Origin of the sequence: Acidisoma sp. L85, assembly GCF_009765865.1 — a bacterium.
Taxonomy (GTDB): Bacteria; Pseudomonadota; Alphaproteobacteria; order Acetobacterales; family Acetobacteraceae; genus Acidisoma.
This window is the reverse complement of the sequence record NZ_LMUQ01000084.1, coordinates 1-54,496: the sequence shown is the minus strand read 5'-3', so window position 1 is coordinate 54,496 and position 54,496 is coordinate 1. Positions and strand designations below refer to the sequence as shown.

The following is a 54,496-nucleotide window of genomic DNA, read 5'->3' as shown; positions in this document are numbered from 1 at the left end:
TTGGGAGTCGTATCCGCCGAGGCCACGGGATAGCGCGCGAGCAGCGCCGCCAAGACTCCATTGGTCCAGCCGAAGCCGACTTGCAGCTTGTATTCGCCGCCGCCCGCGCGCTTCGCGACCTCGTTGGTATCGACGTTGTATTTCTCGACCAGCACGCCGTCATTGGCGAAGCCGGCGACGACCCGGGTCTCCCAGCGCCCCGCGATCTGCCGGGCCAATGCCTCCGAGCCGTAGGAGGACAGCCCATCGATGCCCATCCACTGCAAGGGCGCCCAGCCATTCGGCGCGTCCCATTGCTGGCCGGTGGCAGCCGTCGTGGTGCGCAGCCCGCCAGGACCGAGCAGCTTCGCCGCCACCGTCGTCGCCACGGCACGCGCTTGTTCGGTGGTCGCGACGTGGAAGAACAGCGGCACGAGAGTCGCGGCCGAGAGCACGCCCGTCTGCTTCCCGGCCACCCAATCGTAATCGGTGAAGTCGCCTCCGTTCTGATCCCACATCAACTGCCGGATCGCCTCGGCGCGCTTGGCGGCGAGGTCGCGGTATTTGGCGCTCTCCGCCATCTGATTGGTCAGGCGGTAGCCATAGGCGAGGGCGCTTTCGAGGTGGAACAATTCGCTGTTGAGATCGACCGGAAGAATCTCGGTGGTATGCAGCGTGGCGAGGCTATGGCCGTCGGCGAACCAGCGCGAGCTATAATCCCAGCCGGATTCCGCCCCCGCGCGCAGGTCACGGTAGACCTCGGCGGGGGGGCGATGCGTGGTCGCGGCAGTCGCCACGTCCTCGGCATAGGATTCGTCACGCGGCGTATCCCGCTCGTCCCAATAGCGGTTGAGGAGTGTGCCGTCGGCCAGCCGCACAGCATTGCGGGTGGCCTTGCCGGGCTCCAGCGCATCCGCGCCCTCCATCCAGTAATCCTCCTCCGCCTGCATCGCAGGGAGGTAGGTCGCATAGAGCGCCGCGCGGCCTTTGAGATCCTTGGGAGCGGAAAGCAGATCGACCATGCAGGAGAAGAACGGCGGCTGGGAGCGGCTGAGGTAGTAGCTGCGATTGCCGTTCGGCATGTGGCCATAGCGCTGGATCAGGGCGGCGATGTTGCGCACCATGTCTTCGGCCAGCTCGGTCTGCCCGTCCTGTTCCAGGCCGAGCATGGTGAAATACGTGTCCCAGTAATAGATTTCGCTGAAGCGGCCGCCCGGCACGATATAGGGCGCCGGCAGAGGCAGCAGCGAGGAATAGCGCTCGCCTTCATCGGCCGGGCGCCGCAGCAGGGTCCAGAGATCGGTGATGTATTCGCTGACCGTCTCGTCCTTCCGCCGGTTGTAGGAGACCGTCTTCAGCACCGGCGGCGTGAAATGCGCGGCGACAAAGGCGTGCAGATCGAAACCGGCCGCGTCCTTCTGCGCAGCGTAGTCGGCCAGAATCGCATCCGGCGCCTCCTTCGGAATCGCGTCGGCGAAGGTCTTCTGGTCGGCGAAGACATGTCCCAGCTCGACGGCGCTATAGAGCGAACCGAAGATCACGGATGGCGGCAGCGGATCGGGCTCCCGCGCATGGGCGGCGGAACCCGCGAGCAGGCCGCAGACCAAGCCGGTGGCGATCAGGACGTGGCGCAAACTCGTTCTCCCCGCGGCGGTGGCTTCTTGCTTTGGCGCCGTCCTACCAGACGAAGCTGGGGATCGTCGCTATCGGCGCCAGCCCGGCGGCCGCCGCCTCGGCCTCAGCTTCGGCCGTACGGCCCACCAGATCATGGATGCCGCCGAGCACCCAGCAGGACTCCAGCCCGACCGCCGCGGCACCGGCGATATCGGTCCGCAGCGCGTCTCCCACCACCAGCACGCGCTCGGGCGGCACGCCGAGCAGGGCCAATGTTGGCGGATAGATGGCGGCATCCGGCTTGCCGCGCTGCACCACCTCGCCGCCCATCCCCGCATAGACCTCCGCCAGCGCGCCGGCGCAGAGAATGCGCTGACCCTCCCGTACGATGACCAGATCGGGATTGGCGCAGAGCATGGGCAGTTCGGCGCGGCGGCAGGCTTCCAGCGCCGGCACATGGGGCGCGATCTCCGTGGCGCTGACGGCCTCGTCGGCGCCGATATTGAGGACGAAATCGGCATCCTCGGGGCGCAGGGCGATGTCGATGTCGAGCCCTTCGAGCAATGGCAGGTCGCGCGGCGGCCCGAGCCAGAAGGCGCGGCGTCCGAGGCGCGCGAACCAGGGATCGGCGCGGGTGAACAGCCCCTCGTAGATCGCCTCGCCGCTGGTCATCACGCCATCATAGAGTTCCGGCGGGATACCCATGGCCGTCATCCCCCGCGCCACCGCGATGGCGCGGCGTGGCGCGTTGGACAGCAGCACGACGCGGCGGTCACGGGCGCGCAGCCGCTCCATCACCTTCACCGCGCCGGGATAGGGCCGCACCCCGTCATGAATGACGCCCCAGAGGTCGAGGATGAAACCCTCGTAGCGCGGCGCGAGCGGCGCCATTCCGGCAAGGTGGTCCATGGTGGTCACGCCTCCTCGGCCAGCCGCTCGGCATCGGTGCCCACGGCCGCGCTGATAGTCTGGTAGCCGGCCGTCGCCAAGGCGCGCACCAGGTCCCGCTTGATAAGCGGGATGAGGGCGGGGCCGTGATAGGCGAAGGCCGTATAAAGCTGCACCAGGCTGGCCCCGGCGCGGATCTTGGTCATCGCATCGGCGCCGCTCTCGACACCGCCGACACCGATCAGCGCCAGCCTCCCCCGCGCGAGCAGGAAGGCCCGCGCCAGCACGCGCGTCGAGAGACCCATAAGCGGCCGTCCCGAAAGCCCGCCGATCTCGCGCGCCATCGCGGAGCGCAGGCCCGTTGGCCGGCTGGTCGTGGTGTTGGTCAGGATGAGCCCGGCGACACCCGCCGCGACCGCCACCTCGACCACCGCCGCCAGGCCCTCATGCGAAAGATCGGGCGCCAGCTTCACGAACAGCGGCGGCGAATCCGGCACGGCCGCGCGCATGGCACCGAGGATGGCGGCCAGCCGCGCCTCGCTTTGAAGGTCGCGCAGGCCCGGCGTATTGGGCGAAGACACGTTGACGACGACGTAGTCCGCGAAAGGCGCGACCCGCGCGAGGAGCGCAGAGTAGTCGCGCTCGGGCTCCGCGCCGTCTTTGTTCACGCCGAGATTGGCGCCGATCGGCACCGGATGCGGGCGGGGCAGGGCGCCGAGCCTCCGCGCATAGGCGTCGATGCCGCCGTTGTTGAAGCCCATGCGATTGATGACGGCGACATCCTCGGCCAGCCGGAATTGCCGGGGGCGCGGATTGCCCGCCTGCGGGCGGGGCGTCACGGTGCCGACCTCGACAAAGCCGAAACCGAGACCCGCCAACGGGACTGCGGCCACCGCATCCTTGTCGAAGCCGGCTGCCAGACCGATCGGATTGGCAAAGCGCAGACCCGCCACCTCGGTCGCCAGCGAACCGCTGTCTACGACATCGGAATGAGGAACGAGACCAGCGGTGAGTGCCCTCAAGCCAAGACGATGCGCGCGCTCCGGATCGAGACACCGCAACAGGGGCATGGCGAGCTTGGTCAGCACGCCGGGGAACCAGACGGGCGGCTAATCGTTACTCCCCTCCCTGCAAGGGAGGGGCTGGGGGTGGGTACTGGGGCGCGGCGATACGCAAGGCTTCGGCGCCCGGACCAACCCACCCCTAACCCCTCCCTTGCAGGGAGGGGAAAAGGACACCAGCGACCCGGTTCAGCCAACCGCGCATAAACATATATTTATGCGTCAGCCGCCGCGATCGCCGCGTTCATCGCGCGCACGCCTGCGGCCGGGCCGTCCGGGTGGTCCCAAACCGCGCTGACGACCGCCAGGAAATCGGCGCCAGCCTGCACCAGCGGAACGCAATTCGCCGGAGTGATGCCGCCGATCGCCACCGTCGGCAGTTCCATGACATCGCTCCACCAGGTCAGCACCTCTGGCTCGGCCTCGATCTCGGCTTCGGTCTTCGTGCCGCTACGAAAGAAAGCGCCAAAGGCCACGTAATCCGCGCCCGCCTCGCCCGCCGTCATGGCGAGATCCCGGCTGCCGTGGCAGGAAACCCCAAGCGTCAGATCCTTTCCCAGCAGCCGCCGCGCCTCGGCCACGGGCGTATCCGTCTGCCCGACATGGGCACCGTCGCAGCCCATCTCTCGCGCCAGATCGGGCCGGTCGTTGAGAAGGAAGGCAACATTGCGGGATTGCGCGACTGGCCGAAGCACATCGACCGCCCGCCGCAGCGCGTCGTCCGAGAGATCCTTCAGCCGCAGTTGCAGCGCGCCGACATCCCCGGCATCCAGCGCCGCCGCCAGGATATCGGCGAAGGCCGCCGGGTCGAGCTTCGGCGGCGTGACCAGATACAGCCGGCAGCCCGCCCCGTCGCTCATGCCGAGGCAACAACCCGCAGGGGGGTAAAGCCAAGGGCTTCGTCGCGCAGGCGCTTAATGGGGACGGTGACCTGCATGGCAATTCTCAGCGCTTCTTGGCCCAAAATCGGGCGCATCCGGGGGCGAAGACCTAGGCGAAATCGCTCTCCATGTCACGTTGGCCCTAGCCACCCGGCGAGCCGCCGCCGCGCCCCCGGCTGCGCGAGATCAAGCGCCGGCGGTGCCTCCGCCAGCACCACCGCGCCGCATTCGGCGGCGAGCGCCTCAACACGTTCAAGAAGCAGCCGAGGTGTGCCGACCAGAACAACCTGCCGCTGGCCTTCCCGTATCGCCTCCGCCGCCCGGCCAGGGGAGTCGGCGCAATCGAGAATGTCGGTAAAGGCAGGGTGAGGATGCTCGGCATGCGCCGCCGCAATCAGCGCAATCCACCACCCGACCCCCGCATACACCGCCGCGCCCGGCGCGGAGAGCAGAGTAAGGGGAAGACCCAGGGCCAAAGCGTCCCGCGCATCGGCTAGCCCATGGATAATGACGGCAGGCGGAAGCTTGGGCGCCACGTTCTCAGGTCCTTCCACGACACCAGCCGCCGACCCGCCGCATCCTAGCCCCGCCTCGCCGCGAGATCACGTCTGGGGCCGATCCTTTATGACGTGCTCAAACACCGGCCTTCATCCTTGACGCCTCCGGCCCGACCTGTGCTGACTTACGAGAGTGTTACGAAGGGCGGCACGTTAGACGGATGTCGGAAACCGGGGATACAAGCGCCAACCTGCGGCGTCTGGAGGCGGCGCTCGAGCGCATCGCTCAGGCCGCGCGACGACGACCGCCCGCGCCGCAACCGGCCGCCGAGCCCGAAAGCAGGCCGGCGCCCCGCGACAGCGCCGACAAGACCCAGCCCTGGGCGCCCGCATCCAACCACGACGAAGCCGTGCTCAAGATCGACGAGATCATCGGCGGCTTGCGCAACGCGCTCGGCATCGAGCGGAACGGATAGGCCGCCATGGGACAAGTTACCCTTCTCATCAACGGCTATTCCTATGTCGTCGGCTGCGAGGACGGTCAGGAACGGCACCTCGAGGCCATGGGCCGCGAGGTGCAGAAGCGCATCGACGGTATCAAGGCTTTGGGCCAGACCGGCGAAGCCCGGCTCCTGGTTCTGGTGTCGCTGCTGATGGCCGATGAGCTGCACGACAAGGACGCCTTCCTCGCCAATCAGCCACACCAGAACGGTCACACGGCCACGGCGGATCCGCAGATCGGCGATGCCGTCCGCCGCCTGGCGGAGCGTGCGGAAGACATTGCGGCAGCCCTCGAACGCGCCTAACTATGGCGGGCGGGGCTTCCTGGTTCGACAGGCAAGACATCCCCAGGGCCGATAAGCAACTCCCTCGGGAGCTGGCGCTGGTCTGATCCTGGTCAGGCTAACTGGCCCCCACCTGCACAAGCAGGCCTTGGGAGGATGCATATGCCACCGGCCGAGGCGGCTCCGCACTTTCCTCGATCTTCGTTCGATAGGCCCGGCTGATTGAAGCAGCCGTTCCCTCCGCCCATCGAGCCGGAAGCTATCGCCGAAGCCAAAACCGCCGCCCGACATGTCGCGCGAGCCCGGCGATTGGGCATCGATCCCGCGCTCGGCACACTCCTTGCGGCCAACCTCTTCGACGACCCCAAACTCCGTTCCGCCCATATCGTCGGCGGCTTCTGGCCGCTGCCGGAGGAGATCGACATCCGGCCGCTTCTCCATGCGCTGCATGACCGCCGCCAGCGCATTTGCCTCCCCGTCACCGGCCGGCGGGGCCATCCCCTGACCTTCCACGAATGGCACCCCGAGACGGAACTCAGCACAGGCCGCTTCGGCACGAGCCATCCAGACGGCGCCAGGCTGATCCCCGACCTGCTGCTCATGCCGCTGCTCGGCTTTGACCGCCAGGGCACCCGGCTCGGCTATGGCGGCGGCTATTACGACCGCACCATCGCGGCACTGCCGGGAGCCTGGCGCTATGGCTGCGCCTTCGCCGCGCAGGAATTCGACAGCCTGCCCTCCGGCCCCTATGACGCGCCCCTGCACGCGGTCGCGACTGAGCTGGGGCTGCGCCATTTTGGCTGAGGCCCACGGCCGCTCGCGCGCCGCCTGAGAGGGAGCGCGATGCGGATTTTGTTTCTGGGCGATATCGTCGGCCGCGTCGGGCGCGATGCCGTGGCCGCCGCCCTGCCCGAGCTGCGCCGCCGGCTGCGGCTCGACCTCGCCATCGTCAATGCCGAGAACGCGTCCCACGGCTTCGGCCTCGCCCCCGAGATGGCGCGTGCGCTGTTCGAGGCCGGGGCGGATGTGCTCACCCTCGGCAACCACGCCTGGGACCGGCGGGAGATCATCCCCTTCATCGCGACCGAGAAGCGGCTGATCCGCCCCATCAACTTTCCCCCGGCCACGCCCGGCGCGGGCAGCGTGTTGCTGACCTTGGGCGACGGCCGCCGCGCTTTGGTGCTCAACGCCATGGGCCGCCTGTTCATGGAGGCGCTGGACTGCCCCTTCCGCGCCACCGAGGATCTGCTGACCCGTCACAAGCTCGGCGCCACGGTGCAGGCCATCATCTGCGACTTTCATGCCGAGGCGACCAGCGAGAAGGCCGCCTATGCCCATAGCTTCGACGGCCGTCTCTCCCTCGTCGTCGGCACCCACACGCATGTCCCCACCGCCGACCATCAGATCCTGCCCGGCGGCACTGGCTTCATGACCGATGCCGGGATGTGCGGCTCCTATGACGGCGTCATCGGCATGGGCAAGCAGCCGGCGATCGAGCGTTTCTGGAAGAAGATGCCCGGCGAGCGCCTGCAACCCGCGGAAGGCCCCGCCACGCTGTCGGGAGTCTTCCTCGAAACCGACGACACAACGGGCCTGGCGCGCCACATCGCGCCTTTGCGCCAAGGCGGCCGCCTGGCGGAGACGTTTCCGGAGTTCTGATCCTGTCGGCTCAGCCCACGCCCGCGATGACTCCCCAACGTCATCCTCGGCGAAGGCCGAGAATCCCCGCCTTTCCTCGCCGCGGCTCCAAAAGGCGTGGATGCGGCCTTCGCCGAGCATGACGAGGTGGGCCGACCGCTACCGCCGACCCGAACAAAACTCCCGTTTTTGCCGCAGACGCTCGTTGCTAAATCGAGTTAAAAGTCTCGCATGCAGCTTGCCGCCGTTACCATGGTCTACAACGATCCCGACTACATGGACCCGTGGTGCCGCCACTACGCCAGGCAGGTGGGTGCCAGGAACTGCTACGTGATCGACCACGGCTCCGATGACGGCACCACCGATCATCTCGGCGAGATCAAAGTGATCCGCCTGCCGCGCAGCCCAAAGGACGAATCCGGGCGGGCACGGCTCGTCTCGTCATTCTGCGCCGAACTGCTGCGGCGCTACGACGCCGTTATCCATGTCGATGTGGACGAGTTGCTCGTCGCCGATCCGCGCCACCACCGGGACCTCGCCGATTGCGCCATGGCGATGAAGGGTGGCGTGCTGAACGCGATCGGCCTGGAAGTGTGGCACCGGCCGGACGACGAAGCGGCGATCGATATAGCCCAGCCGATTAGCGAGCAGCGGCGCTGGCTATGGTTCAACTCGGCGCTGTGTAAGCCGGCGCTCATTCGCGAGCCCGTCACCTGGCCAGCGGGTTTTCACAGCGTGGCCGCGCCCGTGGTCTTCGAGCACCTCTATATGTTCCACCTGCGCTATTTCGACCGCGACCGCGGCCTCCGCCGTCTCGCCCAGACCCGAGGCATGGCCTGGGCCGACGCGCATTCCTCGCTGCATCAGCGCGGCCCCGACCAGGAATGGCTCGACCGGCTGCACGCCGTCGGGAACTTGCCGGAGGAAGCCGGAGACTTCGAGCCTAGGCAGCAACCTTTGGCACGGTTGCTCGATCAGGTGGTGGCGAGCCAGGCCGGGCTGGAGGCGGAGACCTATCGCTTCGCGCTGAACATCCACGGCCACACCCGGCTGGTCTTGCCGCCACGCTTCAGGGGCAGGTTTTAGAGCGCCGGATGTCTGTGGCTTGAACCGCAATCCACAGATCCGCCAGGGCACGCGAAGGCGTGCCATCCACGCCTTTGCTTAGTCGCCGAAGCCAAGGCGTGGATCCCCGGCCTGCGCCGAGCATGACGCGGGGAGTGAACGCGGTTCAAACCCGAAACGTCACGCTTCCGGCCCCTCGCTGCCTCAGTCGGACATCGCCGGTTCGTGGGCGCGCAGGCGCTCGCGCTCAACCTCGGTGATGTAATCGCGGGTCAGCGGCGCCGCGGTCTGTTCGCGGGTGATCTGGATCTGGAAATTGACGTGTTCCTGATAGCGGAAGGCCAGCTCCGAGCCGGCCAGATAGAACTCGAACATCCGGCAAAAGCGCTCGTCATACAGTGTACTGATGGCGTCCCGGTTGGCCGCGAAGCGGCGGCGCCAGTGCCGCAGCGTCTCGGCGTAATGCAGCCGCAGGATTTCGACATCGGTGACGAGGAGGCCCGATTTCTCGATCGGCAGCATGGTCTCGGACAAGGCGGGGGAATAGCCGCCGGGGAAGATGTATTTCGCGATCCAGCTATTGGTGGTGCCCGGCCCGTCGCTGCGCCCGATGGTATGCAGCAGCGCCACCCCGTCCGGCTTCAGCACGCGCTTGAGCACATTGAAGAAGGTCCGGTAATGGTTGACGCCGACATGCTCGAACATGCCGACCGAGACGACACGATCGTACGTCTCCCGCACCGCCCGGTAATCCAGCAGCTCGAACTTCACCCGATCCGACAGACCCTCGGCCTCGGCACGGGCACGCGCCTCATTGAGCTGTTCGGTCGAGAGGGTGATGCCGGTCACACGGGCGCCGTAGTCGCGCGCCAGGGTCAGCGCCATGCCGCCCCAGCCGCAGCCGATATCGAGCACCGTTAGTCCCGGCCGGTCGAGCTTCAGCTTGGCGGCGATGTGGTGCTTCTTGGCGGTCTGCGCCTCCTCCAGCGTCTCGGTGCCGGTGCGGAAATAGGCGCAGGAATATTGCCGGTCGCGGTCGAGGAACAGGCTGTAGAGCCGGCCGTTGAGGTCATAGTGATGCGCCACGTTGCGCCGCGCGCGCACAGTGGAATTGATCTGGCGGAGGCGCCGCACCATGGTTCCGGCGAGGATGCGGCCCTTGAGGGTCGGCACCGCCGCGATGCCGGCGGCCTGCAGGTTCGACAGCAGAACCTCCAACACCTGGTAGATATTGCAATCCACCGGGGCGAGGCTGCCGTCCATGTAGGCTTCGCCGATGGCGAGACCGGGATGCAGCACGAATTGGCGCACCATCCGGTCGTGGGCGATCTTGATTGTAACGGGGCTGTTCTTGTCGGGGCCGTAGCTGCTGCGCTCGCCATTCGGCCAGATCACTGAAAGACCCCCCTGCCGTATCAGGCGGGTGAGTAAGCGGTCCAGCATCTGTCGCATGGCACTCTCTCGTCTATCGTCGCACAGGCTCTCCAACAGACAGGCGATAACCCGCTCTTAGCGATTTCGCAAGCAAAGGTAACACGGAGGTAATAATCCGGGCGAAAGACACCGTTGCGCACAGCGAATGCCGCTCGCGAGACTTGACGCGCAGGGCGATCCGGGGCGTCGAGTCGCGGTTATTTGGATGGGGCTTGGGGCTCGGTCTTTGCCGAGCGCGGCGAGACTTGGGCGGCCCCTCCCGGCACGGGAGAGGCCGCGGCAAAGTCAGGCGGCTTCGGGGGCTTCTTCTTCGGTCCCGAAGATATCGGCGGCCGAAGGGCCTTCTTCCTCGGCGGCGCGGCCAACGGCCTCGCCACGGAGCTGCTTCTCGGCTTCCTCGGGGCTACGCGCGACATTCACCGCGACGTTCATGGTGACCTCGGGGTGGAGAACGACACGGACCTGGCGCACGCCCAGCGTCTTGATCGGGTGATCAAGCTCGACCTGGCCGCGGCTGATCTGCAGCCCGCCGGCCGTCGCACCTTCCGCGATGTCGCGGTTAGAGACGGAGCCGTAAAGGCTGCCGGCTTCACCCGCCTGGCGGATAAGCGTCACGGTCAGGCCGTGGACCCGCTCGGCGATACGCTCGGCTTCCTCGCGGCGCTTGATGTTCTGCGCCTCGAGATGCACGCGGTTGCCCTCGAACTTCGCGAGGTTGTCCTTGGTGGCGCGCAGCGCCTTCTTCTGCGGCAGCAGGAAGTTGCGGGCATAGCCCGGCTTCACCTTCACCACCTCTCCCATCTGTCCCAGCTTCTCGACGCGCTGGAGCAGGATCAATTCGATCGCGGCCATGATGCTCTCCCCTCAGTGCAGGACGTAGGGCAGCAGCGCCAAGAAGCGGGCGCGCTTGATGGCCCGTGCCAGCTCGCGCTGCTTCAAGGCGGAGACCGCCGTGATGCGGGAAGGCACGATCTTGCCGCGCTCGCTGAGGAAGCGGGACAACAGCCGCACGTCCTTGTAGTCGATCTTGGGCGCGTTCGGACCCGAGAAGGGGCAGGACTTCTTGCGGCGATAGAACGGCCGGCGCGCGCCAACGGCGGCGCGGCGGGCGGCGGGATTGACGTCTGTCGAATCGCTCATGGCTCAGACCTCCTCATGATGGCGGCCACCGCCACGCTCGTCTTCGTCATCGCGCGGGCCACGGAACTCCTCGCGGGCGCGGAATTCCTCACGGTCGTCATAGCGGCGACGGCCGCTGTCGAAGCGCCCAGCGGGCTTCGGCCCACGGAAGCCGCGATCATCCGACTTGCGGGAGAGCACGGCCGACGGCGCCTCATCGATCTCATCGACGCGGATCGTCAGGAAGCGCAGCACGTCCTCGTTGAGGAAGAGCTGGCGCTCCATCTCATTGAGGTCGGCGGGTTTGATATCCAGGCCGAGCAGCATGTAGTGGCCCTTCCGGTTCTTCTTGACCCGGTACGCGAGGCTGCGGAGGCCCCAGTATTCCCGCTTGCGCACGGTGGCGCCGGCGGCTTCCACCTGCGCCGTGATGGTGTCGGCGATCGTGTCGACCTGCTGCTGCGTGATTTCGCTGCGCCCTATTAGGACGCATTCATATAATGGCATTCTGTCCCTCCGGATGTATCGGCCCGAGGCTGCGGATCCGGAGGTTCCGGTCGCATACGAGCACAGCCGGGGAGATGCCTCGCCCCGGCAGGGAAGCGCGCCTAAATACACATACGCGGTCGTTTCGCAAGGCAAAGCTGGCCTGCGCGCCTCACCGTCACAGCGCGACGCTTGCCTTGCCGGGCGTCGCCCGCGTAAGTCTCGCCAAATCCGACGTTACGGCCGCTTAACCAGACAAGGTCCAAACACGATCGGCTGAGGCTCGCAGGACTTTACGGCGGGACGCCGGTAGCCGCGAGTGGAGCTGCGCCTTTCGAAGCCTAGCTATCTCGATCTTCATCGGCTCCGGCCCATCTCAAACGAAGACATGAACACATCGCCAGCCGCGGTTGCCACCATCCGCCAAAACGCTGCCACGCCCGCCTTGCTGCTGGGCGTGCTGGGCGTGGTGTATGGCGATATCGGCACCAGCCCGCTCTATACCTTGAGCACCTGCCTCTCCGTCTTCGGCGCGGCGGCTCTGACGCCAGGCACGGTGCTCGGTATCCTATCGATGATCTTCTGGTCGCTGATCCTCGTGGTGACCGTGAAATACGTGACCTTCGTGATGCGCGCCGACAACAATGGCGAGGGCGGCATCCTGACCATGATGGTGCTGGCGCAGCGCGTCACCCGGCGGCCCCGCGTCGCCGCCGCCGTCACCCTGGTCGCGATCGTCGGCGCCTGTCTGTTCTTCGGCGACGGCATGATCACCCCGGCGATCTCGGTGCTGTCGGCGGTCGAGGGCCTGGAAGTCACCTCGCCCTTCCTCAAGCCGGCGGTGCTACCGATCGCCGTCATCGTCATCGGGCTGCTCTTCGCCTCGCAGTATCGCGGCACCGCGATGATCGGACGGGTTTTCGGTCCGGTGATGGCGCTGTGGTTTCTGACGATCGGCTTGTTCGGCCTGCTCCAGATCCTCGACAACCCCTCGGTGCTCCGGGCGCTGTCGCCCACTTACATCCTGTATTTCGCCTTTCACCACGGGATCATGACCTTCGTGATCCTCGGCTCCGTTGTGCTGTGCGTGACGGGCGCCGAGGCGCTTTACGCGGATATGGGCCACTTCGGCCGCATCCCGATCCAGAAAGCCTGGACGTATTTCGTGCTGCCCTGCCTCGTGCTGAACTATTTCGGCCAGGGCGCCTTGATCCTTCATGATCCGCACGCCCTGGACAATCCGTTCTTCCTGCTCTGTCCGGTCTGGTTCCGGCTGCCGATGGTGCTGCTGGCGACGGCGGCAACGGTCATCGCCAGCCAGGCGATGATCTCCGGCGCCTATTCGATGGCGCGGCAATGCATGCAGCTCGGCTTCATCCCGCGCATGATCGTCCGCCACACCAGCGAGGTGGAGGAGGGCCAGATCTACTTGCCGCAGATCAACACCATGATGCTGGTCGGCGTGCTGGTGCTGGTTCTGTCGTTCCGTAGCAGCGCTTCCCTCGCGGCCGCCTATGGCATCGCCGTGACCGGCACCTTCACCTGCACCTCGGTTCTCTCGGCGCTGGTCTTCAGGCGGCAGTTCAAATGGTCGCGCGGCCTGGTCATCAGTGTCTTCGGCGCGTTCTTCGTGATCGACGCGCTGTTCTTCACCTCCAACCTGCTGAAACTGCCCGAGGGCGGCTGGGTGCCCCTCGCCGTTGCCGCAGTGCTGATGGCCGTGATGACCTCCTGGAAGCGCGGCCGAGATCTCATGTTCCAGCGCTGGAAGCAGGACAGCATGCCGCTGAACTCCTTCCTCGCCCGGCTTCCCGCTTCCCGCATCATCCGCGTGCCGGGCACCGCCGTCTTCCTCACCGGCAATGGCGGCTACGTGCCGAACGCCCTGCTGCACAACCTCAAGCACAACAAGGTGCTGCACGAGCGGGTGTTCCTGGTGACGGTGCAGACCGCAGACGTGCCCGAAGTGCCCTCGGCCGAGCGGGCGGAGGTCGAGGAGCTGATCCCCAACGTCAACCGGGTCATCGTCCGCTACGGCTTCAAGGAGAGCCCGAACATTCCCCGCGCACTTGAGGAGATGCGAGAAAGCGGCATCCCCTTCGACCCGATGCAGACGAGCTATTTCCTCGGCCGCGAGGTTATTGTCCCAGCTCTGGTCCCGAAACTGCCCTTCTGGCGGCTATGGCTGTTCCTGGTGCTGGCCCGCAACGCCGTGTCCGCCACCGAGTTCTTTCGTATTCCGAGCGACCGGGTCGTCGAGCTTGGGGTCCGGATCGCGATTTAGGCGTCGCCACTTTCGTCGTGACATGCGTAGGCATGCCATCCACGCCTTGCCGCGGACGGCCCCGCCTTCGTCACCCAAGCGAAAGCGTGGGTCCTCGGCCTTCGCCGAGGATGACGTGGTGAGGTGAGGATTGGTTCGCGCTAAAGCATCGCGATCTAGGCTCCGACGCCGCCGCTATTCATACTTGCGCAATACTCCCGATGCGAACCTCCCCCGGATCGGTCCGGCATTGGGGAAAACGTAATGGCTGACACCGACACAGCCGGCTTCAGATCGCGCGCCACCGCGATCGGTGTTGTCGCCATCCTGCTTTGGGCCGCACTTGCTCTGCTGACGGTACGCGCACGCGGCATCCCGCCCTTCGAGCTGCTCTGCCTCAGCTTCGGTGTCGCCTTCCTGTCCGGGATGGTGGCACTCGCGCTGCGCGGCCGGGCCGCATTGGCCCAGCTCTGGCAGCCCGCAGCGCCGTGGCTTACCGCCTTCTGTGGCATCTTCTTGTACCACGCGCTCTATTTCTTCGCTTTGTCCAAGGCACCGGCGGCGCAGGCCAGCTTGATCGCCTACCTCTGGCCGCTGCTGATCGTGCTGCTCGCGGCAGCCGCACCGGGCGGCGAGCGCCTGCGCGCGCGGCATCTCGGCGGTGCGCTGCTCGGCTTGGCGGGCACTACCCTCATCCTGACGGGACGGCCGCCAAGCGGCACAGCAATTGGGTCAGTCGCCGGCTATACGGCGGCTTTCGGCTGCGCTTTCGTCTGGTCGGGCTATTCGGTGCTCAACCGCCGGTTCGGATCGACGCCCAGCGGCATGATCGTCGGTGTCTGCGGCGCCGTCGCGGTGGCCGGCGGCGCCTGCCATCTCGCTTTCGAGCCCACCGTCACGCCCGTCCTGGGTCAATGGCTTGCCATCCTCGCACTCGGCATCGGCCCGACGGGTCTCGCTTTCCTCGCCTGGGATCATGCGACGAAGCACGGGCATCTGCCGCTCCTCGGCGCGCTCTCCTACCTGGCGCCCGCGGTCTCGACCCTTCTGCTGGTCGGCACCGGTCTGGTCCCGGCGAGCTGGTCTTTGCTGTTCGCCGCACTCCTTGTGGTCGGCGGCGCCCTCCTGGCCACCGGCATGCCGAGGCGCCGGCGGCCCGATTACACCAAGCGACAAGGGTATTGAGCGATTGAGCCCGTAAATCGTCATCTACGGCGAAGGGCGCCCCGCCTGGGGCCGAAGATCCACGCCTACCTTCTCGCCGCAAGCAAGGCGTGGATCCTCGGCCTTCGCCGAGGATGACGGTGCAACGGCATAGCCAACGCTTGCTGGTAAAAGGCCCAAGCACGGCGCTCGCCCCGCTACTCCACGAAACTCGGCCCCGGCTCGTCCACGTCCAGCACCGCCTTGCCCTCGAAAGCCGCCGCGATGAGGGCCCGTGTGTAATCCTGTTGCGGGTTCTCGAAGATCTCCTCGGCCGGACCTTCCTCCACCACGCGCCCCCGCCGCAGCACGATGATGCGGTGAGCCAGCGCACGGACGATGCGCAGGTCGTGGCTGATGAACAGGTAAGCGAGCCCGTGATCCGCCTGCAGCCGCCGCAGCAGATCGACGATCTGCGTCTGCACGGAGCGATCCAGCGCGCTGGTCGGCTCGTCCAGCACCACGAAACGCGGCTCCAGCACCATGGCCCGCGCGATGGCGATACGCTGGCGCTGGCCGCCGCTGAACTCATGCGGGTACCGTTCCAGCGCATTCTCCGGCAGCCCGACCTCGGCCAAAGCGGCGGCGACCTTGGCGTGGCGCTGCGCCGCCGTCAGGCCGCGCTCATGCACGCGCAGCCCCTCGGCCACGATCTCCTCCACCGTCATGCGCGGCGACAGGCTGCCGAAGGGGTCCTGGAAGACGATCTGCATATCGGCGCGCATCGCGCGCAACCGCCGCTCGGGCAGATGCGCGATGTCCTGGCCCTCGAACAGAATGCGGCCCTCGGCATGTTCCAGCCCCAGCATCGCGAAGCCCATGCTGGTCTTGCCCGAACCGCTTTCGCCCACCAGCCCGACAGTCTCGCCCTGCCGCACCACCAGCGACACGTCATCCACCGCGCGGACATGGCCCTGCGCGCGCCGCAGCACGCCCCGCCGGATGGCGAAATGCACGCCCACGGATTCCGCGGCGATGACCGGGGCCGGATTGAGCGGCAGAGGCGGCGGGCCGCCCTTCGGCTCGGCCGCGAGCAGCATCCGCGTGTAGGGGTGTTGCGGCCTGGCGAAAAGCTGGCCCACCTCCCCGGTCTCCACGATCCGCCCGGCCTTCATCACCGCCACGCGGTCCGCATGTTGCTGCACGATGCCGAGGTCATGCGTAATCAGCAGCAACCCCAGCCCCCGCGCCGCCTTCTGCGCATCCAGCAGCGCCAGGATCTGCGCCTCGATCGTCACATCCAATGCGGTCGTCGGCTCATCGGCGATCAGCAGCGCCGGATCGTTGGCGAGAGCGATCGCGATCATCACCCGCTGGCGCTGGCCGCCGGAAAGTTGATGCGGAAAGGCATCCAGCCGGTGGGTCGCATCGGGAAAGCCCGCCTGTTCCAGCAGCGTCATCGCACGGCGGCGCAGCGCGTCGCGCGGCAAGGTGGCTTTGGTGTGCAGGCTCACCGCCTCGGCCACCTGCCGCCCGATGCGATGCAGCGGGTTGAGGCTGGTCATCGGCTCCTGGAAGATCATCCCGGCCTTGCCGCCGCGCAGATTGCGTAGCTCGCGTTCCGGCATGCCCAGCACATCCCGCCCGTCGATGCGGATCTGGCCGGTGGCGACCGCGCCCGGCGGCAAAAGACGCAGCAGCGACAGCGCTGTCAGCGACTTGCCCGAACCGCTTTCGCCGACCAGCGCCAGGGTCTCGCCGCGATCCAGCGTGAAGGACACATCCTCCACCACGCGCCGCTCACCGAAGGCGACGGTAAGGTTCTCGACTTCGATCAGGCTCATCGGAACCCGGTCTTGCGGGGGTTGAAAGCGTCCCGCACCGCCTCGCCGATGAAGATCAGTAGGATCAGCGTGCCGCCCAGCACCCCGAAGGCGGCGAGGCCCAGCCAGGGCGCCTGTAGATTGTTCCGCCCCTGGGAGATGAGTTCGCCGAGCGAAGGCGAGCCCGGCGGCAGGCCGAAGCCGAGGAAGTCGAGGCTCGCCAGGATGGTGACGGAGCCTGACAGCGTGAAGGGCAGGAAGGTCAGCGTCGCCACCAGGGCATTGGGCAGGATATGCCGCCGCATCACCGCGAAATCCCCCACGCCCAAAGCGCGGGCGGCACGCACATAGTCCAAAGTCCGGCCACGCAGAAACTCGGCGCGCACCACGCCGGTAAGGTTCATCCAGTTGAACAGCAGCAGGAACAAGAGAAGCACCCAGAAGGACGGCGCGATGATGGAGGACAGAATGATCAGCATGAACAGATCGGGCAGCCCCGACCAGATCTCGATGAACCGCTGAAAGAATAGATCCGTAAGCCCGCCATAATAGCCCTGCACCGCCCCCGCCAATACGCCGATGGCCGATGCCAGCGCGGTCAGCGTAAAGCCGAACAGTACCGAGATGCGGAAACCGTAGATCACCCGGGCCAGCACGTCCCGCGCCTGGTCGTCCGTGCCGAGCCAGTTCCGCCAGCTCGGCGGCGAGGGCGCGGCGCGGCCGAGATTATCGACCGTTGTGTCATAGGAAAATGGGATAAGCGGCCAGATCATCCAGCCATGCGCGCGGATCGCCTTCGCGACATCGGGATCCGTATAGTCGGCCTCGGTCGGCATGAAGTCCGGGCCGAAGCGGTCCTCGCTGTAATCGGTGAAGATCGGGAAAAGCGTCTTGCCCTCGAACCGCACGACCAGCGGGCGGTCATTCGCAACGAAACCGGCGAACAGGCTGATGCCGAAGAGGCCGAGGAAGATCCACAACGAATAAAAGCCCCGGCGATGCGCGCGGAACGCAACGAGGCGCCGCCGGTTGAGCGGCGACAGCCTGCCGCGCCGCGCCGCCAGCGGCGCGGTGGTCATCGCCGGCTGCCGAAGTCGATGCGCGGATCGACCACGGTATAGAGCAGGTCGCCGACGATCTGCATGACGAGGCCGAGCAGCGAGAACACGTAAAGCGTGCCGAACATCACCGGGTAGTCGCGTTGCAGCGCCGCCTGATAGCCAAGCTGCCCCATGCCGTTGAGCGAGAAGATGATCTCGATGAGCAAGGCGGAGGTGAACAGGATGCTGATGAAGGCCGCCGGAAAACCGGCCACGATGAGCAGCATCGCATTGCGGAAAACATGACCGTAGAGCACGCGATTTTGCGTGCCGCCCTTGGCGCGAGCGGTCAAGACGTATTGCTTGCCGATTTCTTCCAGGAAGCAGTTTTTCGTCAGCATCGTGAGGCTCGCGAAACCGCCGACAACCATGGCGAGCGTCGGCAGCACCATGTGCCAGGCATAGTCGAGCGCCCGGCTGGGCCAGCTCCAGTTCTCGCTGCCCATGCTGGTCAGGCCGCGTAGCGGAAACCATTGCACGAAGGTGCCGCCGGCCAGCACGACGATGAGCAGGATGGCGAAGAGGAATCCCGGAATGGCATAGCCGATCAGCACCGCCAGGCTGGTGACGAGATCGAATTGGCTGCCCTCCCGCATCGCCTTCGCGATGCCGAGCGGGATCGAAATCATATAGATCAGCAGCGTCGACCACAGGCCGAGCGAAATGCTGACCGGCAGGCGCTGAAGGATCAGCTTCCACACCGGCTGGCCAAGAAAGAAGCTCTGGCCGAGATCGAAGGTGAGATAGCCGCGAAGCATGATGGCGAAGCGGGTGAGGGGCGGCTTGTCGAAGCCGAACATCTTGCGCATCTGCGCGACCATATGCGGGTCGATGCCCTGGGCGCCGCGATAGAGGCTGGCGGAAGGCATCGCGGTTTCCGCCGCGCCACCGCCTGCTCCCATACTGCCGCCATGTCCCTTGAGCTGGGCGATCGCCTGTTCCACCGGGCCTCCGGGTGCGAGCTGCACCACGAAGAAATTGATCGCGATGATGCCGAACAGAGTGGGGATGATCAGCAACATCCGGCGGAACAGATAGGCGACCATCGCTTAAGGCGGCGCCGTGCCGAAGGACGATCCAAGGTGGCGACTTCCGCCCTTGTCACACCGCATTGGAGTGGTGCCGCTGGGTATTCGTCTGGCGGGCGAGATCGGCATCGATCCACCAGCTATCGATATCGAAGCCCGCGCGCATCGGTTTGGGCGGATGGCCGAAGACATCCCAAAAGGCGAGACGGTAGCTGCCGAGATGCCATTGCGGAACAACGAACCAGCCCCAGAGCAACACACGGTCCAGCGCATGGCACGCTGCCTGTAGCGAGGCCGTATCCGGCGCCGCGATGACCTTCTCAACCAGCGCATCCACGATCGGATTGGACACGCCCATGAGGTTATTGCTGCCGGTAAGCTTCGATGCGGCCGAGGTCCAGTTGTCGCGCTGCTCGTTGCCGGGCGAATCCGACTCCGGAATCAGCACCACCGTCATGTCGAAGTCGAAGTTATCCATCCGAAGCTGGTACTGAGAGGGATCGATGACCCGCACCGTCACATCGATGCCGAGCTTCTTGAGGTCCTGCGCGTAGGGCAGGGTAACGCGCTCGAAATTCGGGTCGTTCAGCAGAATCTCGAAAGCCAGCGGCTGACCCGCCGCGTTCACCAGCTTGCGATTCTTCACCGTCCAGCCTGCCTCTTGCAGGACATGCAGCGCCGCCATCAGCGCCGGCCGGTCATTGCCGGAACCGTCGCTGACCGGCAGCGTGAAGGGCTTGGTGAAGAGATCGGGCGGCAGGTGATCGCGGTACGGTTCCAGCAGGGCAAGCTCGGCACCAGTGGGCAGGCCTGAACTCGCGAGGCCGCTATTGCTGAAATAGCTCAGCGTGCGCGCGTAGCTGCCATAGAACAGCGTCTTGTTGGTCCATTCGAAATCGAAAGCCATCGCCACCGCCTGACGTACGCGGCTATCCTGGAAGACCGGGCGGCGCGTATTCATGCCATAGCCCTGCATCCCGGTCGGCAACTGGTCCGGAAAAACCTCTTTGCGAACGAGGCCTTTCTGCACCGCCGGGAAGTTGTAGCCGGTCGCCCAGTTTTTCGAGATATTCTCGTCGCGGAAATCGATCTCGCCGGCTTTGAATGCCTCCATCGCCACGCTGGGATCACCGAAATACTCGAAGGTGATGCGGTCGAAATTAAAGAAGCCCCGGCACACCGGCAGATCCTTCGCCCAGTAATCCGGCCTGCGGCGATAGGTGATGCTGCGGTTCAGCGCCACGGTCTCGACGGCATAGGGACCGGAGCCGTTGGGCGCCTCGATCAGGGGCGCGGAAAAGTCTCGACCCTTCCACCAAGCCTCGGACAGCACCGAAAGCTGCCCGAGGATCAGCGGCAATTCCCGCGCCGCACCGTCCTTGAGGTGGAAGGCGACGCGACCGGCGCCCAGCACATCGACCGAACTGACCGCCGCGTAATACTGCTGAAAATACGGCTGACCTTTGGCGCAGAAAGTCGCGAAGCTCCAGGCGACATCGGCGGCCGTCACCGGCGCGCCATCCCTGAAACGCGCCTCCGGATGCAGCGTGAAGGTCACCCGGTCATGATTCGGAGTGACCTCGACCGATTTGGCGAGCAGCCCGTAGGCGACGGCGGCCTCATCCGAGGATGGGCGCAACAAGGTATCCCAGAGGTAACTTACCCCGGCGGCGGGCGTGCCGCGAATGATGAAGGGGTTGAAGCTGTCGAACCCGCCGACCTCGCTGAAGGTTACCGCACCGCCCTTGGGCGCATCCGGATTGGCATAGGGAAAAGCGGTAAAGCCCGGCGGAAGGGCCGGCTTGCCGGTTACCGCGATGCCGTATTGTCCGTCGGTGGCATCCTGCGCCCGCGCCACCCACGGCAGGGCCGCCGCGCCCACGGCCGCACCCAGGAAGGTCCGTCGACGCATCACGCCCCCTGTCCTGGCGAGCCGCCGAGGCAGACCCGCTCTTCAGTTATTTCCAAGACATAATGTGGACTTTCGAGGAGAACCGAAAGCCCTGGCACCTGTCTCAAAGCTGAAGGTTTTGTCAGCCAAGTTCCCCGAGCGCCGCGCGAAGCAGCCCGGGATCGCCCAGCGCCAGAACATCGCCGCGCGAGGTGTCGAGATGCAGCGGCGCGCCGGCCCAGTCGGTAACGCTGCCACCGGCTCCCTGGATGATCGGCACCAGCGCCGACCAGTCCCAAGGCTTGAGATCGCTCTCGGCGATGACATCGATCTGCCCCAGCGCGAGAAGGCCATAGGCGTAGCAATCGCCGCCCCAGGTCACCCGCCGCACCGCCGCACGGATCCGGTCGAAACCGGCTTGCCGGTAGCGCGGCTGGAAATCGGGCGCTGTCGCGGAAAGCTCAGCCTGGCCGAGACTCGGACATGCACGGCAACCGGCCGAGCCGCCAAGCGGACCGGTGAAGCGGGTTGGCTCCCCGGCCACGCCGATCCAGCGCTCGCCCGTAATGGGCTGGTCGATGATCCCGATCACCGGCACGCCGTTCTCGGTCAGCGCGACAAGCACGCCAAAGGTCGTGCGGCCGGTAATGAAGGCGCGCGTGCCGTCGATGGGGTCGAGCACCCAGCGATAGCGGCTGGCGCCGCGATCGGCGGTGCCGAACTCCTCGCCGATCACCCCATGATCCGGGCAGCGCTCGGCCAGGATCACCCGCATTGCCTGCTCGGCCGCGCGGTCAGCGACCGTCACCGGGCTGTCGTCGGATTTGTCGTCCGCCAGAAGGCCGGAGCGGAAATGCGGGCGGATGGCGGCACCCGCCGCATCCGCGAGCGCAAGCGCTACCTCGACGAGCTCGGGCGGCACCATGACGCGGTTACTGGCCTGACTTCTGCGCGCTGCCGGAAGCGGCGCCTGTCATCGCCGGGGTCGTTTTTGTTTCGGTGCCGCCATTGCCCGTGCTCGGGGCGCTGGAACTCGCGGGCTTGGCCGGCGCCGCCTTGGAGGTCGCGGCGGCCGCGACTGTCGGCAGGGCCATCGGCTTATCGGCGAGCGAGCGCAGATACAGGATGACATTCGCGCGCGTCTTGGGCTGCGGAATGCCGGCATAGCTCATCGTCGTGCCGGGCGCGAAATGCTGCGGATTGGCGAGCCAGCTATCGAGCGCCGCATAGGTCCAGGTGCCACCGACCTTCTTCAGCGCGGGCGAGAAGGAATAGCCGGGAACGCCCGCGACCTTTTCTCCCACAATGCCGTAAAGGTCCGGACCGACCTGGGTCGCGCCGCCCTTGGTGAAGGCGTGGCAGGCGCCGCAGGCCTGGCTCGCGAAGTCGCTGCCCTTGTCGGCGCTGCCGCTGGCGAGAAGCTGGTCCAGCGACGGACCCGCCGGCGGTGCCGCGGCGGTGCCACCGCCTCCGGAAGCCGGCGCCGCGGCCGCGGCTTGCTCTTTCTTCTGTTCCGCCTGTGCAGCGGCGACCTCGGCCTCTGTCGGCAAGGGCGCGGGCGAGGCCGAGAGGCTGCGCAGATAGGCGATCAGATCGGCGCGGCCCTGGATGTTGCGCAGGCCGGGATAGGACATGCGGGTGCCGGGCGCGAAGGTCTGCGGATCCAGCAGCCATTTGTTGAGCTGCTCATAGGTCCAGGTGCCGCCGACCTTCTTGAGCGCGTCGGAAAACGAATAGCCCGGCGCCGCCGCGACCTTCGCATTGAGGATATTGTAGAGATTTGGCCCGACCATGGCCGCGCCGCCCTGGTTGAAGCTGTGGCAGGACCCGCATTGCTGCGCCGCCGTGGATTGGCCCGCCGAAGGATCGGCCTTCGCCATGAAGGGCAGAATGGTCGGGATGATGACCCGAGCGGGTCCCGAAAACGCCTCGGCGGCCCCTTGGATGGTGATCGCGGTTTTCTCGAGTTCCCCGGGATGCACCAGCACATCGGCGAAGAAGCCGGCGACCATATAGGCCATCCCGGCAACCAGCACCGCCGCGAAAGCCTTGTTGCCTTCCAACCCACCAGCCATGCGCCGACCCCTGGACAATCGAGACCGATCGGAGCGGCAGCACAACACGCGGACAGGGGCGCCCGGCGAGGGCCTCTGTGCCGGCTGATCGCGAAGACGCCCCGAACTTGCGGGCACCATAGGGAATGGCTACCAGCGCATCAACCCGCCCCGCGGCCCTCACCCTGACCGAGAACCATGGCCCCCATCATCATTATCCCCGCCCGCATGGGCTCATTCCGGCTCCCCGGCAAACCCATGGCGCTGATCGCCGGCCTGCCGATGATCGTCCATGTGCTGAACCGCGCGCTGGAAGCCGATCTCGGCCCGGTCGCCATCGCCTGTTCCGAGGAAGTGGTGGCCGAGGCGACCCGCGCCGCCGGCGGCATCGCGGTGATAACGGACCCCGCTCTGCCGCGCGGCTCGGACCGTGTCGCCGCCGCACTGGCGCAGCTTGACCCGGACCGGCGGCACGACGTGGTGATCAATCTCCAGGGCGATCTGCCGACCCTGCCGCCGCAACTCCTCCACCGCGTGCTGGCGCCCCTCGCCGAGACCGGCATCGATGTCGGCACGCTGGTCGCTCCCGTCGAAAGCACCGAGGAGGCCGCCGCCTCCAGCGTCGTCAAGGCGGCCTGCGCTTTCCGGGACGGTGCCGATCTGGCCCCGGTGCTGTATTTCTCGCGCGCCGCGATCCCCTGGGGCGAGGGGCCGCTGTGGCATCACATCGGCGTCTACGCCTATCGCCGCGCCGCGCTGGAACGCTTCGTGGCCCTGCCCGAAAGCCCGCTCGAAATTCGCGAAAGCCTCGAGCAGTTGCGGCTTTTGGAGGCCGGCATGCGGATCGGCGCCGCGCGCGTCGATGTCGCGCCCTTCGGCGTCGATACGCCCGCCGACCTCGAACGTGCCCGCGCCGTGCTCGCGCGGCCCCAGGAGACGACATGACCGACCTCATCTCCTTTCAAGGCCAGCCGGGCGCCTATTCCGATCTCGCCTGCCGCACCGCTTTTCCCGGCATGCTGACGCTGCCCTGCGAAACCTTCGAGGCGGCGATGGAAGCCGTGCATGAGGGTCGCGCCCGCCTCGCCATGCTGCCCTGTGAGAACAGCCTCGCCGGGCGCGTGCCGGATATCCATACGCTGCTGCCGGAAAGCGGACTCTCGATCATCGGCGAGCATTTCCAGCGGGTCGAGCATTGCCTTCTCGCGGTTCCCGGCACCGCGATCGAGCAGGTCCGCCGCGCCCATAGCCACGCGGTCGCCCTCGGCCAGGTGCGCCGGCTGTTGCGAGAGCGCGACATAACCCCGGTCGTCGAGGCCGACACCGCCGGCAGCGCGGCTTTGGTCGCGAGCTGGGGCCGGCCGGAGGATGCCGCGATCGCCTCATCCTTGGCCGCGGAACTCTACGGGCTCGACATTCTGCTCAGCAATGTGGAGGACGCGGCCCACAACACGACACGCTTCTACGTGACGGCCCGCGCGCCGGAAGTGCCGAGCGCCGATACGCCCGGCCTGATGACGACCTTCGTGTTCCGTGTCCGCAACGTGCCGGCCGCGCTCTACAAGGCGCTGGGCGGCTTCGCGACCAACGGCGTCAACATGACGAAGCTCGAAAGCTACATGGTCGGCGGCGAATTCACCGCGACGCAATTCCTCTGCGAAGTGGACGGCCACCCGGAACAGCCACGTCTACGACTGGCACTGGAGGAGCTGGCATTCTTCTCGCGAGAGATTCGCATCCTGGGGGTGTTCAAGGCGGCGGCGTTCCGGGGTGGGAAGGGTGAGAGCGATTAGGGGTGTGGTGAGCCGTCGACCGATGCAGCACTTGCTCGAAGAGGCGCCCGATGACTTGAGCACAGCGGTGGCATGCAAGGCGAGGGAGGCCAGGGCAGCGCGGCGCGCTGGTGCGGACTTGCCTTGGTCAGCACCTAGCCGTTTTCTCAAAGTTCAGGATTACGGCTAGAAATAAATCTTCGTTTTCCGAGACGACGCCCTTAAGCAAATGATGCGAACTCAGAGTCAATAACAAGATTTATTGACCTTCACATTTTGGAAATTGAAGGGAAACTATACAGCGGGCGTTTCCAACAAAGAGGACGCTTATGAGTATTTCCCGAACCACCGGCTACCATGTAATGCAGCCGATCCCGGAGGTTGACCTACCGCCACCGTACCCGACGGGGGGCGAATATCCAATGCCGGGCGCGACGACCCCGCTTGGAGCCGGAGTGATGTATTCGCGGACCTTCCGAGGTAACGTGCCTTACCCAACGGTCTCGAATCCAGGCCAAACTCAGATGCCCGTAGCTCCTCCGCGACGGCTCACGCTGGGCGGCTTTTCCCTCGCAACTCAATCGTATCCAGTGACCCCTATTAATTACTCGATCATGTTTCCCCCTTCTCGCGTTTACTGATCCCCGTCAAAGTGAGCTGCAGCGCTGACTGCGCGTCAGTAACGTTGTGACGGTCGCGATTGGTTGGGCATGGAACAGTCCGAGCCCAGCCAATCCGCATCCTTGGTGTGTTCAAGGCGGCGGCGTTCCGGGGTGGGGAGGTCGCGCGTGGTTAGGGGTGCGGGTAGCGTTCCCCTTCGGTGCCCCTCGGGTGAGCGTGCCCTCACTCGCGCGCGATAGTGCCGTTGTCGGCTGAGCGCGATGAGGGGAGGTGCCGCAGGTTGGTGCCCGATACCTTTAATCATCTTCATCGATTTTCTCGGAATCTGAGCGGCAACAAAGATAGGCCGCCGTTCCAAAATATATGCCCCTTACAAATTCGGCGCCCTGACATTCAATAGTGAGATTACTCGCGTTCATCATTTGGAAATCGGTCAGGAATTATCGAACGGACGCTATAAAAAAAGGAGCATTTATGCCTGCACCTCCAGCGTCTTTCGGCGGACCTCCGCCACGATCAGTACGGCTTTCGGTCGTGAGGCCTTCAATAGAGCGCTGGGAAGAACTACGCGCTAGCGCAGCGCGTTTGAATATGCAGCCCGCGACGGCCAGCTTCCAGCCGCCGATAACGCCGTCTATACTTGGCTTGCCGCCGTCAACGCGCCGTCTCAACCTCTCGTCCACTTGGATGCCTGCGTCTGGAACCGAAGCGTAAGCACACATCTAGGGTAACGGATGCCGTAACGACCGCGATTGGCTGGGTATGGACCATCCAGGCCCAGCCAATCCGGCACTCTTTCGTCAAAACTAAGCCGGATCCCAGACTGTAGATGGGCTACCCATCCACAGCGCCCGCCGCCACTCAATCACGAAACACCGACCGCAGGCCGCGCCTTCACCAGTGCCTGCCGCGCATCCTCCGCCGCGGTGTCGAGCAGCACCTGCATCGCTTCTCGCGCGCCATCCTCCGACCGCGCACGGATCGCCTCCAAGACCGCCTCGTGCCGCCCCAGCGACAATTCCGGCGCCGAGGACTGCGTGAGCCAGTTGAGCCTGAACGATGCTCTCAGCGAGGAACCGATGAGCGCCACGAAGGACGACAGAAAGTAATTGCCCGTCGCCGCCAGAACCGCCTGGTGGAATCGCAAATCCGCGGCGACCGTGCGCGCCGTCTCGTCATGATCCTCGCTGTCGCGCGGCACCCGATCCATCGCCGCCGCCTGAGCCACCGCCATGTCGTGATAGGCGGCCGCGATCCGCGCTACCTCCTCCGACGTCGCGCGGCGCGCGGCCAGGGCAGCGGCCGAGGGCTCGACGACCATGCGCGCCTCGAACAGCCCGTTGATGTAAACCTCGGACGGCTCCTGCTCGAGATGCCAGGCGAGCACCGAGGCATCGAGCATGTTCCAGTCCGCCAGCGGGCGCACGATGGTGCCGAGCTTGCGACGCCCGACGATCATGCCCTTCGCCGCCAGCAGCCTGAACCCCTCGCGCAACGCGGCGCGCGAGACCCCCAGGCTGGCGCAAAGCTCCAGCTCCGGCGGCAGGGTCGAGCCCGAAGGCGTCTGGCCGCCTACGATGCGACGGCCGATCGTCTCCGCCACGTCGTCGCTTCGGTTGGTGGCGCTCCCTAAACCGGCGGCACGCCGCGCGGTCCGCGGTCTTTTGACGTGAACTTTATTGTCAGACATTACCCGCTTGCTTAAGCCGCCCTTGCCCCAAAGTCACCATCGTAAACACGGCGCGCCATCCGTGAAGCCCAGGCTCGGAAGAATCGGCTCCCGCTCACAACCGTCGAGGGTCTCGAGGCCGCTCATCGCGCATTCCCCAACCGGCTTGACGCCTAAGCGCTGTCGCCGGAGGCTACGTCATGCAGGTCGCCACGCTCCTCATCGCCGACGGTGCTGACTTCGTCAGTCGCCGGGTCGAGACGCTGTGCCTGACCCTGACGGGCATCGCCGGAGACCGCCATGCGGGGCCTATGCGCGCGGCGGATGCGCGGACGCCGTGGCACAAGCGCGGCACCGCGATCGCCAATACCCGGCAGATCTCTCTCCTTTCGGTCGAGGAATGCGCCGAGGTCGCCCGGGCGATGGATATTCCCGTTGTTCAGCCCGAGTTGCTGGGCGCCAATCTCGTCTTGTCGGAAGCCCCCGGCCTCAGCTTGCTGCCCTCGGCAACACGGCTGCGGTTCCCGTCCGGCGCGACGATCTTCGTGACCGAGCAAAACGCGCCTTGCCGCTTCCCCGCCGAGAAACTCGCTGCGGCGCATGGGCGGCCGCGACTGGCAGCACTATTCCCCAAGGCAGCGATAGGCCGCCGGGGGCTGGTGGGCATCGTTGAGTGCGAAGGCGAGGTTCGGACCGGCGATGCCGTGACCTATCTGCCGCCGAGAGGGCAGGTCACCCAGCGCGCCGCCCTTCGCTGATCCTCAATCCGCACCGGCCGGCGCGGAGGCTGGCACGGCGTGAACCGTCGCCGCCTGGACCCTGCGCCCGATTCGGCCGCCCCAGCGCCGGCAAGGCTCCTCCACCAGGCGCCACGTCACGGTGGCTACCGCCAAGACGATGCAGACCGTCATGAGCGACCACACGATACCGTCCACCCTATGCGAGAAGGGCAGCCGGCTCGGCGGGAAGCGCGACCATATCTGGCCGATCGCCTCGGCATGCAGCAGATAAACCGAGAAGGAAATCCGCCCGAGCCAGAAACACACCCCGAAGCCCAGCACCCAGGCGACCACCCCGGCCTCCCAGGACAGAGCGACGATCAGCATCGCGGCAAAGAGCGGCACGTAAGGCACATGCTGGGTGGCGACCGAGGCGACGATGCCCGCGAGGGCCACAAGCTCGATCACGCTCGCGACTGCGCGGGAGGGCGTCGTGAACTTCTCGCTCACCAGCCGGATCGCGAGCCCGAGGCCGAATCCGACCAAGCCGCGAAACACCGCCCCCCAACCCCAGATCACCACATCATAATTCTGCAAATGGATTTCGAGCCGGGCCAGAACCAGGATCGCCAGGCTCAGCAGCCACATCGGCGCATGGCGCATCCGCATGATCACCAGCGGAAAGACGATGTAGCACACCAGCTCGACCGCGACCGACCAACTCACCGCGTTCCACATGAGCTGATGGTAGAAAAAGGGCTGGAGCATCAGCGCCTGGAGCGGCAGCCACCGCAACTCCTGTGTCGGGTCATGCACCCCATGTCTGAGATAGAGGTCGAGCCAAAGCACCAGCATGGCGCCAAGCACGAATAGATGCATCGGATAGACCCGGAAGACGCGCCGGGTCAGGAAGCGGCCAACGCCACGCCATTCGAGACCGCGATAGACCGTGGTCAGAATGAAGCCGCTGAGAATGAAGAAGATATCGACCGAGACATAGCCCGGCTTCAACGCCGGGCCGTAAAGCGGATAGCCCATCACGCCAAGCATCAGATCGAGGTGATGACCGAAGACCCAGAGCGCCGCGAATCCGCGGATCGAGGTCAAAGAAAAGCTTTCCTGGCGCATGGCGGTGCTTTGCTACGCCGCCGCCGCGCGGGTCAATCTAAATCATCCCGCAAGAAACGAAGGGCGGCCAGTCATGCGACAGGCCGCCCTTTATGAATTCGACGAGATGCCTGACGACATCCACACCGTTTCTAGGCCGTTACCTGGCCTAGCCGGCGTGACTGGATCGGCGCCTCCGGTGAAGCGCGCGCAGCCTAAGCCGCGGCGGTCTTCTCTGCCGGCAGCTCTACCTTGCCGCCCGCCTTCTCGATGGCGGCCACCGCGGTCGCCGAAGCGCCGTTGACCGCGATTGTCACCGCGCGAGTGATCTCGCCACGAGCCAGCAGACGAACACCGTCCGTCTTGTTATGGCCGATCAGCCCGGCCGCGCGCAGACTGGCCTCGGTGATGGTCTGGCCAGCGTCGATCTTGCCGTCCGCCAGGGCCTTCTCCAGCGTGTCCAGATTGATCGGCGAGAACTGCTTGCGCGACACATTGCGGAAGCCGCGCTTGGGTAGCCGCCGGTAGATCGGCAGCTGGCCGCCCTCGAAGCCGTTCAGGCTCACGCCCTCACGCGCCTTCTGGCCCTTGACGCCCTTGCCGGAGGTCTTGCCCTTGCCCGAGCCAATGCCACGGCCAAGCCGCTTGGAAGTGGGCCGCGCACCCTTGTTATCGCGCAGTTCGTTGAGCTTCATCGTCTGCTATCCTTGGCCCCGATCAGGTCAGGACCGCTCCTCGACACGAATGAGATGAGCAACCTTGCGGATCATGCCGCGCGTCGAGGGGGTGTCTTCCACCTCACGCGTGCGGCCGATCTTGTTGAGGCCGAGACCGATCAAGGTCGCCTGCTGGCCGGGCTTCTGCCCATTGCCGGAGGTGATCTGCGTGACCTTCACGCGGGGTTTCTCAAGCGGCATCCGCTGCCTCCGCCGGGGCATCGCGCTTGCCCAGGATGTCATTGACCTTCTTGCCGCGGCGCGACGCGACCGAGCGGGGGCTCGCGCAGTTCTGCAGGGCGTCGAAGGTCGCCTTGATCATGTTATGCGGGTTGCGGCTGCCCATCGATTTCGCGACGACATCGCCGATCCCCAAAGTCTCCAGCACGGCGCGCATTGGGCCGCCGGCGATGATGCCGGTGCCGGCCGGTGCGGCGCGCAGGATGACCTTGCCCGCGCCGTAGTGGCCGAGCGCGTCATGATGCAGCGTGCGGCCTTCCTTCATCGGCACCCGGATCAGGCCGCGCTTGGCCCGCTCGGTCGCCTTGCGGATCGCCTCGGGCACTTCACGCGCCTTACCGGCGCCGAAGCCAACGCGGCCCTTCTGGTCACCCACCACCACCAAGGCTGCGAATGCGAAACGACGGCCGCCCTTCACCACCTTGGCCACGCGGTTGATGGTGACCAGCTTGTCGATGAACTCGTCGCTATGGTCACGGTCGCGCTGTCCGCCGCGGCCGCTGTCCCTTGCTTCCCGTGCCATCTACAAATCCCTCAGAAGGCCAGGCCGCCCTCGCGGGCAGCCTCCGCCAGCGCCTTGACGCGCCCGTGATACAAATAGGCGCCGCGGTCGAAGACCACTTCCTTCACGCCAGCCGCCACCGCGCGCTCGGCGACGAGTTTGCCGACCGCCGCCGCCGCGTCCTTGTCCGCGCCCGTCTTCAGCCCGGCCTTCAGATCCTTGTCCAGGCTGGATGCGGCGGCCAAAGTGCGGCCGGCCACATCGTCGATGACCTGGGCATAGATGTGCTTGCCGGAGCGAAACACCGAAAGCCGCAACCGGCCACCGGACTTCTGGCGAAGCTGGTAGCGCAGACGTTCCCGCCGGCGCTGCCGGAGATCCTGGTTCGCGCTCATTACTTCTTCTTGCCTTCCTTGCGGCGGATGGTTTCGGTCAGGTAGCGCACGCCCTTGCCCTTGTAGGGCTCCGGGGGGCGCCATCCACGGATTTCCGAAGCCACCTGGCCGACCTGCCGCTTGTCCATGCCCTTGACCCTGATTTCGATCGGGCGCGGGCAGTTGATGCTGATCCCCTCAGGAACCGGAAACACGACGTCATGCGAGAAGCCGAGGTTCATGACCAGGTTCTTGCCCTGCACCGACGCCCGGTAACCGGTGCCGGTGATCTCCATTCCGACTTCGAAGCCGGTGGAGACGCCCTTCAGCACATTCGCGATGAGGGAGCGCGTGGTGCCCCACATCATGCGCGACGGCGCTTCCTTCGACCGCGGGGCGACCGAAACCTTGCCGTCCTCGACTGTGACATCGACCAGTTCGGTCAAAGTCAGCCGCTGCTCGCCGAGCTTGCCCTTGGCGATGAGGATGCCATTGACGACGTTGACCTCGACGCCCTTCGGGATCTCGACCGGATATTTGCCTACGCGTGACATTGATCCAGCCCCCTCAGAAGACCCGGCAGAGGACTTCGCCGCCAACATTGGCGGCGCGGGCCTCCTGGTCGCTCAACACCCCGCGCGGCGTCGATAAAATCGACACGCCGAGGCCGCTATAGACACGCGGCAACTCGCGGATCTTCGAGTAGACGCGGCGGCCGGGGCGGGAGACGCGGGTGATCTCTTTGATCACCGGCTGCCCCTCATTGTATTTCAGCTCGATGCGAAGCTGCGCCAGGCCGGGCCGCAATTCCTCACTGGAAAAGCCGCGGATGAAGCCTTCACGCTGCAACACGTTCAGCACATTGGCTCGCAGCTGCGAAGCAGGCGCCACGCAAACCGCGTGGTTCGCCCGCTGCGCATTGCGGATGCGGGTAAGCATATCCCCTAAGGGATCGGACATCGACATCGTTGATCCCCCTACCAGCTGGCCTTCACCATGCCCGGGATCTGACCCGAGCTGGCGAGGTCGCGCAAAGCGATGCGGCAAAGGCGGAACTTGCGATAATTTCCGCGCGAACGTCCGGTCAGCTCGCAACGCAAGCGCACGCGAGTCCGCGAACCGTTGCGCGGCAACTGTGCAAGACGCACCGAGGCCTCGAAACGCTCTTCGACCGGGACCTCGCGGTCCTTCAAGATCGACTTAAGGGCAGCCCGCTTGGACTTGTCGCGAATCACCATAGCCTGGCGCTTCGCGTTGCGGTTGACCTGGGAAGTTTTGGCCATCCTGTCTATATCCTCCGGAACCTATCGGCCGTCGCGCAAGGCGTGGCCGCGGTTTTCCTAAACGCGTCTCGTTAAGCTCAGTTGGCGAAGGGGATCGAGAAGCCCTTGAGAAGGGCCTTCGCTTCCGCATCGGTCTTCGCATTCGTCACGAATACGATGTCCATGCCGCGGATCGACTCGACCTTGTCGTAGACGATCTCCGGGAAGATGATCTGTTCCTTCAGGCCCATGGCGAAGTTGCCGCGCCCGTCGAAACCCTTGCCGGTGATGCCGCGAAAATCCCGCACGCGAGGCAGCGCGATCGTCACCAGACGGTCAAGGAACTCGTACATCCGCGCCTGACGCAGTGTGACCTTGCAGCCGATCGGCAGACCCTTGCGGATCTTGAAGCCGGCGATCGCCTTCTTGGCCACCGTCTTCACCGGGCGCTGCCCGCTGATCAGCGTCAGCTCGGACACCGCGGCATCCAGCTTCTTCTGGTCCGCCGCCGCCTCGCCCACGCCCATGTTGATCACGATCTTCTGCAGCCGCGGCACTTCCATGACATTGCCGTAGCTGAACTCCTTGCGGAGCGCATCGCGCATCTCGGATTCATACAGCGCCTGGAGGCGCGGCTTAGCCTGTGTTTCGCTCACCTCTGCCTCCTCAGCTCTCGATGACCGCGCCGGTCTTCCGGGCGATGCGGACCTTGTCCCCACCTTCCAGAACGCGGAACGACACCTTGGTCTTCTGACCCGTCTTCGGATCGATCAGCGCCAGGTTCGACAGATCGATCGCCCGCTCCTGGGATACCTTTCCGCCCTGATTCGGGCCCGATGGCTTCTGATGCTTCGTGGCAAGCGCCACGCCCTGCACCACAGCGCGATTGAGCTTCGGGATCACCCGCAGCACCTTACCGCGGCTACCCTTATCCGAGCCTGCGATGACGAGAACCTCGTCATCCTTACGGATACGCGCGGCCATGATTACAGCACCTCCGGCGCGAGGCTGATGATTTTCATGAACTTCCGCGCCCGCAGCTCTCGCACCACCGGCCCGAAAATACGCGTGCCGATCGGCTCAAGCTGCTTGTTGATCAGCACCGCCGCATTGCGGTCGAAGCGGATCGCGCTGCCGTCCGAACGACGCACCGGATAGGACGTGCGCACGATCACCGCCTGGTGCACGTCGCCCTTCTTCACCTTGCCGCGCGGAATGGCATCCTTCACGGAGACCACGATCACGTCGCCGACCGATGCCGTCTTACGCTTGGAGCCGCCGAGCACCTTGATGCACTGCACACGGCGCGCGCCCGAATTATCCGCAACCTCGAGGTTGCTTTCAGCGCTGATCATCGGACTCTCCTCACGCCGCCGCGGAGGTCTGCTCGGCGAACTCGCCAAGCAGCGCACCGTTGCGCTCGATCACCTGCCAGGCCTTGCGCTTGCTGATCGGGGGGCATTCCTCGATCCGCACCAGGTCGCCGGTCTTGCAGACATTCTCCTCGTCATGCGCGGCATAGCGCTTCGAACGACGAATGAACTTCTTGTACAGCGGGTGCATGACGCGACGCTCGACCAGGACCGTACAGGTCTTGTCCATCTTGTCGCTCACTACTCGCCCCGATAGGACGCGCCTAGACATCGCCCTTATCTCCTCAGGCTTTTGCCGAAGCGCGACCGCGCTCCGAAATGATCGTCTTGACCCGCGCGATTTCGCGACGGACCACTTTCACGCGGGCAACGCTGTCGTTCTGCCCCGTCGCGCGCTGGAAACGCAGGTTGAACTGCTCGCGGCGTAAATCCACCAGCCGGGCGGTCAGCTCATCCGGGGTCTTGGCCCGGGTGTCGGTAGCTTCCTTGCTCATCTCACGCCTCTCCGATGCGGGTGACGAACTTGGTCTTGATCGGCAGCTTCGCCGCACCGAGCGTCAGCGCCATCTGCGCGATCTCGTTGGAGACGCCATCGATCTCGAACATAATGCGGCCGGGCTTCACGCGAGCGACCCAGAATTCCGGGCTGCCCTTGCCGGAGCCCATGCGGACTTCGGCCGGCTTCTGCGACACCGGCACATCCGGAAAGATGCGGATCCAGACGCGGCCCGTGCGCTTCATGGCGCGGGTGATCGCGCGGCGAGCCGCCTCGATCTGGCGAGCCGTGATGCGCTCCGGCTCCAAGGCCTTGAGGCCGAAGGCGCCGAAGTTGAGCTGCGTGTTACCCTTGGCGAGACCGTGAATACGGCCCTTATGCGCCTTGCGGTATTTCGTGCGCTTGGGAGAAAGCATGAACCTGTTCCGTGTCCTACCGCTGCGGCGCTTGTTCGGCGGCCTTGCGGTCCTGCGCCATGGGATCGTGCGCCAGGATTTCGCCCTTGAAGACCCAAACCTTGACCCCGCAAGTGCCATAGGTCGTCTTGGCGGTCGCGACGCCGTAATCGATATCCGCGCGTAGCGTGTGCAACGGCACCCGGCCCTCGCGATACCACTCCATCCGCGCGATTTCGGCACCGCCGAGGCGGCCACCGCAATTGATGCGAATGCCCTGCGCGCCGAGGCGCATGGCGGACTGCACCGCACGCTTCATGGCGCGGCGGAAAGCAACCCGCCGCTCAAGCTGCTGGGCGATGTTCTCGGCCACCAAGGTCGCGTCGATCTCGGGCTTGCGGATCTCGACGATGTTCAGCGAGACCTCGGCGCCGGCAATCGCAGTCAGTTCCTTGCGGAGGACCTCGATGTCCTGGCCCTTCTTTCCGATGACGACGCCGGGACGCGCCGCATAGATCGTGACGCGCGGCTTCTTCGCCGGGCGCTCGATTACCACGCGGGAAACGCCGGCGCCGGACAAACGGCGGCGCAGGAACAGGCGGAGCTTCAGATCCTCATGGAGAAGCTTCGCGTAGTCGCGGTTCGCGAACCAGCGGCTCTCCCAGGTGCGGTTGATGCCAAGCCGCAAGCCAATCGGGTTAACTTTGTGACCCATGTTACGCGGCCTCCTGCGTAGTCTCGGGCGCGGCCGCTTCCTGCGCCCGCTCGGCAACGACGATCCTGAGATGGGCGAACCACTTCTCGACGCGGGAAGCGCGACCGCGACCGCGCGCCTGGAAGCGGCGCATGACGATCGAGCGGCCAACCTCGGCGCGCGTCACCACCAGCCGATCGACGTCGAGCTGATGATTGTTCTCGGCATTCGCGATGGCGCTCTGCAGTGCCTTGCGAACATCCTGGGCGATCCGCTTCTTGCTGAAGGTCAGCGTCGCGACAGCTTTCGCCGCCGGCTGGTTGCGGATCATGCCCGCCACCAGGTTCAGCTTGCGCGGGCTCACGCGGATATTGCTGACCAGAGCCTGAGCTTCAGTCTCAGCCAGCTTACGAGGGGTTTTTGGCTTGCTCATGAATCAGCCCCGCTTCGCCTTCTTGTCCGCCGAATGGCCGGTGAAGGTCCGCGTCGGCGAGAACTCGCCGAATTTGTGACCCACCATATTCTCGTTCACCACCACGGGCAGGAACTTGTGCCCGTTATAGACCCCGAAGGTGAGGCCGATGAACTGCGGCAGAATCGTCGACCTGCGCGACCAGATCTTGATGATCTCGTTGCGGCCAGAGGCGCGTGACGTCTCGGCCTTGTTCAGGAGGTACCCGTCCACGAACGGGCCTTTCCAAACGGAGCGTGCCATGAATCAGCCCTTGCTCTTGTTGCGCCGGCGGATGATCAACTTGTCCGTCCGCTTGTTGACGCGAGTCTTGTAACCCTTGGTCGGCTTGCCCCAAGGCGTAACCGGATGACGACCGCCCGAGGTGCGACCTTCGCCGCCGCCGTGCGGATGATCGACCGGGTTCATCACGACGCCACGGTTATGCGGGCGGCGGCCGAGCCAGCGGGAACGTCCCGCCTTGCCGATATGGATATTCGAGTTGTCGGCGTTGGACACGGCACCAATCGTCGCCATGCACTCAGCGCGAACCACGCGAAGCTCGCCCGACATCAGCTTGACCTGGGCATAGCCCGCATCCTTGCCGACGAGCTGGGCGAAGGTTCCGGCCGAGCGGGCAACCTTGGCGCCCGCGCCTTCCTTCATCTCGATATTGTGGATGATCGTGCCAACCGGGATCGCCGCCAGCGGCATCGCATTGCCGGGCTTGATATCCGCGCGCTGGCCGGCAACCACATTGTCGCCGACCGACAGGCGCTGCGGCGCGATGATATAGGCCAGCTCGCCATCGGCATACTTGATCAGCGCGATGAAGGCGGTGCGGTTCGGATCATATTCGATCCGCTCCACGCGAGCCGCGACATCCCACTTGCGCCGCTTGAAATCGACGATGCGGTAAGTCTGCTTGTGTCCGCCGCCCCGGAACCGAACAGTGGTGCGGCCATGGTTGTTGCGACCGCCCGAGGAGGACTTGCCCTCGGTCAGGCCCTTAACCGGCTTGCCTTTCCACAGCTCCTTGCGCGACACCAAGACGGTGTTGCGCAGGCTGGGCGTGACGGGATTGAATTGCTTTAGCGCCATGATCCTATTCCCGTCGCCTCAGCTTAGGCTCGTGGTGAAGTCGATCGACTGGCCGTCTGCCAGCTGCACGATCGCCTTCTTGACATCCGACCGCACGCCGGGCCGGCCGCGGAACCGCTTCGTCTTGCCCTTGGTGATCAGCGTATTCACGCCCATCACCTTCACCCCGAACAGCGTCTCAACCGCGAGCTTGATCTCGGGCTTCGTCGCATCGAGCGCAACACGCAGCGTGACCTGGCCGCGCTCGTTCAGGATGGTCGCCTTCTCGGTGATCACCGGGCTGCGAATGACTTCGTACATCGCCTCGCGCGACATTTTCGCGGCGCGTTTGCGGGCGTTGAGACCGGGCGTGCTCATGCCGCGACTCCTGCCTTTTCTGTTTTCGCCGCGAGACGCGCGGTGAGGCCCTGTAGCCCCGCCGAGGTCACGACGAGAATGTCATGCCGCAGAATATCGAGCACGTTCGCGCCCGCCGTCGGCAGCACGTCGATGCCGATCACGTTGCGGCTCGCCAACAGGAAGCGCGCATCGACTTCACCATCGACGATCAGCGCCGAGCGCCAGCCGAGGGTGCGCAACTTCGCGACCAGATCCTTGGTCTTCTCGACGCCGGCCGCCGTATCGATCACCACCAGCTTGCCCTCCGCCTGCTTCTGCGACAGCGCGGAAATCAGGCCGAGGCGGCGGATCTTCTTCGGCAGATCATAGCCGTGGTCGCGAACGACCGGACCATGGACCACGCCACCGGTGCGGAACTGCGGCGCGCGCAGGCTGCCCTGGCGTGCATTGCCCGTGCCCTTCTGCCGATACGGCTTCCGCGTGGTGCCGGAAACCTCGGAGAGGCCCTTTACCTTGTGGTTGCCACCGCGGCTGCGGCTGCGCTGCCAGTGCACCACACGCGCCATGATATCGGGGCGCGGCGTGATGCCGAAAATTTCGTCTGACAGCTCGACCGAACCGGCGTCGCCGTTGTCGAGCGTCTTGATATCAGCTTGCATCTCGCGCTCCTCAGCTCGCCAGCGCGGCGGGATAGGCCGCATCGGCGTGGCGAGGCCGCTTGATGGCATCCCGCACCAGCACATAACCGCCAGCGGCACCCGGCACCGCGCCTGCAACCATGATGACCCCGCGCTCGGCATCGACCGCCGCGATCTCGAGGTTGAGCACCGTGATGCGCTCATGGCCGAGATGGCCCGCCATCTTCTTATTCTTGAATGTCTTGCCTGGATCCTGGCGATTACCCGTCGAGCCGTGGCTTCGATGGCTGACCGACACGCCGTGAGACGCTTCGAGACCGGCAAAGTTCCAGCGCTTCATGGCGCCGGCAAAACCCTTGCCCTTGGACGTGCCGGTCACGTCGATCTTCTGGCCGACCACGAAATGGGCCGCGGAAATGACCGAACCCGGCGGCACCAGCGCATCCGCAGCGACCCGGAACTCGACAACCTTCTTCGCGGGCTCGACCTTCGTTTTCGCGAAGTGGCCACGGTTGGGCTGCGAGACATTCTTGACCTTGGCCAGGCCCCAGCCGAGCTGCACCGCGGTGTAGCCGTCCGTTTCCTCGGTACGGGTGGAGATCACCCGCAGCTGGTCAAGATGAAGGACGGTGACAGTGACGTGACTGCCATCCTCCTTGAAGATCCGGGACATGCCCAGCTTCTTAGTGATTATTCCGGTGCGCATCGCCGCGGTCTTTCCAGTCTCAGATCTTAATCTCGACGTCCACGCCAGAGGCGAGGTCGAGCTTCATCAGCGCGTCCACCGTCTGCGGCGTGGGCTCGACGATGTCGAGAAGGCGGTAGTGAGTGCGAATCTCGAACTGCTCGCGGCTCTTCTTGTCGACATGCGGTCCGCGCAACACGGTGAACTTCTCGATGCGCATCGGCAGCGGGATCGGGCCGCGAACATTGGCGCCTGTACGCCTCGCCGTGTTGACGATCTCCCGCGTGCTGGCGTCCAGCACGCGGTGATCATACGCCTTCAGGCGAATGCGTATGTTTTGGTTTTGGTTTTCCATAACAGGCTTCCAGTTCGCGACTTCGATCTCGTTCCGCCGGTATTACGCGACGACCTGAGCGACGACGCCGGCACCAACCGTTCGGCCACCCTCGCGGATAGCGAAGCGCAGGCCGTCATCCATCGCGATCGGCGCGATCAGCTCGACATCCATCGACACGTTGTCGCCGGGCATGACCATCTCCGTGCCCTCGGGCAGGGTGACGACGCCGGTAACGTCCGTGGTGCGGAAGTAGAACTGCGGGCGGTAGTTGGTGAAGAACGGCGTGTGACGGCCGCCTTCTTCCTTCGTCAGAATGTAGCTCTCGGCCTTGAATTTGGTGTGCGGCGTGATCGAGCCGGGAGCTGCCAGAACCTGGCCGCGCTCAACGTCTTCACGCTTCGTGCCGCGCAGCAGCGCGCCGATGTTGTCGCCGGCCTCGCCCTGATCGAGCAGCTTGCGGAACATCTCGACGCCCGTCGCGATGGTCTTCACCGTGTTCTTGATGCCGACGATTTCAACTTCGTCGCCAACCTTCAGGATGCCGCGCTCGATACGGCCCGTCACCACCGTGCCACGACCCGAGATCGAGAACACATCCTCGATCGGCATCAGGAACGGGCGATCCTTGGCACGCTCCGGCTGCGGGATATAGTTATCGACCGTCTCCATCAGCTTGATGATGGCCTGCTCGCCAATCTCGGGTGTCTTGTCCTCGAGCGCGGCTAGAGCGGAACCCTGGGTGATGGGGATATCGTCTCCGGGGAACTGATAGGAAGACAGCAGTTCGCGAACTTCCATTTCCACGAGCTCGAGAATCTCGGGATCGTCGACCATGTCGACCTTGTTCATGAACACCACCAGCGCCGGAACGCCGACCTGACGGGCGAGCAGGATGTGCTCGCGGGTCTGTGGCATCGGGCCATCGGCGGCGGACACGACCAGGATCGCGCCGTCCATCTGCGCCGCTCCCGTGATCATGTTCTTCACGTAGTCGGCATGGCCGGGGCAATCGACGTGGGCGTAGTGGCGGTTCTTCGTCTCGTACTCAACGTGAGCGGTCGAGATCGTGATGCCACGCGCCCGCTCCTCGGGAGCTTTGTCGATCTGGTCATAGGCCGTGAACGTGGCGCCACCCGACTTCGCCAGCACCTTGGTGATGGCCGCGGTCAGAGAGGTCTTTCCATGGTCAACGTGACCAATGGTGCCAATGTTGCAGTGAGGCTTATTGCGTTCGAATTTGGCCTTGGCCATCGTCTTCTCTCCGTGAGCCGACTTGCTAGCGACGGGTTAAATACTGTCTCGGTTACCAGCGATAATGGCTGAAGGCCTTGTTGGCCTCGGCCATCCGATGTGTATCCTCGCGCTTCTTCACGGCGGCGCCGCGATTGTTCACGGCGTCCAACAATTCATTGGATAGCCGGTCTTCCAACGTCTGCTCGCCGCGCTTGCGCGCCGAGTCGATGATCCAGCGAATCGCCAGCGCCTGACGGCGCTCCGTCCGAACTTCCACCGGCACCTGATAGGTCGCGCCGCCAACCCGGCGGGAGCGGACTTCCACGGTCGGCTTCACATTGTCCAGCGCCTCATGGAACATCCGCACCGGATCGGCGCTGGAGCCGCCACGGCGCTTCAACGAATCGAGCGCACCGTAAACGATACCCTCGGCGACGGACTTCTTGCCGTCGTACATCAGCACGTTCATGAAACGGCTGATTACGACATCGCCAAACTTCGCGTCCGGCAGGATTTCGCGCTTCTCGGCGCGGTGACGGCGACTCATGCCCCTGTCTCCTTACTTCGGACGCTTCGCGCCGTAGAGCGAACGGCGCTGACGACGCTTGGCGATGCCCTGGGTATCGAGCACGCCGCGCAAAATGTGGTACCGCACGCCGGGAAGATCCTTCACGCGGCCGCCGCGGATCAGGACGACGCTATGTTCCTGGAGGTTATGCCCCTCGCCAGGAATGTAGCAGACGACCTCATAGCCGTTCGTCAACCGGACCTTGGCCACCTTACGAAGCGCGGAGTTCGGCTTCTTAGGCGTCGTTGTATAGACCCGCGTGCAGACGCCGCGCTTCTGAGGGCAACCCTGCAGAGCCGGAACCTTGTTGCGCGCGCGGTTGGGCTCACGCCCATTCGCAATCAGCTGGTTGATCGTCGGCATAGACCTCGTTCCGATCCTCACATCCCGTCTTGGCCGGCCCATACTCGCAACAATGACCCACTACAGAGCATCGGCCCTGCAAGCGGGTTATGTCCTTGCCATGGCCTGGGCCCCTGGACGAGACAATGTCCCTTGGGCGGCACCGCGGCAGCGGAAGATACGAATATAGACCTAGACCTGGGGCACAGCGCCCAGGTTCGGCCGAGGGCGCGACACCTACCGGGGGGGTCCCCCCGAGTCAAGCTCCGTACCACGCATGATCGTCATGGCGGCTGCCCATCGGGGCGACAAAAGCGCCGTTCGGCCTCCGCCTGGGCCAAACAAGCTGTCCTCGGCGCCGCGTTATGGCAAGCTTGGTTGCGGTTCGGCAAGGAGCAAGCGCGCGTGGATCAGCACCCGAACGATGACCAGGGCCGGACGAATGGCGTGGCCCTTCTCCCCGCGCCGCGTGCCGCGCCGCAGGCCCTGCCACCTGGTAACGCGGCTGCCCGCCCCGGCAGAGGCGAAATCCTCGGGCATTTCGCCATGCGTGGGGATGTGCGGGCCGAACCCGGCGAGTGGCTAGGCATACCCGGCAGCGGATTGCGGCTCGAAGCCATCATGCTGCCCAGGCCGGTGAGCGATGCGCCGCCCGAAACCTCACCGGGCGTGGATTGCCAGATCGTCTTCGCACCCTTGGTGGTGACGACCTGGACGCCGCCCGGCACGCTGTGCGGCGCCCGCGGCATCGGCCTCGGCTGCGTCGGCGTGCGCTTCCGGCTTCACCCGGCCTCCACGCCCTTCTTCATCTGCCGCTACGATGTCGCGTTCACGGACGGCTCCCAGCGCCTCGACCAGCCAGGCATGGCCCCAGCGCTGGCGCCCGGTGGCGCGTTTGTCGAGGCCATCCGGCTCTGGATTCTGCGCCGGCCAGACGCCGCCCCTCTTGTGATGCTTGGTGGCGCCGCGATCGAAAACCAGCCGCCATGGCTCGAATTTCCGCCGACCGATGAGACGGTGGCCTGCAGGCTCCTCTCGCCCGCCTTCGAAGTGCGGCCGCCTGAGCAGCGGCACGGGGAACGCATTCCCGAGAAATACCGGCACGCCATGGAGGTATCGTGGAATCGCGGGGTCTTCCCGGCCAGCCCGGTCACGCTCCGCGTCCTGGAGGAGGCCGTCGTCTCGCGGGAAGGCATCGTGTTTGACCGAGATCTGCGGGTGGTGCCGGCCACCGGACGGCTATTTTCGGACGCCGACATCGCCGCCGCGGCGGCGAGCGCGTCTGCCGCGTTTGCACACGGCGCGATGCCCCGGGTCACCGGCCTTTCCGTGCTTTGCAAGAGCCGGGGAGCCCCCAACTACGGCCACTTCCTGGTGGAAATGCTGCCGCGCGCCGCGATGGCGCGGCAGATGATCCAGGGCTTCGAGCCGAGTTACATCGTCCACGAAAGCGATCTTCTGCCGGTGGTCCGCGATGCGCTGGACGCCATCGGCATTCCCCGCGAGGCCATACGCGCAACAGACGGCGCGCCGATACGATACGAGACGCTTCTGTTGCTGGACGGGCTGACCAATCACGGGATCTACCAATCGCCGCTCTGTGCCCGCATCCTGTCCGGCCTGGCCGCCAAGGCGCCGCGCGGGCCGTATAAAAGGATCTTCGTGCGGCGGCGGGCCACCACGCGTCCTTTGGTCAATGAGGCAGCGGTCGAGGCGGCGCTGAAGGCCCGCGGCTTCATCGCCATCGATCCGGCACGGATGACGCTCGGGGAGCAGGTCACGCTGTTCAAGGGCGCCCGCCTGGTGGTGGGGGCGCTCGGCGCGGCAATGACCAACCTGGCTTTCTGCGATGAGGGAACTCGCGTCGTCATGCTGACCGCGGCAAGCTTCCCAGATACTTTCTTCTGGTTTCTCTGCCGCCACCGCCGCCATCACTATCTGGAGATCCGTGGCATTGATCGCCCGGAGGGAGAAGGGCTGGCCGAGCCCTGGAGCGCGGGCTTCACCATTTCTGAAGACGATATCGCCTTTCTGGCGACTCTATGAGGGCCGCCGGATGATGAACGACGATTCGCGACTGCCAGGCACCCTGCCGCTCGACCACGGCCTGTTCGGGCGATTGCGGCGAGACGTGGCAGAAGACTGGGCACGCTACCTGCACCATCCCTTCCTCAAGGCGCTCGGCCGCGGCACCCTGCCCATGGAGGGGTTCCGCCGCTACCTGATCCAGGATTACCTCTACCTGATCCACTACGCCCGCGGTTACGCGCTGTCCGGCTACAAGAGCGAGCGGCTGGACGAGATCCGCGCCGCTTCCCGCGCACTGACCGCGATCCTCGATGTCGAGCTGCCGCTCCACATCGCCTATTGCCAGGGCTGGGGCCTCACGGAGAGCGAGATGGCGGCGACGCCCGAGGATCTCCGCATGCTCGCCTATACGCGTTTCTTCCTGGAGCGCGGCCTCTCGGGCGACAAGCTCGACCTGGAAGTGGCACTCGCGCCCTGCATCGCCGGCTATGCCGAAATCGGCGCGCTGCTCCGTGCTGATCCGGAGACGGTCATGGCGGGCAACCCCTATGCGCCATGGATCGAGAGCTATTCGAGCGAGGCCTTCCAGGCAGCCGCCGCACAGGCGATCCTGGCCATCGACCGGCTCGGCGCGGAACGCGGCGCGGTGGCGCGCTACCCCTCGCTCCTCACCACCTTCCGCGCGGCGACACGGCTGGAGGCCGAATTCTGGGGTATCGGCTGGCCGAAAGAGCAGGTGTAACCAGGAGAAGCTTGGAGGGTTTACAGGAGATGGCGGCATGACGGCCCCGGTTTCGGGACAGGCGATCGACGAGACCATTGACGGCGTCGGCCGCATCGAAAGTCGCGGTATCGACTTCATTCCCGAGCGGGACCGCAAGTCGCAACCGCGCGACATGGCCTGGGTCTTTTTCGGCACCCAGATCACCTACGGTTCGTTGCTGCTCGGGGCGGTGCCGGTCATTCTCGGCCTCGGCTGGTGGCAGGGCTTCACGGCCATCGTGGTCGGCACCTTGCTCGGCTCGCTGGCGGTCGCCGGCATGGCGCTGCTCGGGCCGCGCACCGGTACCAATGGCACGGTCAGCAGCGGCGCCTTCTTCGGCATCCGCGGCCGCTATGTCGGCTCCTTCATCACCCAGGTCATCGACCTCGGCTATTTCGCCCTGGTGCTCTGGATCAGCGCACCGCCCTTGCTTCAGGCCGGACACAGGCTATTCGGATGGCCGACCACCGGCACGACACTCAACGTCACGCTCGTGCTGATCGCCCTCGCCACTTTGGCCTGCGCCATCCTCGGCCATGCCACCATCGTCGCCTATGAGAAATTCACGGCCATCGCGAGCCTCGTCTGCCTCCTGCTGCTGACCTATTTCACGGTGACCCATTGGCACCCGCCAGCGACGCCACCGAAGCTCGCCTTGGGCGGCTTCTGGGCGACCTGGATGCTGGCGACGACGGCGCAGATCTCCAACGCCATCTCCTACGCGCCCTTCGCCGGCGACTATGCGCGCTATATGCCGGGGCGGACTCCGCCGCGCCGCCTCTTCGGCTGGTCGCTGCTCGGCATGGTGGCCGGCTGCATCGTGGCGCTGACCTGCGGCGAGATCATCGCGCTCGGGGTCTCCGATGCCGGCATCTCGACCAGCACGATGATGGACAACCTCCCGGCCGCCCTGCTGATCCCGGTGGCGCTAATCGGGCTGGTCGGCAATCTCACCAACGGGGCGATGGTCGCCTATAACGGCACGCTCGACCTGCATGCCATCCTATGGCGGATGCGGCGGCCCCAGGTCGGGCTCATCTTCGGGGCGATCGGCCTCGTCGTCGGCTATGTCGGCCTGGTCCTGTTCAACCTCACCGATTCGATCCTGGCGCTCTGCTCGGTGGTGACGGTGCTGGTGACGCCCTGGATCATGATCAATATCATCGGCTACCGCCAGCATGGCGGCCGCTTCGATCCGCGTGCCTTGCAGGCTTTCGGCGCGGGCAAGGAGCGCGGCGCCTATTGGTATGGGCATGGCTTCAACCGCGGCGCAGTGCTCGCCTGGCTGCTCGGCGTCGGCGTCGGCCTGCTCTTCACCAATACCAGCGTCTTCACCGGGCCCCTTGCGAATATCGCCTCCGGCGTCGATCTCAGCTTTATCAGCTCTGCTTTGGTCGCGGCCGCCATCTACCTCGCGATCGGCCGCGTCAGCACCGCAGGCGACCGCCGCTGACGGCTGGTGTCTTTGCGGTTTGGCAATGACATGCTAGGCTAACCTCGCGGCGCGGCTGCGGGCACCCGACCGGTGACGCGCTCGCCGGGACAGGGAGGCGCGCGCTTGGAGGGCATATGCGACACGCCTGCCGCCGGGCCGCGCCATGACATCGCCCCGGTGATCGACAGCGTTTGGTATTGCAGCCGCTACCCAGACGTCGCGCATGCCGGCATCGACCCGGTCGCCCACTACCTTGACGCCGGCTGGCGTGAGGGGCGCTGGCCCAGTCCTGTCTTCGACCCGGAGTGCTATCGCGCACAGGCTCCCGAAGCAGCGGAGGAGGAGCCCCTCGGCCACTACCTCTCGATCGGCGAGGCGCTGGGGCGGCGGCCCATCGCCTGGTTCGATCCGCGCTGGTATCGCGCCGCACAGAGTTTGCCTGATGGTACGTCCAGCCTCGCCCACTACCTCGCGCATCGCACAGACGGCACGGTCAGCCCCAATCCCGATTTCGACGTTCGCTTCTATCGGGAGCGCTACGCGGATATCGGGGTCGCGGTTATCGACCCCTACGAGCATTTCATGCTTGCCGGCCGGACCGAGGGCCGCTTGCCGCGCCGCGAAAGCGATATTCTGCGCGGCTCCGGACTGGTCGATCCCAACTATTACTTCATCAACGGACCCGACGTGCATGAGGCGGGACTCGATGCGGTCGAGCATTACACGCAACGTGGCTGGCAGGAGCAACGGCGGCCCAACCCCTATTTCGACGGTGTCTGGTACCGCCAGCGCTATGCTCCGCCGGGGACGATGAGCCCGCTCTGCCACTACGTTCTGGACGGCGAGGCGCAAGGCTTCCGACCAAGCCTCTATTTCGATCCGGCCTGGTATCGGGATGCCTACGGCCTCCCGGCCGCGCAATCCCCGCTGCGGCACTATCTCAGCCACCGGGCGGAGCGCGGCGTCAGCCCTTTGCCGCTCTTCGACATCGGATTCTACAAGTCTCGCCACGGCGCCGAGCTTGGCCGGGCGCGCGATATCTTCGCCCATTACCTCGCCGTCGGCGCCGCGCGAGACCTCGACCCCTCGCCCTGGTTCAATGCCGCCGCCTATCGCGCCGCCCATATGACGGGCCGGCCGCCCCCTCCGAACACGCCGGGCGAGGCACTCCTCAACCCGCTGCTGCATTTCCTGGCGACCTTCGTGCTGGGTGCCGCTCGGTAGATCAGGCGCGCGCCCACCGCTTTTGTCCCTCGCCGCCACCGATGCTAGACGCGCCAGCATGAGCCCAGGCCCGCAAACCCCTCGTCCCGCCAATGACGCCAGGCTCCCGGCGACCGAGACGGATCATGGCGCCGTGGTGATGGCGCTGCCGAAAGGCCGCATCCTCGGCGACTGCCTGCCTCTGCTTGAACGAGTCGGGCTGGAACCCGCCGCCGATCTGGCGGAGGATAGCAGCCGCCGCCTGCGCTTCCCGACCAGCGATCCCTTGCTCGACATCATCCGCGTCCGCTCCTTCGATGTCGCGACCTTCGTGGCCTTCGGGGCAGCCGAGATCGGCATTTGCGGCGCCGATGTGCTGATGGAATTCGACTATCCGGAAATCTATGCGCCGCTCGACCTCGGCATCGGCCGCTGCCGCGTCTCGGTCGCGGAGCCCGAGGAAACGGCGGGGCAGGGTGATCCCGAGCGCTGGTCGCGCGTCCGAGTGGCAACCAAATATCCTAATATCGCGCGCCGCCATTACGCAGCCCGCGGCATCCATGCCGAGGTTGTGCATCTTAGCGGCGCGATGGAAATCGCTCCGCGCCTCGGCCTCTCCCGGGTAATTGTCGATCTTGTCCAGACCGGTTCGACCCTGCGCGCCAATGGCCTCGTCGAGAGCGAGGTGATCGCGCACGTCACGAGCCGGCTCATCGTCAATCGCGCGGCGCTGAAGACACGGCCGCAGGCCATCGGCGGCTGGATCGAACGTTTTCGCGCCGCACTCGACAAGGCCGCTGCCTGACTCATGCATCTTGCGCATCGGCTGATTCACGCGCCAGACCGTTCAAATTGATAAGTAATCCGCTCTCACGGCGTCGTGGCCGCAAGCTCTAGACCGCTATGAGCGGAGATCCTTGCATTACGCCGGCGTCCGATATGGGCTACGCACAAAGAATTGACCGGATTCCAAACCGCGAGAGAGAATTCTTGTTCGATGGTGGACTGCGGCGAGTGGCCGCTGCCGCCGGTTGGATGCTCCGGGGAACTAAGACAATGCGGATTCAACACTCGGGATATTGAGGGAATTTTAGCCGAGGGCGCTTTACCCTGTCGACATCGCGAGGATTACGCGACTACGGGAGAGGCCTTTGTCAGGTTCGATTTCATCCGCCATCACCCAGGGCATTACCCTGAGCACCAATCCGACGACGATCACCGCGAGCGGTACGATCACCGCCAGCACCGGCGTCGCCATATCGGGCCTCGCGACTCCTTGGACGCTCGGCAACAGCGGCATCGTCACGGCCTCCGCATCCGGCGCGGACGGCGTGTCGCTGACGGCCGGTGGTGTCGTGATTAACCTCGGCACGATCTCCGCCTATCGTAACGGCATCGACGTGACGGGTGCCGCTGGCACCGTCACGAATAGCGGCACGCTGGACTCGAGCGCGATCAAGATCGAGGCCACACCTCTGCCGAATACCTATAACGGTGTGTATCTCGCGGTCGGCGGCATCGTCACCAATCTCAGCGGCGGCGTCATCTTTGGTGGCTTTGACGGCATCGACGTCGAAAGCGGCACCGGCATTGTCAGCAATGACGGCGATATCCACGTCTCGACGGCTGAGGGGAACGGCGTCAATTTGCTGGGGAGCGGCAGCGTCACCAACCTCACTGACGGCAGCATCACCGGAACCTTCATTGGTGTCGGGGTCTACGGTGGCGTCGGCACTGTGACGAACAGCGGCACCATCAACGCGATGCAAGTGCTGGTGCGTGGCGGCTATGGCGTCTACCTGGCACATGGCGGCGTCATCACGAACCTCACCGGCGGTTCGATCAGCGGCGCCGCCTACGGCGTCCTGACGGGACCGACAGGGCCGCTTGCCTTCAGTAACGCAGGTTATATCTATGGCGGCGCGATCGGCGCCGACCTCGCCGATGGCGGGACGCTCACCAACACGGGCACCATTATCGGCGACTTGACCGGCGTCTCCCTGCTCAGCGGCACGCTGGTCAACGCGGGCATCATAAGCGCGGCCAGACTGACCGGAACCGCCATCCGCTTCGGCACCAATCAGGCCGATCGCCTGGTGGTGGAGACAGGTGCCGTCTTCGGGGGCACAGTCAGTGGCGGCGGCGCCAATAGCGTGCTGGAACTCGCGGCATCGGAGACTCAGAACACACTCGCGGGTCTCGGCACGACGATCACGAATTTCCCGACGATCGCCTTCGATTCTGGCGCCCAATGGCAAATCAGCGGCACCGCCGCCGCTTTCAATGCCGTGCAGACCATCACCGGCTTCTCGACAGGCGACACCATCCGCCTCACCGGCGTCACCGGCCTCTCCTCCACCTTCGACACAACGACGGATCAACTGACGCTAAGCGGCGGCGGCAATACCTATGTCCTGAAATTCGACAGCGCCTTCACCAATGAGACCGTCACCACCCAGGTTTCCGGCAGCGACACGACCGTCACGCTCATTCCCTGTTTCGCCGCGGGCACGCGCATTGCAACACCGGGCGGCGAGACGCCCGTCGAGAAACTGCGCGAGGGCGATCGCGTACTGACGGCTTTCGGCGAACTTATGAGGATCACCTGGGCGGGGCATCGCCGCGTGCAATGCGACACGCATCCGACGCCCGATCGTGTCCTGCCAATCCGCGTCGCGGCGCATGCCTTCGCCGAGCACGAACCCCACCGCGACCTGCTGCTATCGCCCGATCACGCCGTCCTGGTGAATGAAGTACTCGTGCCGGTAAAGCACCTCGTGAACGGCAGCTCGATCCGCCAGGTCAATGCCAATACGATCACCTACTACCACATCGAATTGCCGCGCCATTCCGTGCTGCTGGCGGAGGGTCTGCCGGCCGAGAGCTACCTCGACGTCGGCGATCGCGGATCCTTCGGCAACAACAGCGGTCTCACGCAGCTCCAGCCCGTTTTCGGTGGAGAAGGTCCCAATGCCATGATGATTCGGGACGCGCTGGCCTGCGCGCCGCTTTGCGTCCTCGGCCCCGAGGTCGATGCCGCGCGGTCGCTCCTCGCATCGCGTCTATCCCTTCTGGAACCGGAGAGGGATCTCGGCGCACTGACCCCACGCGCCTCGCGGCGCCATTGCCAGCCTCCTCACACCGCGCGAGGTTCCCCTCCATGACCGATGCGAGGACGACCCGATGAGCGAGACCACTCCGGCCGACGAAGCACCCGCCATCAAGACCGAAGTGGACGGACGCATCGGACGCATCCTCCTGAACCGCCCGCGGACGCTGAACGCCCTCGACCTTTCAATGGTGCAGCAACTCCAGGAGACTTTGGAGAATTGGCGGGACGAACCGGCGATCCATGCCGTCGTCGTGCAGGGCGCCGGCCGTGCCTTCTGTGCCGGCGGCGACGTGAAACGAGTTCGCACCCTCGTCCTGGCAGGCGCCATCGACGAGGCGCAGACCTTCTTCGCCGAGGAATATCTGCTCAACGCGACCATCGCGGCCTTCCCCAAGCCTTATGTAGCGCTGATCGACGGCATCTGCATGGGCGGCGGCCTCGGCATCTCCGTTCACGGCTCCTACCGCATCGTCACCGAGCAGGCGGTCCTCGCTATGCCGGAAACCTCCATCGGCCTTGCGCCGGATATCGGGGCGAGCTTCTTCCTGCCGCGCCTGCCGGGCGCCCTCGGAGTCTATCTCGGCCTGACCGGAGAGCGGGTGACGGGCGCCGATGCGGTGCATCTCGGTCTCGCCACGCATTTCGTTCCGAGTGCCGACCTGGCGTCACTCTCGGAGGAACTGGCGCTCGATGGCGTGGCCGTGCTCGCGACCCATGCCATAGCGCCGCCGCCTTTCACCTGGGCGGCCGACCGGGCAGCCATCAACCGCTGCTTCTCCGCCGAGACGGTGGAGGAGATCATGCAGCGGCTCGCCGCGGAAGGCGCGCCATGGGCGATCCGCGCCCGTGATGTGATGGCGAGCGCCTCGCCCTCATCGCTCGCCTGGTCGCTGGGTCTGCTGCAGCGTGGCAGCCGGCGCGACCTGCCGGCATGCCTCGAAGCGGAGATGAACCTCGTCGCGCAGATCATCACCTTGCCGGATTTCCAGGAGGGCGTGCGCGCCATGATCGTCGACAAGGACCGCAAGCCAAACTGGCAGCCGGCGCATATCGACGAAGTCGATGACGACGTGATCGATGATTTGCTGGCGGAGGAGGAGTGACGGCGGCGAGTGCCAGGCACTGACCGGCCTTGCAACCGTTTCGTCATGCTCGGCGAAGGCCGGGCATCCACGCCTTGCCTCGTGCCGCGAGTAAGGCGTGGATCTTCGGCCTTCGCCGAAGATGACGTGGAACCCTCGCCGTTAGTCTGACAGCCGCCCGCTACGCAGCCGTCGCCTGATCGTGCAGCCCATGCCGGATCGCCTGGCCATTCGCGACATCGAAGACATGGACGGCATCTTCCGGCGCAATGATGCCGACCTCGGCGCCTACCGGCGCCACCACATGACGGCCCGCCACCGCGATCAGGAAACAGCCGCCGACCTGCACGCCGACATGGCTGTGGTCGCCCAGCCAATGGTTCGTCACCACCCGTCCCCGTAGCGTCGCCCCGGCCAGATCCTCCGAGACCCGTAGCTTATGCGGCCGCATCCCGATCATCACGCGGCTACCGGGCGGCAAAGCTCCCTGCCGCAACGGCAGCGTAAAAGCGGCGGCGCCTTCGTTATCGAAAACCTGAAGAACCCCGCCTGCCACCTCGGCGGAAAACAAATTCATCGGCGGCTCCCCGATAAAGGATGCCACGAACAGATTGCTCGGCCGCTCGCGCAAATCCTCGGGCGTGCCGAATTGCTGCAACAGCCCGTTATCCATGACAGCGATGCGATCGGCCAAAGCGATGGCCTCCGTCTGGTCATGCGTCACGATCACCGTCGTCATTTTATTGGCGATGAGATGGTCCTTGATCCGCGCCCGCAGCAAAGCCCGCAACTGCGGCTCAAGCTGCGACATCGGCTCGTCGAGCAGATAGATCGCGGCCTTGCGAATAAGCGCCCGCGCCAGGCTGACACGCTGTTGCTGGCCGCCGGAAAGACCCGGCGGATAGCGCTCCATCATGGGCCCCAGTTCCAGCATGTCGCTGATCTCGCCGACACGTTTGTCGATCTCGGCGCGCGGCGTACGGTCCCGCAACAGGCTGAACGCGATATTGTCGCGCACCTTCAGCGGCGGATACAGCGCATAGCCCTCGAAGGCCATCGCGATATTCCGCTCGGCCGGCTTGAGATTATTCACGATGCGGTCGCCGAGTTTGACCGTCCCCTCGGTCACGCTCTCGAACCCCGCGACCATTCGCAAAGTGGAGGTTTTGCCGCAGCCCGAGGAACCGAGCAGCGCGATAATCTCGCCATCCTCGATCTTCATCGAGACGTGATCGACCGCGCGGTCACGCGAGCCCGGATATATCTTCGAGATATCGTCGAGATCGAGTGTCGCCATCAGCGGTGCATCCTCACCGGAGCGCTCATAACCGCGCGCCCCCGGCCGTATCGAAGAAATGCGAATGCGATAGGTCGAGCGTCGCCCAGGCTTCGCGCCGGCCGCGCTGCCCCGATCCCGCCATATGGCCCTGCGGTGCGCTCGCGAAAATCTCGGTGCCGTCGCGGGCGCGCAGCAGCATGACCTCGCGGTCATTGAGCGGCGTCACCGCATCGATCTCCACCGGCATGGCGCCTGGCTGCGCCTCGAACCCTACGGCCACATCCTCTGGCCGCAGCCCCAGCACGCAGCCATCACGCGCGCCGGCACCGCCGGGCAGCGCCACATCCGTCGAGGCAACGCGAATCTGCGCGCCCTGACTGCCGGGCACGGTGCTCACCGGCAGAAGATTGATCGGCGGATCGCCGAACAGCCGGGCGATGCGGCTATTCGCGGGGCGCTCGTAAATCTCGCGCGGCGTGGCGATCTGCTCGATCCGGCCATCCACCAGCACGGCGATACGGTCGCCCAGCGCCATCGCCTCCTTGTAGTCCTGCGTCACGTAAACCACGGTGGTTTCCCGCGCGCGGAGCAATTGCGGCAATTCCAGCCGCATCTCGTAGCGCACTTTCGCATCCACGTTGCGCAGCGGATCATCGAGCAGAATAAGGTTCGGCTTGGCGATCAGGCTGCGGGCAAGGGCGGTGCGCTGCTTCTGCCCGTTCGACAGAGCTTTCGGCAGATGGCTCACCACATGATCGATGCGCAGCAGCTTCGCGACTTCGTGCACCCGCTGGTCCACCTCGGACTGCGCTATGCGGCGAGACCGCAAGGGGCTCGCGATATTCTCATAGGCCGTCATATGCGGATAGAGCGCGAAATTCTGGAACGCCATGCCGAGATGGCGATGTTCCGGGTTGAGATCGGTGATGTCCCGTCCATCGACAATGATATTGCCGCGATCGGGCCGGATCATGCCCGCGATCAGCCGCAACAGTACGGTTTTGCCCGCACCTGACGGCCCGAAAACCACCAGCGTCTCCAGCCGGTCGACCGTGAAGCTGAGGTCTTGGATGACCTCCTGTTTCTTGTAAGCCTTGGACAGGCGCTGGACTGTCAGGAACGACATGAAGTTTTCCTCAGCCCTTGATGGCGCCGAGGCTGAGGCCCTCGACGAGATAGCGTTGCGTGAAGATCGCCAGCACCAGCGTCGGAATCACCGACAGCACCAGCGCCGCCGCGATCTGCCCGTATTCGATGCCCGAGGCTGTGATGAAAGCGAGCGCGCCGACCGTTACTGGCTGCACCGAACTCGATCCCAGGATCAGCGCGAAAATGAAGTTGTTCCACGCATAGATAAAGGCGAGCAGAGCGGCGGCGGCGATGCCGGGGCGGGCCAGGGGAATCGCGATCTTGAAGAAAGTCGCGAGCCAGCTATGGCCGTCGAGGCGGTAGGCGAGTTCAATATCCTCGCTGACATCCTCGAAATAGCCGCGCACGATCCAGAGAACCAGCGGCAAAGTGATGAGCTGGTAGACCCAGACGAGACCGAAATAGGTGTCGTACAGGCCGATCACCTGGAAGTAGCGCAGCAGCGGCAGCAGCACGAGCAGCGGCGGCGCGAAGCGAAAGCTCAACAGGGTAAAGGCCATATCCTCGCCGCCACGAAACTTGAAGCGGGCGAAGGCATAGGCGGCGGGCACGCCCAGGATTAGCGAAACCACGACCGAACAGACGCTCAGGATCACGCTGTTCATCATATTGCGCATGTAGTCGACGGTCATCGTTCCGACGCCACCGCCGAGCTTGCCCAGAATCAGCGAAACATAGTTGTGCAGAGTCGGCGAGAAGAAGAGTCGCGGTGGGCTGCGCAGGATATCGCCGTTCGTCTCAAACGACATCAGCACGATCCAGATCAGCGGAAACAGAAAGAACACCGCGACGATCAGCATGAGAATGCCGCGCACGGGGGAGAAGGAGGCGCTCTTCATGATGGTGAGGTCCCGCAGGAGGCTGGTCTTGGTCGGACGGTTTGCACACAGCCCCCATCCGTCATGGCACGCGAAGGCGTGCCATCCACGCCTTGCTTGCTCGACGAAGGCAAGGCGTGGATGCTCGGCCTGCGCCGAGCCTGACGGCTAACCTGGCCACAACGGATCCCACTCATCACCAACACCCTAAGCCAGCCCATGGGCGCGTTCGCGCAGACGCGTCCAGGTGCTCATGAAGTATTTGCTCAGCACGTAGGTGATCGCCCAGAGCACCATCAGGATCGCGGAGGAGCGGCCGATATTGGTGAAGGTGAAGGCCTGCAAATAGGACTGGATCTGGAACACCATCAGCGTGTCGCCCGGTCCGCCCTGCGTCATCGCATAGATGATGTCGAATTGCTGGATGCTGTCGAGCATGCGGAACAGCGTCGCCGTCAGCACGTATGGCAGCAGCATCGGCAGAAGAATGCGAAAGAAGACGAAGGTCTGCGGCACGCCATCCAGTTCCGCCGCCTCGAAAGGCTGTCGCGGCAGCCCGCGCAAACCCGCCAGCAAAAGGATCGCGATGAACGGCGTGTATACCCAGATATCCACCAGAACCACGGTGAACAACGCCGACGAAGGCGAGGTCGCCCAGCGGAAATTCGGAAAGCCCAGAACCGTGACGATGTAGCTCAGCACGCCGAAATTGGCGTTCGTCATAAGCTTCCACATCAGGCTCGCGATGGCCGGGGCCACCATCAGCGGCAGGATCAGCAAGACATTGAGCAGGTTCGTGACAAAGGACCGCCGCCACAGCAGCAGCGCGATGCCGAGACCGATCAGCAACTCGAACCCAACCGTAAAGACCGTATAGAGCAGCGACACCTCGACCGTGCGCCAGAATTCGGAACTATAGGCAAGCTTCACGTAATTGCCGAACCAGATGAATTTCCGCGCCTGCGGAAAGGCCAGGTTGTAGCGCTCGAGCGAATAGAAGACCGCCGTCAGGAATGGGATAAGGATGCCCACGCAAACCAGCAGCGCCGGCAGACTCAGGATATAGGGCAGCGCGCCCGCCCCTCGGCTGCGAAGCGGCGCGGGCGCCGTGGAGGTCGCGGAAGAATTGGCTGCCGACATGCGCGGTCCTTACAGTCCGTTTGAGAAAGGTCAGTCATGGGCGATCCGGCGTAAAAGCAGGCTTCCCATGGCGACATGGATCATGGCCTCGGACACGTCCAGCC

At 65.2% G+C, this 54,496-nt stretch carries 62 protein-coding genes and 1 other RNA gene (1 of these 63 cut by a window edge); 18 read left to right on the top strand and 45 right to left on the bottom strand.

Annotation, left to right across the window (positions count from 1 at the left end; translation table 11 throughout):
- The 5 genes from treF to GSQ83_RS28070 all read right to left on the bottom strand — a co-directional run.
- A protein-coding gene (gene treF / locus GSQ83_RS28090; protein WP_158806239.1) for an alpha,alpha-trehalase TreF crosses the window boundary here: on the bottom strand, positions 1–1,613 show its 5' portion. It extends 7 nt beyond the left edge of the window; the window shows 1,613 of its 1,620 coding nt (coding positions 1–1,613); the start codon lies at positions 1,611–1,613; its stop codon lies beyond the left edge, outside the window.
- A 43-nt stretch (positions 1,614–1,656) separates the two neighbouring features.
- Positions 1,657–2,502, bottom strand: coding sequence for a TIGR01459 family HAD-type hydrolase (locus tag GSQ83_RS28085; protein ID WP_158806237.1), 846 nt, complete (start codon positions 2,500–2,502; stop codon positions 1,657–1,659).
- A 5-nt stretch (positions 2,503–2,507) separates the two neighbouring features.
- Positions 2,508–3,569 (bottom strand): quinone-dependent dihydroorotate dehydrogenase, encoded by a 1,062-nt coding sequence (locus GSQ83_RS28080; RefSeq protein WP_256367104.1) that lies wholly within the window; start codon positions 3,567–3,569, stop codon positions 2,508–2,510.
- A 188-nt stretch (positions 3,570–3,757) separates the two neighbouring features.
- Entirely contained in the window at positions 3,758–4,402 is a 645-nt protein-coding gene (gene thiE / locus GSQ83_RS28075; protein WP_158806235.1) for a thiamine phosphate synthase, read from the bottom strand.
- Between the two features lie 152 nt (positions 4,403–4,554).
- Positions 4,555–4,959, bottom strand: coding sequence for a hypothetical protein (locus tag GSQ83_RS28070; protein ID WP_158806234.1), 405 nt, complete (start codon positions 4,957–4,959; stop codon positions 4,555–4,557).
- 182 nt (positions 4,960–5,141) lie between these two features.
- On the opposite strand from GSQ83_RS28070, the gene GSQ83_RS28065 reads away from it, so the two are divergent.
- The 6 genes from GSQ83_RS28065 (at position 5,142) to GSQ83_RS28040 (ending at position 8,429) form a co-directional block, all read left to right on the top strand.
- On the top strand, positions 5,142–5,396 hold the full coding sequence (locus GSQ83_RS28065; protein WP_158806232.1) for a hypothetical protein: 255 nt from the start codon (positions 5,142–5,144) through the stop codon (positions 5,394–5,396).
- A gap of 6 nt (positions 5,397–5,402) precedes the next feature.
- Complete coding sequence (locus GSQ83_RS28060) at positions 5,403–5,726, top strand: cell division protein ZapA (protein ID WP_158806230.1); 324 nt, start codon at positions 5,403–5,405, stop codon at positions 5,724–5,726.
- 9 nt (positions 5,727–5,735) lie between these two features.
- A non-coding RNA gene (gene ssrS / locus GSQ83_RS28055) (6S RNA) lies at positions 5,736–5,893 on the top strand.
- A 34-nt stretch (positions 5,894–5,927) separates the two neighbouring features.
- Complete coding sequence (locus tag GSQ83_RS28050; RefSeq protein ID WP_254065960.1) at positions 5,928–6,509, top strand: 5-formyltetrahydrofolate cyclo-ligase; 582 nt, start codon at positions 5,928–5,930, stop codon at positions 6,507–6,509.
- A 39-nt stretch (positions 6,510–6,548) separates the two neighbouring features.
- Positions 6,549–7,364: a TIGR00282 family metallophosphoesterase gene (locus GSQ83_RS28045; protein ID WP_158806228.1), complete on the top strand. Its 816-nt coding sequence runs from the start codon at positions 6,549–6,551 to the stop codon at positions 7,362–7,364.
- 210 nt (positions 7,365–7,574) lie between these two features.
- Positions 7,575–8,429 (top strand): glycosyltransferase family 2 protein, encoded by an 855-nt coding sequence (locus GSQ83_RS28040; RefSeq protein ID WP_158806227.1) that lies wholly within the window; start codon positions 7,575–7,577, stop codon positions 8,427–8,429.
- A 183-nt stretch (positions 8,430–8,612) separates the two neighbouring features.
- Here the strand turns inward: GSQ83_RS28040 and GSQ83_RS28035 are convergent, their stop codons facing one another.
- From GSQ83_RS28035 to rpsF, 4 genes are all read right to left on the bottom strand, one after another.
- Complete coding sequence (locus GSQ83_RS28035) at positions 8,613–9,860, bottom strand: cyclopropane-fatty-acyl-phospholipid synthase family protein (protein ID WP_158806225.1); 1,248 nt, start codon at positions 9,858–9,860, stop codon at positions 8,613–8,615.
- Between the two features lie 267 nt (positions 9,861–10,127).
- The gene (gene rplI, locus GSQ83_RS28030) at positions 10,128–10,694 is read right to left on the bottom strand and encodes a 50S ribosomal protein L9 (protein WP_158806223.1); all 567 of its coding nucleotides are present in this window, start codon (positions 10,692–10,694) and stop codon (positions 10,128–10,130) included.
- Positions 10,695–10,706: 12 nt separating this feature from the next.
- Positions 10,707–10,982, bottom strand: a complete 276-nt coding sequence (gene rpsR, locus GSQ83_RS28025; RefSeq protein ID WP_158806221.1) for a 30S ribosomal protein S18 — start codon at positions 10,980–10,982, stop codon at positions 10,707–10,709.
- Positions 10,983–10,985: 3 nt separating this feature from the next.
- Positions 10,986–11,468 carry a 30S ribosomal protein S6 gene (gene rpsF, locus GSQ83_RS28020; protein ID WP_158806220.1) on the bottom strand — a complete coding sequence of 161 codons (483 nt, stop codon included), beginning with the start codon at positions 11,466–11,468 and terminating at the stop codon, positions 10,986–10,988.
- Positions 11,469–11,835: 367 nt separating this feature from the next.
- On the opposite strand from rpsF, the gene GSQ83_RS28015 reads away from it, so the two are divergent.
- Together GSQ83_RS28015 and GSQ83_RS28010 are read left to right on the top strand one after the other, a co-directional pair.
- Complete coding sequence (locus tag GSQ83_RS28015; RefSeq protein ID WP_158806218.1) at positions 11,836–13,731, top strand: potassium transporter Kup; 1,896 nt, start codon at positions 11,836–11,838, stop codon at positions 13,729–13,731.
- 243 nt (positions 13,732–13,974) lie between these two features.
- Positions 13,975–14,895 (top strand): DMT family transporter, encoded by a 921-nt coding sequence (locus tag GSQ83_RS28010; protein ID WP_158806216.1) that lies wholly within the window; start codon positions 13,975–13,977, stop codon positions 14,893–14,895.
- A gap of 176 nt (positions 14,896–15,071) precedes the next feature.
- Here GSQ83_RS28010 and GSQ83_RS28005 read toward each other — a convergent pair whose 3' ends face one another.
- From GSQ83_RS28005 to GSQ83_RS27980, 6 genes are all read right to left on the bottom strand, one after another.
- Positions 15,072–16,697, bottom strand: coding sequence for an ABC transporter ATP-binding protein (locus tag GSQ83_RS28005; protein ID WP_158806214.1), 1,626 nt, complete (start codon positions 16,695–16,697; stop codon positions 15,072–15,074).
- Positions 16,694–17,755, bottom strand: coding sequence for an ABC transporter permease (locus tag GSQ83_RS28000; protein ID WP_174246750.1), 1,062 nt, complete (start codon positions 17,753–17,755; stop codon positions 16,694–16,696). Before GSQ83_RS28000 ends, GSQ83_RS28005 begins: the two co-directional genes overlap by 4 nt.
- Positions 17,752–18,822, bottom strand: a complete 1,071-nt coding sequence (locus GSQ83_RS27995) for a microcin C ABC transporter permease YejB (RefSeq protein ID WP_158806212.1) — start codon at positions 18,820–18,822, stop codon at positions 17,752–17,754. The genes GSQ83_RS28000 and GSQ83_RS27995 overlap by 4 nt, the downstream gene beginning before the upstream one ends.
- Before the next feature lie 55 nt (positions 18,823–18,877).
- On the bottom strand, positions 18,878–20,716 hold the full coding sequence (locus tag GSQ83_RS27990; RefSeq protein WP_158806636.1) for an extracellular solute-binding protein: 1,839 nt from the start codon (positions 20,714–20,716) through the stop codon (positions 18,878–18,880).
- 121 nt (positions 20,717–20,837) lie between these two features.
- Complete coding sequence (locus GSQ83_RS27985; RefSeq protein ID WP_158806210.1) at positions 20,838–21,620, bottom strand: inositol monophosphatase family protein; 783 nt, start codon at positions 21,618–21,620, stop codon at positions 20,838–20,840.
- A gap of 7 nt (positions 21,621–21,627) precedes the next feature.
- Positions 21,628–22,770: a cytochrome c family protein gene (locus GSQ83_RS27980; protein ID WP_158806208.1), complete on the bottom strand. Its 1,143-nt coding sequence runs from the start codon at positions 22,768–22,770 to the stop codon at positions 21,628–21,630.
- A gap of 177 nt (positions 22,771–22,947) precedes the next feature.
- Here GSQ83_RS27980 and GSQ83_RS27975 point away from each other — a divergent pair, with 177 nt between their 5' ends.
- Both GSQ83_RS27975 and GSQ83_RS27970 read left to right on the top strand, forming a co-directional pair.
- Positions 22,948–23,694, top strand: coding sequence for a 3-deoxy-manno-octulosonate cytidylyltransferase (locus GSQ83_RS27975; RefSeq protein WP_158806206.1), 747 nt, complete (start codon positions 22,948–22,950; stop codon positions 23,692–23,694).
- Positions 23,691–24,542 (top strand): prephenate dehydratase, encoded by an 852-nt coding sequence (locus tag GSQ83_RS27970; protein WP_158806204.1) that lies wholly within the window; start codon positions 23,691–23,693, stop codon positions 24,540–24,542. The genes GSQ83_RS27975 and GSQ83_RS27970 overlap by 4 nt, the downstream gene beginning before the upstream one ends.
- A gap of 1,465 nt (positions 24,543–26,007) precedes the next feature.
- Here GSQ83_RS27970 and GSQ83_RS27965 read toward each other — a convergent pair.
- Positions 26,008–26,832 carry a FadR/GntR family transcriptional regulator gene (locus GSQ83_RS27965; protein ID WP_158806202.1) on the bottom strand — a complete coding sequence of 275 codons (825 nt, stop codon included), beginning with the start codon at positions 26,830–26,832 and terminating at the stop codon, positions 26,008–26,010.
- Between the two features lie 179 nt (positions 26,833–27,011).
- On the opposite strand from GSQ83_RS27965, the gene GSQ83_RS27960 reads away from it, so the two are divergent.
- Positions 27,012–27,569: an MOSC domain-containing protein gene (locus tag GSQ83_RS27960; protein ID WP_158806201.1), complete on the top strand. Its 558-nt coding sequence runs from the start codon at positions 27,012–27,014 to the stop codon at positions 27,567–27,569.
- Between the two features lie 3 nt (positions 27,570–27,572).
- Here GSQ83_RS27960 and GSQ83_RS27955 read toward each other — a convergent pair whose 3' ends face one another.
- The 25 genes from GSQ83_RS27955 to rpsL form a co-directional block, all read right to left on the bottom strand.
- Positions 27,573–28,637: an acyltransferase gene (locus tag GSQ83_RS27955; RefSeq protein ID WP_158806199.1), complete on the bottom strand. Its 1,065-nt coding sequence runs from the start codon at positions 28,635–28,637 to the stop codon at positions 27,573–27,575.
- 215 nt (positions 28,638–28,852) lie between these two features.
- Positions 28,853–29,332: a 50S ribosomal protein L15 gene (gene rplO / locus GSQ83_RS27950; protein ID WP_158806197.1), complete on the bottom strand. Its 480-nt coding sequence runs from the start codon at positions 29,330–29,332 to the stop codon at positions 28,853–28,855.
- A gap of 27 nt (positions 29,333–29,359) precedes the next feature.
- Positions 29,360–29,554, bottom strand: coding sequence for a 50S ribosomal protein L30 (gene rpmD / locus GSQ83_RS27945; RefSeq protein WP_216850614.1), 195 nt, complete (start codon positions 29,552–29,554; stop codon positions 29,360–29,362).
- On the bottom strand, positions 29,544–30,116 hold the full coding sequence (gene rpsE, locus GSQ83_RS27940) for a 30S ribosomal protein S5 (RefSeq protein ID WP_158806193.1): 573 nt from the start codon (positions 30,114–30,116) through the stop codon (positions 29,544–29,546). The genes rpmD and rpsE overlap by 11 nt, the downstream gene beginning before the upstream one ends.
- An 11-nt stretch (positions 30,117–30,127) precedes the next feature.
- Entirely contained in the window at positions 30,128–30,490 is a 363-nt protein-coding gene (gene rplR / locus GSQ83_RS27935; RefSeq protein ID WP_158806191.1) for a 50S ribosomal protein L18, read from the bottom strand.
- Positions 30,490–31,023, bottom strand: coding sequence for a 50S ribosomal protein L6 (gene rplF / locus GSQ83_RS27930; protein ID WP_158806190.1), 534 nt, complete (start codon positions 31,021–31,023; stop codon positions 30,490–30,492). The genes rplR and rplF overlap by 1 nt, the downstream gene beginning before the upstream one ends.
- 13 nt (positions 31,024–31,036) lie before the next feature.
- Positions 31,037–31,435, bottom strand: coding sequence for a 30S ribosomal protein S8 (gene rpsH, locus GSQ83_RS27925; protein WP_158806188.1), 399 nt, complete (start codon positions 31,433–31,435; stop codon positions 31,037–31,039).
- 11 nt (positions 31,436–31,446) lie between these two features.
- Complete coding sequence (gene rpsN, locus GSQ83_RS27920; RefSeq protein WP_158806186.1) at positions 31,447–31,752, bottom strand: 30S ribosomal protein S14; 306 nt, start codon at positions 31,750–31,752, stop codon at positions 31,447–31,449.
- Between the two features lie 77 nt (positions 31,753–31,829).
- Positions 31,830–32,387, bottom strand: coding sequence for a 50S ribosomal protein L5 (gene rplE / locus GSQ83_RS27915; RefSeq protein ID WP_158806184.1), 558 nt, complete (start codon positions 32,385–32,387; stop codon positions 31,830–31,832).
- Between the two features lie 10 nt (positions 32,388–32,397).
- Positions 32,398–32,715 carry a 50S ribosomal protein L24 gene (rplX, locus tag GSQ83_RS27910; protein ID WP_158806182.1) on the bottom strand — a complete coding sequence of 106 codons (318 nt, stop codon included), beginning with the start codon at positions 32,713–32,715 and terminating at the stop codon, positions 32,398–32,400.
- Between the two features lie 2 nt (positions 32,716–32,717).
- A complete protein-coding gene (gene rplN / locus GSQ83_RS27905) occupies positions 32,718–33,086 on the bottom strand; it encodes a 50S ribosomal protein L14 (protein ID WP_158806180.1) in 369 nt (122 codons plus the stop codon).
- 10 nt (positions 33,087–33,096) lie between these two features.
- Positions 33,097–33,375: a 30S ribosomal protein S17 gene (gene rpsQ, locus GSQ83_RS27900; RefSeq protein ID WP_158806178.1), complete on the bottom strand. Its 279-nt coding sequence runs from the start codon at positions 33,373–33,375 to the stop codon at positions 33,097–33,099.
- A gap of 13 nt (positions 33,376–33,388) precedes the next feature.
- Positions 33,389–33,598 (bottom strand): 50S ribosomal protein L29, encoded by a 210-nt coding sequence (gene rpmC, locus GSQ83_RS27895; RefSeq protein ID WP_158806176.1) that lies wholly within the window; start codon positions 33,596–33,598, stop codon positions 33,389–33,391.
- A gap of 1 nt (position 33,599) precedes the next feature.
- Entirely contained in the window at positions 33,600–34,016 is a 417-nt protein-coding gene (gene rplP / locus GSQ83_RS27890; protein ID WP_158806174.1) for a 50S ribosomal protein L16, read from the bottom strand.
- Between the two features lie 16 nt (positions 34,017–34,032).
- Positions 34,033–34,710, bottom strand: coding sequence for a 30S ribosomal protein S3 (gene rpsC, locus GSQ83_RS27885; RefSeq protein ID WP_158806172.1), 678 nt, complete (start codon positions 34,708–34,710; stop codon positions 34,033–34,035).
- Position 34,711: 1 nt separating this feature from the next.
- Positions 34,712–35,122, bottom strand: coding sequence for a 50S ribosomal protein L22 (rplV, locus tag GSQ83_RS27880; protein ID WP_158806170.1), 411 nt, complete (start codon positions 35,120–35,122; stop codon positions 34,712–34,714).
- Between the two features lie 3 nt (positions 35,123–35,125).
- Positions 35,126–35,404, bottom strand: a complete 279-nt coding sequence (gene rpsS / locus GSQ83_RS27875; protein ID WP_158806168.1) for a 30S ribosomal protein S19 — start codon at positions 35,402–35,404, stop codon at positions 35,126–35,128.
- Positions 35,405–35,407: 3 nt separating this feature from the next.
- Positions 35,408–36,241: a 50S ribosomal protein L2 gene (gene rplB / locus GSQ83_RS27870; protein WP_158806166.1), complete on the bottom strand. Its 834-nt coding sequence runs from the start codon at positions 36,239–36,241 to the stop codon at positions 35,408–35,410.
- An 18-nt stretch (positions 36,242–36,259) separates the two neighbouring features.
- Positions 36,260–36,556, bottom strand: coding sequence for a 50S ribosomal protein L23 (locus GSQ83_RS27865; protein ID WP_158806635.1), 297 nt, complete (start codon positions 36,554–36,556; stop codon positions 36,260–36,262).
- Between the two features lie 38 nt (positions 36,557–36,594).
- Positions 36,595–37,239 carry a 50S ribosomal protein L4 gene (rplD, locus tag GSQ83_RS27860; protein WP_158806164.1) on the bottom strand — a complete coding sequence of 215 codons (645 nt, stop codon included), beginning with the start codon at positions 37,237–37,239 and terminating at the stop codon, positions 36,595–36,597.
- Positions 37,240–37,249: 10 nt separating this feature from the next.
- Entirely contained in the window at positions 37,250–37,924 is a 675-nt protein-coding gene (rplC, locus tag GSQ83_RS27855) for a 50S ribosomal protein L3 (protein WP_158806162.1), read from the bottom strand.
- A gap of 19 nt (positions 37,925–37,943) precedes the next feature.
- Positions 37,944–38,258 carry a 30S ribosomal protein S10 gene (gene rpsJ / locus GSQ83_RS27850; RefSeq protein ID WP_158806160.1) on the bottom strand — a complete coding sequence of 105 codons (315 nt, stop codon included), beginning with the start codon at positions 38,256–38,258 and terminating at the stop codon, positions 37,944–37,946.
- Between the two features lie 42 nt (positions 38,259–38,300).
- The gene (gene tuf / locus GSQ83_RS27845; RefSeq protein ID WP_158806159.1) at positions 38,301–39,491 is read right to left on the bottom strand and encodes an elongation factor Tu; all 1,191 of its coding nucleotides are present in this window, start codon (positions 39,489–39,491) and stop codon (positions 38,301–38,303) included.
- 52 nt (positions 39,492–39,543) lie between these two features.
- Positions 39,544–40,020: a 30S ribosomal protein S7 gene (rpsG, locus tag GSQ83_RS27840; RefSeq protein ID WP_158806157.1), complete on the bottom strand. Its 477-nt coding sequence runs from the start codon at positions 40,018–40,020 to the stop codon at positions 39,544–39,546.
- Positions 40,021–40,032: 12 nt separating this feature from the next.
- Complete coding sequence (gene rpsL / locus GSQ83_RS27835) at positions 40,033–40,404, bottom strand: 30S ribosomal protein S12 (RefSeq protein WP_158806155.1); 372 nt, start codon at positions 40,402–40,404, stop codon at positions 40,033–40,035.
- Between the two features lie 384 nt (positions 40,405–40,788).
- Here rpsL and GSQ83_RS27830 point away from each other — a divergent pair, with 384 nt between their 5' ends.
- From GSQ83_RS27830 to GSQ83_RS27800, 7 genes are all read left to right on the top strand, one after another.
- Positions 40,789–42,429, top strand: coding sequence for a DUF563 domain-containing protein (locus GSQ83_RS27830; RefSeq protein WP_158806153.1), 1,641 nt, complete (start codon positions 40,789–40,791; stop codon positions 42,427–42,429).
- 10 nt (positions 42,430–42,439) lie between these two features.
- Positions 42,440–43,153, top strand: coding sequence for a TenA family protein (locus GSQ83_RS27825; RefSeq protein WP_254065958.1), 714 nt, complete (start codon positions 42,440–42,442; stop codon positions 43,151–43,153).
- 37 nt (positions 43,154–43,190) lie between these two features.
- Positions 43,191–44,627: a cytosine permease gene (locus GSQ83_RS27820; RefSeq protein WP_158806151.1), complete on the top strand. Its 1,437-nt coding sequence runs from the start codon at positions 43,191–43,193 to the stop codon at positions 44,625–44,627.
- Positions 44,628–44,732: 105 nt separating this feature from the next.
- Positions 44,733–45,833 (top strand): hypothetical protein, encoded by a 1,101-nt coding sequence (locus GSQ83_RS27815; RefSeq protein WP_158806149.1) that lies wholly within the window; start codon positions 44,733–44,735, stop codon positions 45,831–45,833.
- A 139-nt stretch (positions 45,834–45,972) separates the two neighbouring features.
- Positions 45,973–46,617 carry an ATP phosphoribosyltransferase gene (gene hisG / locus GSQ83_RS27810; protein ID WP_254065983.1) on the top strand — a complete coding sequence of 215 codons (645 nt, stop codon included), beginning with the start codon at positions 45,973–45,975 and terminating at the stop codon, positions 46,615–46,617.
- A 346-nt stretch (positions 46,618–46,963) separates the two neighbouring features.
- On the top strand, positions 46,964–48,976 hold the full coding sequence (locus tag GSQ83_RS27805; RefSeq protein ID WP_158806145.1) for a Hint domain-containing protein: 2,013 nt from the start codon (positions 46,964–46,966) through the stop codon (positions 48,974–48,976).
- Positions 48,977–48,995: 19 nt separating this feature from the next.
- The gene (locus tag GSQ83_RS27800) at positions 48,996–50,027 is read left to right on the top strand and encodes an enoyl-CoA hydratase/isomerase family protein (protein ID WP_158806143.1); all 1,032 of its coding nucleotides are present in this window, start codon (positions 48,996–48,998) and stop codon (positions 50,025–50,027) included.
- 160 nt (positions 50,028–50,187) lie between these two features.
- Here GSQ83_RS27800 and GSQ83_RS27795 read toward each other — a convergent pair whose 3' ends face one another.
- The 4 genes from GSQ83_RS27795 to GSQ83_RS27780 form a co-directional block, all read right to left on the bottom strand.
- Positions 50,188–51,303 (bottom strand): ABC transporter ATP-binding protein, encoded by a 1,116-nt coding sequence (locus GSQ83_RS27795; RefSeq protein WP_158806141.1) that lies wholly within the window; start codon positions 51,301–51,303, stop codon positions 50,188–50,190.
- A gap of 25 nt (positions 51,304–51,328) precedes the next feature.
- The gene (locus tag GSQ83_RS27790) at positions 51,329–52,411 is read right to left on the bottom strand and encodes an ABC transporter ATP-binding protein (protein WP_158806140.1); all 1,083 of its coding nucleotides are present in this window, start codon (positions 52,409–52,411) and stop codon (positions 51,329–51,331) included.
- A 10-nt stretch (positions 52,412–52,421) separates the two neighbouring features.
- Positions 52,422–53,273, bottom strand: a complete 852-nt coding sequence (locus GSQ83_RS27785) for a carbohydrate ABC transporter permease (RefSeq protein WP_158806138.1) — start codon at positions 53,271–53,273, stop codon at positions 52,422–52,424.
- 186 nt (positions 53,274–53,459) lie between these two features.
- The gene (locus GSQ83_RS27780) at positions 53,460–54,392 is read right to left on the bottom strand and encodes a carbohydrate ABC transporter permease (protein WP_158806136.1); all 933 of its coding nucleotides are present in this window, start codon (positions 54,390–54,392) and stop codon (positions 53,460–53,462) included.
- Between the last annotated feature and the right edge of the window lie 104 nt (positions 54,393–54,496).

Coding starts and splice junctions, on each gene's coding strand:
- GSQ83_RS28000 (WP_174246750.1), bottom strand. CDS start 17,755: ATGACCACCGCGCCGCTGGCGGCGCGGCGCGGCAGGCTGTCGCCGCTC.
- rpsF (WP_158806220.1), bottom strand. CDS start 11,468: ATGCCATTATATGAATGCGTCCTAATAGGGCGCAGCGAAATCACGCAG.
- GSQ83_RS27795 (WP_158806141.1), bottom strand. CDS start 51,303: ATGGCGACACTCGATCTCGACGATATCTCGAAGATATATCCGGGCTCG.
- GSQ83_RS27820 (WP_158806151.1), top strand. CDS start 43,191: ATGACGGCCCCGGTTTCGGGACAGGCGATCGACGAGACCATTGACGGC.
- rpsN (WP_158806186.1), bottom strand. CDS start 31,752: ATGGCCAAAACTTCCCAGGTCAACCGCAACGCGAAGCGCCAGGCTATG.
- rplV (WP_158806170.1), bottom strand. CDS start 35,122: ATGAGCAAGCCAAAAACCCCTCGTAAGCTGGCTGAGACTGAAGCTCAG.
- rplN (WP_158806180.1), bottom strand. CDS start 33,086: ATGATCAGCGCTGAAAGCAACCTCGAGGTTGCGGATAATTCGGGCGCG.
- rplB (WP_158806166.1), bottom strand. CDS start 36,241: ATGGCGCTAAAGCAATTCAATCCCGTCACGCCCAGCCTGCGCAACACC.
- GSQ83_RS27825 (WP_254065958.1), top strand. CDS start 42,440: ATGATGAACGACGATTCGCGACTGCCAGGCACCCTGCCGCTCGACCAC.
- GSQ83_RS27790 (WP_158806140.1), bottom strand. CDS start 52,411: ATGTCGTTCCTGACAGTCCAGCGCCTGTCCAAGGCTTACAAGAAACAG.
- GSQ83_RS27785 (WP_158806138.1), bottom strand. CDS start 53,273: ATGAAGAGCGCCTCCTTCTCCCCCGTGCGCGGCATTCTCATGCTGATC.
- GSQ83_RS28005 (WP_158806214.1), bottom strand. CDS start 16,697: ATGAGCCTGATCGAAGTCGAGAACCTTACCGTCGCCTTCGGTGAGCGG.
- rplF (WP_158806190.1), bottom strand. CDS start 31,023: ATGTCACGCGTAGGCAAATATCCGGTCGAGATCCCGAAGGGCGTCGAG.
- rpsQ (WP_158806178.1), bottom strand. CDS start 33,375: ATGTCTAGGCGCGTCCTATCGGGGCGAGTAGTGAGCGACAAGATGGAC.
- rplI (WP_158806223.1), bottom strand. CDS start 10,694: ATGGCCGCGATCGAATTGATCCTGCTCCAGCGCGTCGAGAAGCTGGGA.
- rpmC (WP_158806176.1), bottom strand. CDS start 33,598: ATGAGCAAGGAAGCTACCGACACCCGGGCCAAGACCCCGGATGAGCTG.
- rpsH (WP_158806188.1), bottom strand. CDS start 31,435: ATGTCGATGTCCGATCCCTTAGGGGATATGCTTACCCGCATCCGCAAT.
- tuf (WP_158806159.1), bottom strand. CDS start 39,491: ATGGCCAAGGCCAAATTCGAACGCAATAAGCCTCACTGCAACATTGGC.
- rpsL (WP_158806155.1), bottom strand. CDS start 40,404: ATGCCGACGATCAACCAGCTGATTGCGAATGGGCGTGAGCCCAACCGC.
- rpsJ (WP_158806160.1), bottom strand. CDS start 38,258: ATGGAAAACCAAAACCAAAACATACGCATTCGCCTGAAGGCGTATGAT.
- rplC (WP_158806162.1), bottom strand. CDS start 37,924: ATGCGCACCGGAATAATCACTAAGAAGCTGGGCATGTCCCGGATCTTC.
- hisG (WP_254065983.1), top strand. CDS start 45,973: ATGGCGCTGCCGAAAGGCCGCATCCTCGGCGACTGCCTGCCTCTGCTT.
- rpsE (WP_158806193.1), bottom strand. CDS start 30,116: ATGGCACGGGAAGCAAGGGACAGCGGCCGCGGCGGACAGCGCGACCGT.
- GSQ83_RS27800 (WP_158806143.1), top strand. CDS start 48,996: ATGAGCGAGACCACTCCGGCCGACGAAGCACCCGCCATCAAGACCGAA.
- GSQ83_RS27865 (WP_158806635.1), bottom strand. CDS start 36,556: ATGTCGCGCGAGGCGATGTACGAAGTCATTCGCAGCCCGGTGATCACC.
- rplX (WP_158806182.1), bottom strand. CDS start 32,715: ATGGCCGCGCGTATCCGTAAGGATGACGAGGTTCTCGTCATCGCAGGC.
- rplP (WP_158806174.1), bottom strand. CDS start 34,016: ATGCTTTCTCCCAAGCGCACGAAATACCGCAAGGCGCATAAGGGCCGT.
- GSQ83_RS28065 (WP_158806232.1), top strand. CDS start 5,142: ATGTCGGAAACCGGGGATACAAGCGCCAACCTGCGGCGTCTGGAGGCG.
- GSQ83_RS28085 (WP_158806237.1), bottom strand. CDS start 2,502: ATGGACCACCTTGCCGGAATGGCGCCGCTCGCGCCGCGCTACGAGGGT.
- GSQ83_RS27980 (WP_158806208.1), bottom strand. CDS start 22,770: ATGGCTGGTGGGTTGGAAGGCAACAAGGCTTTCGCGGCGGTGCTGGTT.
- GSQ83_RS27975 (WP_158806206.1), top strand. CDS start 22,948: ATGGCCCCCATCATCATTATCCCCGCCCGCATGGGCTCATTCCGGCTC.
- GSQ83_RS28010 (WP_158806216.1), top strand. CDS start 13,975: ATGGCTGACACCGACACAGCCGGCTTCAGATCGCGCGCCACCGCGATC.
- rplO (WP_158806197.1), bottom strand. CDS start 29,332: ATGAAGCTCAACGAACTGCGCGATAACAAGGGTGCGCGGCCCACTTCC.
- GSQ83_RS27995 (WP_158806212.1), bottom strand. CDS start 18,822: ATGGTCGCCTATCTGTTCCGCCGGATGTTGCTGATCATCCCCACTCTG.
- GSQ83_RS27780 (WP_158806136.1), bottom strand. CDS start 54,392: ATGTCGGCAGCCAATTCTTCCGCGACCTCCACGGCGCCCGCGCCGCTT.
- GSQ83_RS28045 (WP_158806228.1), top strand. CDS start 6,549: ATGCGGATTTTGTTTCTGGGCGATATCGTCGGCCGCGTCGGGCGCGAT.
- GSQ83_RS28035 (WP_158806225.1), bottom strand. CDS start 9,860: ATGCGACAGATGCTGGACCGCTTACTCACCCGCCTGATACGGCAGGGG.
- GSQ83_RS27965 (WP_158806202.1), bottom strand. CDS start 26,832: ATGTCTGACAATAAAGTTCACGTCAAAAGACCGCGGACCGCGCGGCGT.
- rpsS (WP_158806168.1), bottom strand. CDS start 35,404: ATGGCACGCTCCGTTTGGAAAGGCCCGTTCGTGGACGGGTACCTCCTG.
- rpsC (WP_158806172.1), bottom strand. CDS start 34,710: ATGGGTCACAAAGTTAACCCGATTGGCTTGCGGCTTGGCATCAACCGC.
- GSQ83_RS27990 (WP_158806636.1), bottom strand. CDS start 20,716: ATGCGTCGACGGACCTTCCTGGGTGCGGCCGTGGGCGCGGCGGCCCTG.
- GSQ83_RS27985 (WP_158806210.1), bottom strand. CDS start 21,620: ATGGTGCCGCCCGAGCTCGTCGAGGTAGCGCTTGCGCTCGCGGATGCG.
- thiE (WP_158806235.1), bottom strand. CDS start 4,402: ATGAGCGACGGGGCGGGCTGCCGGCTGTATCTGGTCACGCCGCCGAAG.
- rpsG (WP_158806157.1), bottom strand. CDS start 40,020: ATGAGTCGCCGTCACCGCGCCGAGAAGCGCGAAATCCTGCCGGACGCG.
- rplR (WP_158806191.1), bottom strand. CDS start 30,490: ATGAGCGCGAACCAGGATCTCCGGCAGCGCCGGCGGGAACGTCTGCGC.
- rpmD (WP_216850614.1), bottom strand. CDS start 29,554: ATGCCGCTTGAGAAACCCCGCGTGAAGGTCACGCAGATCACCTCCGGC.
- GSQ83_RS28040 (WP_158806227.1), top strand. CDS start 7,575: ATGCAGCTTGCCGCCGTTACCATGGTCTACAACGATCCCGACTACATG.
- rplD (WP_158806164.1), bottom strand. CDS start 37,239: ATGCAAGCTGATATCAAGACGCTCGACAACGGCGACGCCGGTTCGGTC.
- rpsR (WP_158806221.1), bottom strand. CDS start 10,982: ATGAGCGATTCGACAGACGTCAATCCCGCCGCCCGCCGCGCCGCCGTT.
- GSQ83_RS28015 (WP_158806218.1), top strand. CDS start 11,836: ATGAACACATCGCCAGCCGCGGTTGCCACCATCCGCCAAAACGCTGCC.
- GSQ83_RS27970 (WP_158806204.1), top strand. CDS start 23,691: ATGACCGACCTCATCTCCTTTCAAGGCCAGCCGGGCGCCTATTCCGAT.
- GSQ83_RS27960 (WP_158806201.1), top strand. CDS start 27,012: ATGCAGGTCGCCACGCTCCTCATCGCCGACGGTGCTGACTTCGTCAGT.
- GSQ83_RS28060 (WP_158806230.1), top strand. CDS start 5,403: ATGGGACAAGTTACCCTTCTCATCAACGGCTATTCCTATGTCGTCGGC.